This is a genomic window from Helicobacter brantae (assembly GCF_003364205.1).
Lineage (GTDB): Bacteria > Campylobacterota > Campylobacteria > Campylobacterales > Helicobacteraceae > Helicobacter_G > Helicobacter_G brantae.
On record NZ_NXLV01000003.1, the window covers coordinates 1 to 56203 of the forward strand.

At 38.5% G+C, this 56203-nt stretch carries 61 protein-coding genes (1 of these 61 cut by a window edge); 33 read left to right on the forward strand and 28 right to left on the reverse strand.

Features of this window, described 5'->3' with window-relative positions:
• Nucleotides 1–228: 228 nt before the first annotated feature.
• Complete coding sequence (locus CQA58_RS02195; protein ID WP_115569237.1) at nucleotides 229–807, reverse strand: 5'-methylthioadenosine/S-adenosylhomocysteine nucleosidase family protein; 579 nt, start codon at nucleotides 805–807, stop codon at nucleotides 229–231.
• A 57-nt stretch (nucleotides 808–864) separates the two neighbouring features.
• Between CQA58_RS02195 and rsmA the strand changes: the two genes are divergently transcribed.
• From rsmA to CQA58_RS02225, 6 genes are all read left to right on the forward strand, one after another.
• Nucleotides 865–1692 (forward strand): 16S rRNA (adenine(1518)-N(6)/adenine(1519)-N(6))-dimethyltransferase RsmA, encoded by an 828-nt coding sequence (gene rsmA / locus CQA58_RS02200; protein WP_115569090.1) that lies wholly within the window; start codon nucleotides 865–867, stop codon nucleotides 1690–1692.
• The gene (locus tag CQA58_RS02205; RefSeq protein WP_245942745.1) at nucleotides 1652–3649 is read left to right on the forward strand and encodes a ribonuclease J; all 1998 of its coding nucleotides are present in this window, start codon (nucleotides 1652–1654) and stop codon (nucleotides 3647–3649) included. Before rsmA ends, CQA58_RS02205 begins: the two co-directional genes overlap by 41 nt.
• A 3-nt stretch (nucleotides 3650–3652) precedes the next feature.
• Nucleotides 3653–4609, forward strand: coding sequence for a KpsF/GutQ family sugar-phosphate isomerase (locus CQA58_RS02210; protein ID WP_115569092.1), 957 nt, complete (start codon nucleotides 3653–3655; stop codon nucleotides 4607–4609).
• Nucleotides 4606–4860, forward strand: a complete 255-nt coding sequence (locus CQA58_RS02215) for a DUF2443 family protein (protein ID WP_115569093.1) — start codon at nucleotides 4606–4608, stop codon at nucleotides 4858–4860. The genes CQA58_RS02210 and CQA58_RS02215 overlap by 4 nt, the downstream gene beginning before the upstream one ends.
• Nucleotides 4861–4899: 39 nt before the next feature.
• Nucleotides 4900–5679: a Fic family protein gene (locus CQA58_RS02220; protein ID WP_115569094.1), complete on the forward strand. Its 780-nt coding sequence runs from the start codon at nucleotides 4900–4902 to the stop codon at nucleotides 5677–5679.
• Between the two features lie 118 nt (nucleotides 5680–5797).
• Entirely contained in the window at nucleotides 5798–6547 is a 750-nt protein-coding gene (locus CQA58_RS02225) for a hypothetical protein (RefSeq protein WP_115569095.1), read from the forward strand.
• Nucleotides 6548–6551: 4 nt separating this feature from the next.
• Here CQA58_RS02225 and CQA58_RS02230 read toward each other — a convergent pair whose 3' ends face one another.
• The 14 genes from CQA58_RS02230 to dnaA form a co-directional block, all read right to left on the reverse strand.
• Entirely contained in the window at nucleotides 6552–9641 is a 3090-nt protein-coding gene (locus CQA58_RS02230) for an efflux RND transporter permease subunit (RefSeq protein ID WP_115569096.1), read from the reverse strand.
• The gene (locus CQA58_RS02235; protein WP_115569097.1) at nucleotides 9638–10594 is read right to left on the reverse strand and encodes an efflux RND transporter periplasmic adaptor subunit; all 957 of its coding nucleotides are present in this window, start codon (nucleotides 10592–10594) and stop codon (nucleotides 9638–9640) included. The genes CQA58_RS02230 and CQA58_RS02235 overlap by 4 nt, the downstream gene beginning before the upstream one ends.
• A gap of 2 nt (nucleotides 10595–10596) precedes the next feature.
• Complete coding sequence (locus CQA58_RS02240) at nucleotides 10597–11772, reverse strand: TolC family protein (RefSeq protein ID WP_115569098.1); 1176 nt, start codon at nucleotides 11770–11772, stop codon at nucleotides 10597–10599.
• Nucleotides 11773–11781: 9 nt separating this feature from the next.
• A complete protein-coding gene (locus tag CQA58_RS02245; protein ID WP_115569099.1) occupies nucleotides 11782–12141 on the reverse strand; it encodes a FixH family protein in 360 nt (119 codons plus the stop codon).
• Nucleotides 12142–12204: 63 nt separating this feature from the next.
• Entirely contained in the window at nucleotides 12205–13278 is a 1074-nt protein-coding gene (locus CQA58_RS02250) for a sensor histidine kinase (RefSeq protein WP_147288592.1), read from the reverse strand.
• Between the two features lie 61 nt (nucleotides 13279–13339).
• Nucleotides 13340–14002 (reverse strand): response regulator transcription factor, encoded by a 663-nt coding sequence (locus tag CQA58_RS02255; RefSeq protein ID WP_115569101.1) that lies wholly within the window; start codon nucleotides 14000–14002, stop codon nucleotides 13340–13342.
• 175 nt (nucleotides 14003–14177) lie between these two features.
• The gene (locus tag CQA58_RS02260) at nucleotides 14178–14870 is read right to left on the reverse strand and encodes a YdcF family protein (RefSeq protein WP_115569102.1); all 693 of its coding nucleotides are present in this window, start codon (nucleotides 14868–14870) and stop codon (nucleotides 14178–14180) included.
• Nucleotides 14867–15184, reverse strand: coding sequence for a dihydroneopterin aldolase (locus CQA58_RS02265; protein WP_115569103.1), 318 nt, complete (start codon nucleotides 15182–15184; stop codon nucleotides 14867–14869). The genes CQA58_RS02260 and CQA58_RS02265 overlap by 4 nt, the downstream gene beginning before the upstream one ends.
• Nucleotides 15184–15840, reverse strand: a complete 657-nt coding sequence (plsY, locus tag CQA58_RS02270; protein ID WP_115569104.1) for a glycerol-3-phosphate 1-O-acyltransferase PlsY — start codon at nucleotides 15838–15840, stop codon at nucleotides 15184–15186. The genes CQA58_RS02265 and plsY overlap by 1 nt, the downstream gene beginning before the upstream one ends.
• A 9-nt stretch (nucleotides 15841–15849) precedes the next feature.
• Nucleotides 15850–16074 carry a hypothetical protein gene (locus CQA58_RS02275; RefSeq protein ID WP_115569105.1) on the reverse strand — a complete coding sequence of 75 codons (225 nt, stop codon included), beginning with the start codon at nucleotides 16072–16074 and terminating at the stop codon, nucleotides 15850–15852.
• Nucleotides 16074–16268, reverse strand: a complete 195-nt coding sequence (locus CQA58_RS02280) for a superinfection immunity protein (protein WP_211305700.1) — start codon at nucleotides 16266–16268, stop codon at nucleotides 16074–16076. The genes CQA58_RS02275 and CQA58_RS02280 overlap by 1 nt, the downstream gene beginning before the upstream one ends.
• Nucleotides 16269–18590, reverse strand: a complete 2322-nt coding sequence (gyrB, locus tag CQA58_RS02285) for a DNA topoisomerase (ATP-hydrolyzing) subunit B (RefSeq protein ID WP_115569106.1) — start codon at nucleotides 18588–18590, stop codon at nucleotides 16269–16271.
• Between the two features lie 11 nt (nucleotides 18591–18601).
• Nucleotides 18602–19672, reverse strand: coding sequence for a DNA polymerase III subunit beta (gene dnaN / locus CQA58_RS02290; protein WP_115569107.1), 1071 nt, complete (start codon nucleotides 19670–19672; stop codon nucleotides 18602–18604).
• 151 nt (nucleotides 19673–19823) lie between these two features.
• On the reverse strand, nucleotides 19824–21149 hold the full coding sequence (dnaA, locus tag CQA58_RS02295) for a chromosomal replication initiator protein DnaA (protein WP_115569108.1): 1326 nt from the start codon (nucleotides 21147–21149) through the stop codon (nucleotides 19824–19826).
• Between the two features lie 96 nt (nucleotides 21150–21245).
• Between dnaA and ruvC the strand changes: the two genes are divergently transcribed.
• From ruvC to CQA58_RS02335, 8 genes are all read left to right on the forward strand, one after another.
• Nucleotides 21246–21722, forward strand: coding sequence for a crossover junction endodeoxyribonuclease RuvC (gene ruvC / locus CQA58_RS02300; protein WP_115569109.1), 477 nt, complete (start codon nucleotides 21246–21248; stop codon nucleotides 21720–21722).
• A gap of 1 nt (nucleotide 21723) precedes the next feature.
• Nucleotides 21724–22353 (forward strand): FAD-dependent thymidylate synthase, encoded by a 630-nt coding sequence (gene thyX / locus CQA58_RS02305; protein ID WP_115569110.1) that lies wholly within the window; start codon nucleotides 21724–21726, stop codon nucleotides 22351–22353.
• Nucleotides 22354–22464: 111 nt separating this feature from the next.
• On the forward strand, nucleotides 22465–24252 hold the full coding sequence (gene glmS, locus CQA58_RS02310) for a glutamine--fructose-6-phosphate transaminase (isomerizing) (protein WP_115569111.1): 1788 nt from the start codon (nucleotides 22465–22467) through the stop codon (nucleotides 24250–24252).
• On the forward strand, nucleotides 24249–25313 hold the full coding sequence (locus CQA58_RS02315) for an MlaE family ABC transporter permease (RefSeq protein ID WP_115569112.1): 1065 nt from the start codon (nucleotides 24249–24251) through the stop codon (nucleotides 25311–25313). The genes glmS and CQA58_RS02315 overlap by 4 nt, the downstream gene beginning before the upstream one ends.
• Entirely contained in the window at nucleotides 25310–26062 is a 753-nt protein-coding gene (locus CQA58_RS02320) for an ABC transporter ATP-binding protein (protein ID WP_115569113.1), read from the forward strand. The genes CQA58_RS02315 and CQA58_RS02320 overlap by 4 nt, the downstream gene beginning before the upstream one ends.
• Nucleotides 26047–26841 carry an MlaD family protein gene (locus CQA58_RS02325; protein ID WP_115569114.1) on the forward strand — a complete coding sequence of 265 codons (795 nt, stop codon included), beginning with the start codon at nucleotides 26047–26049 and terminating at the stop codon, nucleotides 26839–26841. Before CQA58_RS02320 ends, CQA58_RS02325 begins: the two co-directional genes overlap by 16 nt.
• Complete coding sequence (locus CQA58_RS02330; RefSeq protein ID WP_115569115.1) at nucleotides 26842–27384, forward strand: ABC-type transport auxiliary lipoprotein family protein; 543 nt, start codon at nucleotides 26842–26844, stop codon at nucleotides 27382–27384.
• Between the two features lie 110 nt (nucleotides 27385–27494).
• Entirely contained in the window at nucleotides 27495–28358 is an 864-nt protein-coding gene (locus CQA58_RS02335) for a tetratricopeptide repeat protein (RefSeq protein ID WP_115569116.1), read from the forward strand.
• A 5-nt stretch (nucleotides 28359–28363) separates the two neighbouring features.
• Here CQA58_RS02335 and CQA58_RS02340 read toward each other — a convergent pair whose 3' ends face one another.
• From CQA58_RS02340 to CQA58_RS02350, 3 genes are all read right to left on the reverse strand, one after another.
• Complete coding sequence (locus tag CQA58_RS02340) at nucleotides 28364–28762, reverse strand: hypothetical protein (protein WP_115569117.1); 399 nt, start codon at nucleotides 28760–28762, stop codon at nucleotides 28364–28366.
• Between the two features lie 9 nt (nucleotides 28763–28771).
• Nucleotides 28772–29353, reverse strand: a complete 582-nt coding sequence (locus CQA58_RS02345; protein ID WP_147288593.1) for a hypothetical protein — start codon at nucleotides 29351–29353, stop codon at nucleotides 28772–28774.
• A gap of 80 nt (nucleotides 29354–29433) precedes the next feature.
• The gene (locus CQA58_RS02350) at nucleotides 29434–30039 is read right to left on the reverse strand and encodes an LPP20 family lipoprotein (protein ID WP_170126724.1); all 606 of its coding nucleotides are present in this window, start codon (nucleotides 30037–30039) and stop codon (nucleotides 29434–29436) included.
• Between the two features lie 423 nt (nucleotides 30040–30462).
• On the opposite strand from CQA58_RS02350, the gene CQA58_RS02355 reads away from it, so the two are divergent.
• Entirely contained in the window at nucleotides 30463–31650 is a 1188-nt protein-coding gene (locus tag CQA58_RS02355) for an ATP-binding protein (RefSeq protein ID WP_115569120.1), read from the forward strand.
• Between the two features lie 175 nt (nucleotides 31651–31825).
• Nucleotides 31826–32134, forward strand: a complete 309-nt coding sequence (locus CQA58_RS02360) for a hypothetical protein (RefSeq protein ID WP_170126725.1) — start codon at nucleotides 31826–31828, stop codon at nucleotides 32132–32134.
• 72 nt (nucleotides 32135–32206) lie between these two features.
• On the opposite strand, the gene CQA58_RS02365 is transcribed toward CQA58_RS02360, so the two are convergent.
• Nucleotides 32207–32755, reverse strand: a complete 549-nt coding sequence (locus CQA58_RS02365) for a gamma carbonic anhydrase family protein (protein WP_115569122.1) — start codon at nucleotides 32753–32755, stop codon at nucleotides 32207–32209.
• Between the two features lie 95 nt (nucleotides 32756–32850).
• Between CQA58_RS02365 and CQA58_RS02370 the strand changes: the two genes are divergently transcribed.
• Complete coding sequence (locus CQA58_RS02370; RefSeq protein WP_115569123.1) at nucleotides 32851–33729, forward strand: alpha-2,3-sialyltransferase; 879 nt, start codon at nucleotides 32851–32853, stop codon at nucleotides 33727–33729.
• A 97-nt stretch (nucleotides 33730–33826) separates the two neighbouring features.
• Here CQA58_RS02370 and CQA58_RS02375 read toward each other — a convergent pair whose 3' ends face one another.
• The 3 genes from CQA58_RS02375 to CQA58_RS02385 are packed head-to-tail and all read right to left on the reverse strand — an operon-like array spanning nucleotide 33827 to nucleotide 36644.
• Nucleotides 33827–34477: an acylneuraminate cytidylyltransferase family protein gene (locus CQA58_RS02375; protein ID WP_115569124.1), complete on the reverse strand. Its 651-nt coding sequence runs from the start codon at nucleotides 34475–34477 to the stop codon at nucleotides 33827–33829.
• Nucleotides 34474–35607 carry a UDP-N-acetylglucosamine 2-epimerase gene (gene neuC, locus CQA58_RS02380; protein WP_115569125.1) on the reverse strand — a complete coding sequence of 378 codons (1134 nt, stop codon included), beginning with the start codon at nucleotides 35605–35607 and terminating at the stop codon, nucleotides 34474–34476. The genes CQA58_RS02375 and neuC overlap by 4 nt, the downstream gene beginning before the upstream one ends.
• A complete protein-coding gene (locus CQA58_RS02385; protein WP_115569126.1) occupies nucleotides 35604–36644 on the reverse strand; it encodes an N-acetylneuraminate synthase family protein in 1041 nt (346 codons plus the stop codon). Before CQA58_RS02385 ends, neuC begins: the two co-directional genes overlap by 4 nt.
• Nucleotides 36645–36756: 112 nt before the next feature.
• Here CQA58_RS02385 and CQA58_RS02390 point away from each other — a divergent pair, with 112 nt between their 5' ends.
• Genes CQA58_RS02390 through CQA58_RS02400 form a run of 3 tightly spaced genes read left to right on the forward strand, consistent with a single transcriptional unit; the run spans nucleotide 36757 to nucleotide 40118 of the window.
• Nucleotides 36757–38181, forward strand: coding sequence for an alanine/glycine:cation symporter family protein (locus tag CQA58_RS02390; protein ID WP_115569127.1), 1425 nt, complete (start codon nucleotides 36757–36759; stop codon nucleotides 38179–38181).
• Between the two features lie 17 nt (nucleotides 38182–38198).
• On the forward strand, nucleotides 38199–39245 hold the full coding sequence (locus tag CQA58_RS02395) for an ankyrin repeat domain-containing protein (protein ID WP_115569128.1): 1047 nt from the start codon (nucleotides 38199–38201) through the stop codon (nucleotides 39243–39245).
• Between the two features lie 3 nt (nucleotides 39246–39248).
• A complete protein-coding gene (locus tag CQA58_RS02400; protein ID WP_115569129.1) occupies nucleotides 39249–40118 on the forward strand; it encodes an alpha-2,3-sialyltransferase in 870 nt (289 codons plus the stop codon).
• 59 nt (nucleotides 40119–40177) lie between these two features.
• Here the strand turns inward: CQA58_RS02400 and CQA58_RS02405 are convergent, their stop codons facing one another.
• From CQA58_RS02405 to CQA58_RS02415, 3 genes are all read right to left on the reverse strand, one after another.
• Complete coding sequence (locus tag CQA58_RS02405; RefSeq protein WP_115569130.1) at nucleotides 40178–40636, reverse strand: hypothetical protein; 459 nt, start codon at nucleotides 40634–40636, stop codon at nucleotides 40178–40180.
• Nucleotides 40626–41696, reverse strand: a complete 1071-nt coding sequence (locus CQA58_RS02410; protein WP_147288594.1) for a hypothetical protein — start codon at nucleotides 41694–41696, stop codon at nucleotides 40626–40628. Before CQA58_RS02410 ends, CQA58_RS02405 begins: the two co-directional genes overlap by 11 nt.
• 150 nt (nucleotides 41697–41846) lie before the next feature.
• Nucleotides 41847–43202, reverse strand: coding sequence for a uracil-xanthine permease family protein (locus CQA58_RS02415; protein WP_115569132.1), 1356 nt, complete (start codon nucleotides 43200–43202; stop codon nucleotides 41847–41849).
• 224 nt (nucleotides 43203–43426) lie between these two features.
• Here CQA58_RS02415 and CQA58_RS02420 point away from each other — a divergent pair, with 224 nt between their 5' ends.
• The 5 genes from CQA58_RS02420 to CQA58_RS02440 all read left to right on the forward strand — a co-directional run bounded on the left by CQA58_RS02420 (nucleotide 43427) and on the right by CQA58_RS02440 (nucleotide 46829).
• Nucleotides 43427–44128: a hypothetical protein gene (locus CQA58_RS02420; protein WP_147288595.1), complete on the forward strand. Its 702-nt coding sequence runs from the start codon at nucleotides 43427–43429 to the stop codon at nucleotides 44126–44128.
• Nucleotides 44129–44137: 9 nt separating this feature from the next.
• The gene (locus CQA58_RS02425; RefSeq protein WP_115569134.1) at nucleotides 44138–44809 is read left to right on the forward strand and encodes a hypothetical protein; all 672 of its coding nucleotides are present in this window, start codon (nucleotides 44138–44140) and stop codon (nucleotides 44807–44809) included.
• Between the two features lie 9 nt (nucleotides 44810–44818).
• Nucleotides 44819–45436, forward strand: a complete 618-nt coding sequence (locus tag CQA58_RS02430) for a hypothetical protein (RefSeq protein WP_115569135.1) — start codon at nucleotides 44819–44821, stop codon at nucleotides 45434–45436.
• Between the two features lie 98 nt (nucleotides 45437–45534).
• Nucleotides 45535–46404, forward strand: coding sequence for an MBL fold metallo-hydrolase (locus tag CQA58_RS02435; protein WP_115569136.1), 870 nt, complete (start codon nucleotides 45535–45537; stop codon nucleotides 46402–46404).
• 8 nt (nucleotides 46405–46412) lie between these two features.
• Nucleotides 46413–46829 carry a MarR family winged helix-turn-helix transcriptional regulator gene (locus CQA58_RS02440; protein ID WP_115569137.1) on the forward strand — a complete coding sequence of 139 codons (417 nt, stop codon included), beginning with the start codon at nucleotides 46413–46415 and terminating at the stop codon, nucleotides 46827–46829.
• Here the strand turns inward: CQA58_RS02440 and CQA58_RS02445 are convergent.
• Genes CQA58_RS02445 through CQA58_RS02455 form a run of 3 tightly spaced genes read right to left on the reverse strand, consistent with a single transcriptional unit; the run spans nucleotide 46816 to nucleotide 49810 of the window.
• Nucleotides 46816–47574: an EFR1 family ferrodoxin gene (locus CQA58_RS02445; protein WP_115569138.1), complete on the reverse strand. Its 759-nt coding sequence runs from the start codon at nucleotides 47572–47574 to the stop codon at nucleotides 46816–46818. The two genes, CQA58_RS02440 and CQA58_RS02445, sit on opposite strands and share 14 nt — an antisense overlap.
• The gene (locus tag CQA58_RS02450; protein ID WP_115569139.1) at nucleotides 47571–48668 is read right to left on the reverse strand and encodes a DUF354 domain-containing protein; all 1098 of its coding nucleotides are present in this window, start codon (nucleotides 48666–48668) and stop codon (nucleotides 47571–47573) included. Before CQA58_RS02450 ends, CQA58_RS02445 begins: the two co-directional genes overlap by 4 nt.
• Nucleotides 48668–49810, reverse strand: a complete 1143-nt coding sequence (locus CQA58_RS02455) for a glycosyltransferase family protein (RefSeq protein WP_115569140.1) — start codon at nucleotides 49808–49810, stop codon at nucleotides 48668–48670. The genes CQA58_RS02450 and CQA58_RS02455 overlap by 1 nt, the downstream gene beginning before the upstream one ends.
• A gap of 158 nt (nucleotides 49811–49968) precedes the next feature.
• On the opposite strand from CQA58_RS02455, the gene CQA58_RS02460 reads away from it, so the two are divergent.
• The 8 genes from CQA58_RS02460 to CQA58_RS02495 all read left to right on the forward strand — a co-directional run.
• Nucleotides 49969–51075 carry an ABC transporter substrate-binding protein gene (locus CQA58_RS02460; protein WP_115569141.1) on the forward strand — a complete coding sequence of 369 codons (1107 nt, stop codon included), beginning with the start codon at nucleotides 49969–49971 and terminating at the stop codon, nucleotides 51073–51075.
• 22 nt (nucleotides 51076–51097) lie between these two features.
• Nucleotides 51098–52147 carry a FecCD family ABC transporter permease gene (locus CQA58_RS02465; protein ID WP_115569142.1) on the forward strand — a complete coding sequence of 350 codons (1050 nt, stop codon included), beginning with the start codon at nucleotides 51098–51100 and terminating at the stop codon, nucleotides 52145–52147.
• On the forward strand, nucleotides 52141–52914 hold the full coding sequence (locus CQA58_RS02470; protein ID WP_115569143.1) for an ABC transporter ATP-binding protein: 774 nt from the start codon (nucleotides 52141–52143) through the stop codon (nucleotides 52912–52914). Before CQA58_RS02465 ends, CQA58_RS02470 begins: the two co-directional genes overlap by 7 nt.
• Entirely contained in the window at nucleotides 52911–53342 is a 432-nt protein-coding gene (locus CQA58_RS02475; protein ID WP_115569144.1) for a plastocyanin/azurin family copper-binding protein, read from the forward strand. The genes CQA58_RS02470 and CQA58_RS02475 overlap by 4 nt, the downstream gene beginning before the upstream one ends.
• Nucleotides 53320–54135 carry an ATP-grasp domain-containing protein gene (locus CQA58_RS02480; protein ID WP_147288596.1) on the forward strand — a complete coding sequence of 272 codons (816 nt, stop codon included), beginning with the start codon at nucleotides 53320–53322 and terminating at the stop codon, nucleotides 54133–54135. Before CQA58_RS02475 ends, CQA58_RS02480 begins: the two co-directional genes overlap by 23 nt.
• 147 nt (nucleotides 54136–54282) lie before the next feature.
• Entirely contained in the window at nucleotides 54283–55005 is a 723-nt protein-coding gene (locus CQA58_RS02485) for an outer membrane beta-barrel protein (protein WP_115569146.1), read from the forward strand.
• A gap of 18 nt (nucleotides 55006–55023) precedes the next feature.
• On the forward strand, nucleotides 55024–55782 hold the full coding sequence (locus tag CQA58_RS02490) for an outer membrane beta-barrel protein (protein ID WP_115569147.1): 759 nt from the start codon (nucleotides 55024–55026) through the stop codon (nucleotides 55780–55782).
• A gap of 165 nt (nucleotides 55783–55947) precedes the next feature.
• On the forward strand, nucleotides 55948–56203 hold the 5' portion of the coding sequence (locus CQA58_RS02495; protein ID WP_115569148.1) for a trehalose-6-phosphate synthase. It continues 182 nt past the right edge of the window; only the first 256 of its 438 coding nucleotides appear in the window; the start codon lies at nucleotides 55948–55950; its stop codon lies beyond the right edge, outside the window.

The window sequence follows — 56203 nt, forward strand, 5'->3', positions numbered from 1 at the left end:
TACTTCTCGCCTTGCTCGTTGTGAAGTTTTTGAGGAGTGAGATAAGGCAGAAGTGCCTACCCTGCAAACTTCAAGAGCAAGATATAGCGAGGCTCTCCCAAAAAGAATAATAAGTGTTAAGCAAAAAGAAAGGGCAATCACTTTCTTTTTGGGTTAAGGGGAGTGAGGAGGGGATAAACCTTTTTCTTTGGGGAAAATAAACTGCTAAAAACCTTTTTAAATCCCCTCCTAGCAAAAACAACTTTTTTGAATCCCCACCCTATCAACCACACCCTTCAATCTCCCCATTACCTCAACTCGATTCTCCATAAACTCCCTATGAGCATTCTCCCCACAATGATTACTCACACAAAACACTCCCAAAGCAGGGAGAGAGAATCTCCTTGCCACAGAGAGAATGGAAAAAAACTCCATATTCTCTAGCAAGATTCCTCTCTCTCTCATTCTTTGAGCGTGAGAGGGATCAGTAGTGATATAGTTGCTAGAATTCACAATAGCTTGAGGCAAACCTAGAGAGAGAATCTTTTGGATTGTTTCATATGAAACATTACTTTGGATTTCTTGAGGGATAGGGGTGTAGCTTTGAGATAGCAAAGAAGAAGATTCTATTTGGGTGGCTTGATAGCTAGTGAAAATCTCCAAAGGTTTTATATCTTTATCATAGCTCCCTGCACTTCCTATAAATATCAATCCCTCCACTTTTTGCGATAGGCAAATCTCACTTAGAGTGATTGCACTCTCCACCAAACCCACGCCAATACTTTTGGCAAACTCAAAGTCTTCACCATTCCCAGCACATACAAACATTTTTTCTCCAATCATTTCCAAAAACAAGATAGAATCCAAACCAAAAGGAAACTTAGAGTGCATTATAAAGCAAAAAAGAAATACGGACAAAACTTCTTGAAAGATAGTTATTTCTTGCGACAGATTGTCCAAGCGATTCCCAACACTTCCTCACAAGTGATTGAGATTGGGATTGGCTTGGGTGATTTGACCGATGAGCTATTAAAAATCCACAATTTAATAGCTTATGAGGTAGATGAAGACTTATGTTCTTTGCTTAGTAAAAAACATTCTAGTTTGCTAGAAACGCAAAAGCTTAGACTGATCCTATGTGATGTTTTGGAGTTGAAAGATTCCACAGGTTGGCTACACCCAGAGCCATACTTTTTGGTATCCAATCTCCCCTATTACATTGCTACACTGATTGTGCTTAAGCTTCTTAGAGATGAGAAGTGTGAGGGATTTGTCGTAATGACCCAAAAGGAAGTAGCAGAGAAATTCTGTGCTTGTGTGGGAGATAAAGAGTTTTGTGCTCTTAGCGTTATAGCTCAAAGTGTGGGAGAAATTGAGCTTCTTTTTGAAGTTCCTGCAAGTGCTTTTGAACCTGCTCCAAAAGTGACTTCAGCAGTGTTTCGAGTGATAAAAAAACCTAACCACCCTAGAATAGAAGAGATAGAAAAACTTGAGGTTTTGCTTAAGGTGGCATTCTCTGCTCCTCGTAAAAAATTAGCTAAAAACCTCTCAAATCTCTATCCTAAGCAAGAAATTGAGGAGATTTTCTCATATCTAGGATTAGATGAAAATCTTAGACCTCACGAAGTCAGCACTACACTCTATCACCAAATTTTAGAATATGAGGAAAAAAATGGAAAACAACGAACAAAAGAATATGCCCCACCACAATAGGGAGCAAGGCAGAGAGAGTAGAGAGCGAAAAGCAAACAATGCCCCTAGAGAAAGTCGGGAGCGAAAGGACAATGAGGGCAAAGAGCAAAGACGCCCCCAAAATCGCCGATGGGTTGGCAAAAATAATCACGCTCACAATAAACCCAAAGAAGAGAATGAGAATCACGAGGGTGTGAGAGAGATAAAAAGTGTCAATGAAAAAGGCAATCTCAATCTCCACAGAGAACTCAAACGCAATGTAGATAACAACACAAGGATTCAAAAAGGAAGCCTTAATCCTCACTACAAGCTCAACCTCAACACAAAAGCCAAAGTGAGAATCACCCCTTTAGGAGGACTAGGAGAGATTGGGGGGAATATGACGGTGATTGAGACTGAGAAATCAGCTATCATTATTGATGTAGGGATGAGCTTCCCTGATGAGAGTATGCCAGGGGTAGATATCTTAGTGCCTGACTTTAGTTACCTGCAAACAATCAAAGATAAAATCGAGGCTGTCATCATCACCCACGCACACGAAGATCATATCGGAGCAGTGCCTTATCTCTATAAAGTAATGCAATTCCCACTTTATGGCACACCTTTGCCTCTAGGAATGATTAGTGCAAAGTTTGATGAGCACGGACTCAAAAAATATCGCTCACTCTTTAGAAGTGTAGAGAAGCGAAAACCTATCAAAATCGGTGAGTTTGAAATCGAGTGGATTCATATCACTCACTCTGTCATTGACGCCTCAGCCCTTGCTATCCGCACTGAAGCAGGGATAATCCTCCACACAGGAGATTTCAAAATCGATCATACCCCTGTTGATGGACTCCCCACAGATTTGCACAGATTAGCTCACTATGGAGAAGAGGGGGTAATGGTATTACTTAGTGATAGCACCAACTCTCATAAAAGTGGCGTAACTCCTAGTGAATCCGTGGTAGGACCAACATTTGACGCACTTTTCAAACAAGCTGAGGGTAGGGTGATAATGAGCACCTTTAGCTCCAATATCCACCGAGTCTATCAAGCCATCAACTATGCAATCAAATACAATAGAAAAGTCGCCGTAATCGGACGCTCTATGGAGAAAAACCTAGAGATTGCAAGAGAGCTAGGCTATATCTCTCTCCCTCAAGGAATCTTCATCGAAGCTCATGAAGTGGAGAAGTATCCTGATGAGGAAGTGCTTATCGTTACCACAGGCTCACAAGGGGAGACAATGAGTGCCTTATATCGAATGGCAACAGATGAACATCGCCATATCAAAATGAAGCCAAGCGATTTGGTTATCATCTCTGCCAAAGCAATCCCAGGGAATGAAGCTTCAGTTTCAGCAGTGATTAACTTCTTGCAAAAGAGTGGAGCGAGGGTAGTATATCAAGACTTTAGCGAGATTCACGTGAGCGGACACGCTGCCCAAGAAGAACAAAAGCTAATGCTTCGCCTCATCAAGCCAAAATTCTTCCTCCCCGTGCATGGAGAATACAACCACATCACCAAGCACAAAGAAACAGCCATTAAGTGTGGTGTGCCTGAGAAAAATATCTATCTTATGGAAGATGGCGATCAAATTGAAGTCAATCCAAACTATATCCGCAAAGTGCGTTCAGTCAAGACAGGCAAGGTATTCATCGATAATCAAGCCGATAGACAGATTGATTACAATACAATCCTAGATAGACAAAACCTAGCAAGTGATGGGATTCTTACTTTGAGTGCAAAAATCAATAAGAAAAATATGGATTTTGATGGAGAAGTGAGAATCTCTAGCTTTGGACTTACAAACCCAAGAGATGAAAAAGCTCTAAGTAAAGAAATCATCGATGCTCTAACGCTAATGCTCAAAGCATTCAAAAAAGATTTCAATGCCAAAAATATCGAAGGAGAGGCAAGAAATATCCTCAAAAAGCTACTTTTCAAGAGATACAAAAAGTATCCTCTCCTCTCACTCTCTTTCTTTGTGGATTAAGCGATGCTAGAGTGTGCTAAAAAAGTCTTGAGAGATGAAGCAGAAGCACTGCTTCAAGCAAGTGAGAGGATTGATGAGAGGGAATTAGAGGCAATCATTAGCTCTATCCTCTCTCTCAAAGGAAAGTTCATCGTAATGGGCGTGGGCAAAAGTGGGCATATTGGAGCAAAGATTGCAGCCACTTTGGCAAGCACGGGGACTCCAAGCTTTTTTATCCACCCTACTGAAGCATTGCACGGGGATTTGGGAATGATAGAGAAGCAAGATATGGTTTTGGCTATTAGCTTTAGTGGAGAGAGTGATGAGCTAAAAATGGTGCTTCCTCACATCAAACGCATTGGAGCAAAAATCATCACAATGACAAAAAACCCCAAAAGCTCAGTCTCACTTTTGGGGGATTATTTCTTAAGCCTTGAGATTGAGAGAGAAGCCTGCCCCCTCAACACTGCTCCCACCACCTCTACTACACTCACTCTAGCTCTTGGAGATATGCTTGCAGTGTGCTTGATGAAAGCTAGGGGATTCACTCATCAAGATTTTGCTTCATTCCACCCTGGAGGGGCATTGGGGAAAAGGCTTTTTGTCAAGATTAAGGATTTGATGCAAAAGGACAATCTCCCCTTCATTGACACAAAGCTCTCCCTCAAAGACGCAGTAGTAGTGATGAGTGAAGCAAGGCTAGGCAGTGCGATTGTGCTAGAGGAGGGAAGAGTTGTGGGAGTATTGAGTGATGGAGATTTGAGAAGGGCGATGATGAGAAGTGATTTTGACTTTGAACGCCCTGCCATTGAGTATGCGACACTCAATCCCAAAACTTGCAGTGATGAAAATCTCCTAGCCTATAATGCCCTCAAACTAATGGAAGAGAGCAAGATTCAGCTCCTTCTTATCACCGATAGCCAAAAAAGGGTTTTGGGTGTGTTGCACCTCCACACACTCATTGAGGCAGGAATCCAATGACAATCGACCCTCTACTTGCAAGAATCGATCAAATCTATGCAGAAGTAGAAGTGGCAAAAGAAGAACTTCAAATCGCCCTCAACCTTGCCTCTCTCTCAATGCAAGACTACATCCTCATCAAACGAGGCTCAAAAGATATGCCTGAGGGGCTGAGTGCGTGGGCATTTGAGGAGATCAACACTTCAGCCCAAAAACTCAAAACCGCACTTGAAGCACTCAATAAGCTTAGAAAAGAGTTTTTTGTGGTGTGATAAAAGAATTGAAAAAATGGGCAATAAGAAAGGAAGGGAATGATTTCATATAATCCAAATTTTTTGGAAATAAAGCCAATTTTTAGCAAAAAAGAATTAGAGATTTTAGACACTTTGCAGAGAAAAATGCCACTCAATTACTTTTTGCAATCCAAAACACTCACCTCAAAACTTGGCTTTGATTTTATCTACTCCTCTGCTCAAATTGAGGGAAACACATATACAAAAGCTGAAACACTCTCCTTGCTTGAAATGGGAATCACAGCAGGGGGCAAAAAATACTCCGATGCTCTAATGGTTTTAAATCTTCGCTGTGCGTTTGAAAAGATTATATGTGATGAAGTAAAAATCAATCGCTCAAATCTCCACGATATCCACTCTATTGTCGCCAAAGGACTTGTGCAAGAGAGGAATCTTGGGGTGATGAGAAAAACTAGCATTGATGGAATCAGTGGGTGCAATTATGTGCCATTGCAAAGTGGGGATAGACTTTATAGCGAAATGGGACATTTGCTTGAATGTCATCAAACAATCAAAAACCCTTTTGAAAAGGCGATGTATTTACACAACAATCTTGCCTATCTCCAATACTTTGAAGATTGTAATAAACGCACAGCCCGAATAATGCAGTTTATCTCACTCAAAAACGATGGAATAATGCCTTTAGTTCTCACTCAAGACCATAGAGAGCTTTATACACAATACAGAGAGGCTTTGGTGCATTATTATGAAAAGGGGGATTATGAGCTATCAAAAGAGTTTTTTATCCAAAATTATGAAAAAATGGTGGATTTTTTTCAATACTCCGATAGACAATAAGCTCAAGACTTAGAAAGCAAATTTTCAATCAAAATATCATTTTTTTCCACTTTTTAAGCTGTTTTTAAGTGGGGGGGGGGGCATAATCTATTTTTATTTTACAAAATAAGGATAGAAGATGAAAAAGATACTGCTTACAAGTCTAGGACTTGCTACCTCACTTTTGGCAATCACTCAAGAGCAACAAATCAGGCTTGATTCTCTTTTTGACCAAAAAGAGCATAATATCTCTCAATCCAATGAATTTGGTGCAGGAGAGAAGCAAACACTCATTCAGGCTCTCAAAGAAGAGAAAGCTAGGGTTGAGAAAATGAGTGATGAAGAGGTTGAGAAGTTTTTTGAAGAGGAAGAAGAAACAAAGAAAGATAAGCCATTGGTATTGAAAAAGGGGGAAGAGTGGATTGGTGGAGTTTTTGGTGCTTCAGGAATTAGGGTAAGTGCTTTTTTTGGAGGGAATAGTGGTGGAGCTTATATGGGATATGCAACCATAGGACCACGATACAATATTACAGGGGAAGGTTTTACAATGGGAATCCAAGAGGGTTTTTCACTTTCAGCACCCATTGGACTTGGTTTTATAAAAACAACCAATGGTGGATATTTTGCACTCCCTATTGCATTAGAAGCAAATTATATTTTTAGTGGAAAGTTTGGAATCAGTGGAGGATTGCGTTATACATTCTCTCCACAAGATATAGGGAATCTCCACATTATGGATTTTTACGCAGGATTTGATTTGTTTTATGGAATCTATCTTGAAGCAGGATATGTGTTTTATAGCTCACAAGATGTAAAAATAGGAAATAAAACAATTTCTACTGACCCTCTAAGTGGGGCAATTACATTTAATGTGGGGTGGAGATTTTAATCTCTCAAACTTTTGAGAGATTGGCCCTCCTTCTCTCATAAAGATACACGCAAATTGGGACGATAAAAAGGGTTAGAATCATTGAGCTAATAATCCCCCCAAGCATTGGGGCAGATACTCGTTTCATCACCTCACTTCCAATCCCATTATTAACCATAATTGGCACAAGAGAAAAAACCAAAGAGAGCGTTGTCATAAGTTTGGGACGCACTCTTTTACTTGCCCCCTCAATGATCCTTTCTCTAAGCGTGAGATTTGAAGGTTTTTTGAGTGCTTCATCAAGATAGATAATCATCACGATTGCTGTTTCTGTGGCGACCCCCAAAAGTGCCAAAAATCCCACAACAACAGCGATACTCAGATTATATCCAAGCCAATCAATCGCCAACAATCCCCCCAAAATCGAAAAAGGCAGAGTAAGAAAAACAATAAGAGAGTAGGCAAAATTTTTGAGTGCTAAAAGAATCAAAATAAAAACAAGCAAGAGAGTAAGAGGGATAATCACTTGCATTCTTTGCAAGGATTTTTCAAGATATTCACTCTCTCCTGAAAACTCATAGTAATACCCACTTGGCATTTTTATATCCTTAAGCAAAGCGAGTGCTTGATTTTTGTAAGTATCAGAGGTTACGCTATCTTTAGGGGTGATATAGATAAAATTCACTTTGAGTCCTCCCTCATTTTTGAACTCCAAAGAAGATTCTTCAAAAGAAATATCTGCCAAAACAAAGAGGGGAACAAAGCCAAAATCACTCTTGATATAAAGATTTTTGATCGCTTCCAAATCATTGCGTTGGCTCTGCTCAAACCTCACGCTCAACCCATATCGCTCCACTCCATTGATGATTGTAGAGATTTTTGCTCCCCCCACTCCTTGAGAAATAAGGTTTAAAACACTCTCTTTGCTTACCTTGTATTGGGCAAGTTTCTCATCTTTGAGAGTAATATTTAGAAAATACCCACGATTGCTCCTCTCAGCAAAAACCGAAAGTGTCCCCTCATACTCCCTAAGTTTCTCCTCAATCTTAGAAGAAAGAGCCTGCAAGGTATCATAATCACTCCCAAAGACTTTGATTCCCAAAGGGGTGCGAATGCCTGTAAGAAGCATATCAATTCTTCCCTTGATAGGATAAGTCCAAGAATTTGTCAATCCCTTGATTTGCAATGTTTTTTCAAACTCATCTCTAAGCTTTTTTGTATCCATTCCCTCTCTCCACATTGCTCTAGGTTTGAGTGTGATAAAGGTTTCAATCATTGCAAGAGGTGCAGGATCGGTAGGAGTATTGGCACTCCCCACTTTTCCAAAAACACTCTTAACTTCAGGAAAAGATTTGAGCAAAGCATTGCTTTTACTTAAAAACTCTTTTGAGGTTTGGGCATTGATTGCATAATTTGTAACAGGCATATACATTATCACCCCCTCATCAAGGGGAGGCATAAACTCCCATTTTTGTTGAGTATAGAGATACCCCATATACACAACCCCACCAAGACATACAATCAAAAAGAGATATTTGACTTTGAAGATAAATTTAAGCAATGGGAGATAAAGCCAAACAAAAAAGCGATTGATTGGGTTTTTCTCCTCATCTATCAATTTGCCTTTGAGAAAATAAATCATCAAGATAGGAATAAGCGTGATTGAGAGAATCGCACCCAAAATCATTGCAAAGGTTTTGGTATAGGCTAGGGGAGAAAATAGCTTAGATTCTTGTCCATTCAAGCCAAAAATAGGCAAGAAAGAAATCACAATAATCATCAATGCAAAAAATACAGCCCCTCCAACCTGCTTAGATCCCTCACTGATAGCTTTGAGCCTTTGATTGGGTGTGGGAGAGGGAGGGAGGAGCAGGAGGTGTTTGTGAGCATTTTCTACCATTACAATTGAGGCATCTACCATTGCCCCTATGGCAATCGCAATCCCCCCTAAGCTCATAATATTGGAACTGATAGAAAACACTTTCATTAGCAAAAAACTCAATGCCACGCACAAAGGGAGAGTTATCACGATAATCAATGCACTTCTAAAGTGGAGCAAAAACACAACCACGACAAAAAGCACGATCAAACACTCCTCAATCAAAGTATTTACCAAATTATCAATCGCCTCTTGAATAAATGTAGAGCGATCATAAACAGGGGTAATTTTTATCTCTGGATTCTCTTTGGCAATCTGCTCTAGCCTTTTTTTGATTGCTTTAATGACTTTGAAAGTGTCTGCTCCATATCTCACTACAACCACTCCCCCCACTACCTCACCCTCTCCATTTAGCTCTGCAATCCCTCTTCTTGGAGTGGGAGTGAGATTGATTTGAGCGATATTGGAGAGTTTGAGGGGAATGCCATTGATTGTCTTAATCACAATGTTTTCAATGTCTTTTTCATTTTTTAGATACCCACTCACACTCAAAATCTTTTCAAAACCATCTTGGAAAATCACTCCTCCCCCACTATCATTATTGGATTGCCTGATTTTTTGGATAATCTCATCAAACCCTATGTCATACTCAACCATTTTGTGATGATTAAGAGTGATTTCATAGTTTTTCTCAAATCCTCCCACACTTGCTACTTCGCTCACCCCCTCAACACTTAAAAGATTGTATTTGAGATAAAAATCCTGCAAGGCTTTAAGCTCTTGGAGTGTTTGAGTTTTTGAACTTAGTGCATACATAAACGCCCACCCTATCCCTGAAGAATCCGAGCCTAGAGTGATTTTGGCTTCTTTGGGGAGAGTGGGAAGAATTGAAGTGATTTTCTCCAAAATCCTAGAGTTTGCCCAATAAATATCTGTCCCATCTTGAAAAATCACATAAACTAGCCCCTTGCCATATCCACTCATACCTCGCACGACTTCGACTTTGGGGACACTCATTAGCGATGAAGTTAGAACAAAACTCACTTGCTCATCAATCACTTTGGGAGATTGCCCTTCATAATCGATTTGCAATATCACTTGGGTGGGGCTTAAATCAGGCAGTGCGTCAATAGGGGTTTCTCTAATCGCCCAAATTGAGCCTAAAATCAAAAAAAATATACTCCCCAAAACAAAAAATTTAAACCGAATAGAAAGCTCAATAATTTTCCCTATCATTCATAATCCCCATTAGCCTGTGCATCAGAATCAAGGATAAATAGAGCATTTTGTGCGATTTCATCTCCACTCTCTAATCCCAAAACCACCTCATAATCCCCACTTGAGAGCCTAACCCCCTCAATCTCTTGGGGAGTAAAATTCCCCTCTTCATCTTTTTTGAAAACATACAATTTCCCATTTCTCAAAAGCACACTTTCTTTGGGAGCAAAAATCACTTTTTTGGGTTGAGAAAACAAAGTGATGATTCCAAAAAGATTGGGAAAAAGGGTTTGAGTGGGGTTTTCAACCAAAAATCTGACTTCTACAAACTTGCTTGAGGGGGTGATTGTGGGAATGATTTGTAAGAATTTAGCTTGAAATTTTTCATTGATTCCCAAAACTTTGAGGTTTGAGGTTTGAAGGGAAGAAAGAAAAGAGAGTTCTTCTTGAGGGATTTGAGCTACAAACCACACAGAGCTTAAGTCAAAGATTTTATAAATCATCTCACCCTTTTTAAGATATTGCCCTTTTGAGATATTTTTTTCAAACACCACGCCTTGAGTTTGAGAGAAAAAGGGAAGGGATTTTATAGGGGTTTTGGTTTTTTTGATTGTTTCTATCACACCCTCACTCACTCCCAAAAGCAATAGCTTCTCTTTGGTTGCTCCTATATTGCTTTTGTATTTGAGAGCGTTAATGTATTCATTTTGGGCTTGAAGCAATTCAGGAGAGTAGATTGAGAAAAGTTTCTCTCCTTTTTGAATCTTCTGATAAGTTTGTGAGATTTCAAGACTTTCTACAAACCCATCAACCCTAAGAGAAAAAACCGATGATAAATCCTCATTGGGAGCTAATTTCCCATAATACTTCCTCTCTTGAGAAATGCTCTTTTTCTCTATCTTGATACTTTTGGCATAAGAATTTGCAAACAAACTCTCCACTAAAAGAATCAATACAAAAATCTTTCTCATCTTCACTCTCCTATACTTTCAAGTTCTGCTAAAACAAGCAATATCTTCTCACTTGTATCAATCCTCAATAATTCTGCCTCTAGCAAATCATTCAAGGCTTGATGATATGCCCTCATTGCATTTTTTGAGCTTGAGATATTGTTTTGATATAGCCCTAGCAATTTTTTTGCATTAGGCAAAAGAGATTGTTCAATAAGGGAAAGCTCTTTTCTTTTTTTATCCAAAGCATTTTGAAGTCGTTTGATTTTAGCTTTGATTGTATTTTCTATCTCTAAGGTTTTATTTTTGATAATTTGAGATTGTTTTTGAGCACTTTGAAATACAAAATACTCTTTGCCATAAATAGGCAAAGAAAAAGAAAGTGAGAAGGAGAGAAAATCTTGATTATTTTCGCGATGAAAATACCCCACACTTAAAGTCGGATCGCTCAAAAACCCACGCTTAGCCAAGCTGATGTTTTCACTCTCTATTTGCTCTTTGTATCTTTGTATCAAAAGCTCATAGCTACTTTTATAATAATCCTTGCTCCATTGCCTTTGAAAAGTATCTGCAAAGTCAATTTTTTGCCCATCTTGGAAAGTAATCTCATTAAAATCAATGATTTGATCATTTTGATTTTGAGAGATTTGATTAGCTCTAAGCTTGATTTTGCTCTCCAAAATCTCCATTTTATAAAACTCATCAAGAGGAAAATCGCTTGAGCTTGTATTGATTTGATGTTTGAATAGCGAAATGTTTTGTAATGTGCTTTTGAGAATCTGCATCCTCTGTTTATCTTGATAGATTTTAACCATCTTGATTTTGATGTCTTTGACAATATTTTTCTTTAGGGCTTTGAGTTCTAAGATTTTGATTTGCTTTTGTAACTCCACCTTTTGACTCTCAATAAACTTTTTTCCAAATAAATCAAATTTTTGAGCCAAAGTAATTGAAATGCTTTGCATTCCATCTTTCCTATAAGTTGGATTGAGTGGATAAAATGCGTTATATCCCAAAGCAACCATAGGATTTTCCCATTTTGAGGCAACCTTGCTGTCATCTTCTAGCTTTTGGATTTGGATTTGCAAAGCTTTGATTTTGCTATTGTTATTCATCGCCTGTAAAATCGCAATATCAAAGCTTTGTGCCTCCAAAAAAAGGCACAAAGAAAAAGAAGAAAACAAAAAGAGCAACCTCATTGCTCTACCCTAAAAATCTACACTACTTTTATAAGTGTATTTTTTGCCATTAAGTTCGATGAGAAATTTGAGTTGCCAAGTTCCTCCGTGAGGGAAATGCACCACAGCCTCATATCCCTCTGCCACTTCTTTGGCTTTGGCTTCAAAATCCATTTTTGGCATAGAGGGCATTGGGGGCATAATAGCTTTGAGTGTGATTTTTGCACCCTTTATCAAAACCCCATCTTTCTTGAGTGAGATTAAAAACTCATTGCCTCCACTGCTTAGAGGTTTTTTGGTTGAATACTCAATCTCCATACCTCCCACTTTCCCACCTTGTGCAAAAGCAAACCCAAAAAGAGCGATTAGCACAAATAAAATTTTCTTCATTTTTACTCCTTGTATTGAAATGCAAGGGGTATTTTAGGAATCTTGTGTGGAAGAAGTGTGGAATCAGAAAACAATCTCAAAAGTATTGAGATTGTTTTGGATTGAGATAGAAAAATCCCAATCATAATTTTGAGTCACTTTATTGATGATGTCTAGCCCTATGCCATAACCTTGAATGTGATGATTTCCCCTTTTATAGCGTTGTTTGAGAGAAGAAAATAATTCTTTGGGGATTGGCTTTCCACTATTTTGGATTTTGATGCTTTTTTCTGTGAGAGTGAGGCAAATCACCCCTCCAATAAGGTTATATTTGATTGCATTACTCAAAAGATTATCTACCATTTGATTGAGAGCTTCTTTGTCTGCAAAAATGATAAGTTTCTCTATGGTTTGAAGTTGCAAAGTAATTTGCTTCTCTCTGAAATGCTCCTCAAACATTTCAAGACGATTCTTAAGCAATGCACTCAAATCGATATTCTCTTTGCTCTCTCGAATCTCTCCCAAAAACAAAAAAGTAAGATTGCTATACAAGAAATGAATCCGCTTACAAGCTTTGAGGATTCTTGAGATTTTGACTTCACTCACTCCTGTTTTGAGAGAATTAGTACTCATCATCAAAGCCGATATTGGAGTATTGAGCTCGTGGGTAATGTCTTTGATAAAGTGATCCAAATACACAACCCCATCACGCATTGGTTTGAGAAACATCTTCCCCAAAATGAAGCCAAAAATCATCAAAAACACCAAACAAACCAAAGCCACAATCACAATCCAAAAAATCAAATCATCAATTTTTTGTGAAAAATCTGTCTTTATCAAAATCCATTCTACCCCCAAATGTCCATAGGCTCCTTGATTGAGGAGATAGGCGATATTGTCTTTGACTACAAACCCCTCTTGAATATATTCCCAATGAAGATTGCCATAAATGGGCTTTTTGTCAATATCAAATAGAGTGAATTGCGAGTTTTTATCCCCAAATTCTTCCAAAAAATCACTTTTTAGCTCTTTGTGTCCTGCACTCATTTGCTGAGAGATAATCATAGAGGCGATTTGAGAGCTTTTTAGAAGCATTTGATTATGAATATTCTCATCAATCTGCTTTCTTTGGATAGCAAAAACCAAGAAAGCAATCACCCCCAAAAGAAAAACAGAGCTAAAAATATAAAATCCCAAAAAGCGAAAAAGTGAGTGCTTTTCATATTGTATTAAAACGATAGCCTACTCCTTTGATATTGCTAATCCTCTCAAACCCCAAATACCGCCTAAGATTTTTGATATAGCTTCTTAGGGTGCTTTCACTTGGAGCATAGTCATATGCCCAAATATTATTCATAATCTCTTGAATGCTTAAGATTTGATTGGGGTGAGAAAGGAAAAATAGGAGTATAGCACTCTCCTTTTGAGTCAAAGCAATCTTGAGCTGTTTTTCTCTATCATATAAAACACATTGATTGCACTCAAAACTCAAAGATTGAGAAATCTCAATGCTATGACTTAAGTGATGATGTTTTTTGATATTCTCTATCCTTGCCTCTAATTCATCAAGATCAAAAGGCTTTTTGATATAGTCATCTCCCCCAATCTCAAAGCCATATTTCAAATCTTTTGAGCTATTGAGTGCAGTGATGAAAATCGCTGGGGTTTTATCACTCAATGCCCTCAAACTCTTAAGAAGTTCAAATCCATTCAGAGAGGGAACTTGAACATCTAAAAGAAGCAAATCAAACTTCTGATGAAGTAATATTTCTTCTGCTTCTAAGCCATCTCGACAAGCTTTGAGCTTATAGCCTTTTTCAAGTAAAAATTCTTCAATGATTTCAAAAAGCAATTCATCATCTTCAAGCAAAAAGATTCTCATCTCGCCCCTTTTAAAGATTTAATGAATGTATTTTTATATAAGTATGGTTACAACTCATTAATTCTCAAATCAAAATCCAAAGGTTTTGAAAAAAATTGGGCAAATTTATTCTTTGGATTTTCAAAAAGATTATCCAAACCCTCCTATGCTTTGTAACTTTCATCGCGAGGAGTTTTCAATACTCCTCTACCCCCTCAAAGGCTCTAAGCCAATGAGCCAAAGTTGTCCCACTCTCCACAATATAAGTGCGAAGTCCTAGCTCACTTCTCCACCAATTACCCTCATCATAGAAAGGGTTTGGCACACCGATGATATAAAGCTTTGTAGATAACCCCTCTTTCTTAAATACATTAGAGAAAGTCGCATAAGTGCGTGAGGTGTGGAAGCTATCAGTGAGAAGCAAGACTTCTTTCACTCCCCTCTTTTTGGCAAAAGTAGCAAAATCTTTGGCTTCCTCTAGTGTGCTTGTCGCTCCATTTCTAGGATTTTCTATCACTTCATAGGGGATTTTGAGATGATTTAGCACTAAAGAAACTTTCTCAAACTCACTTTGCAAAATGCCATTGTAGGTTTGCACATAGCTTCTAGGTTTGGTGATATAAATCTTTTTGACTATCCCACTCTTATAGAGTGCAATCGCCCCATTAAGTCTGATGATAGGATTACCTCCTAAAATCAATACCCCCTCATAACTCTCTTTTTGATCAGAAGAGAGGAGAAAGTCATTATCTTTGAGAGTGAGGGAAATTGGCTCTTTTAATACTTCTTTTTCAAAGCTCTTGGCATACGCACTCAGCAATCTTTCCCTACACAAATACCCCACACAAATGAGGACCAAGACACACAAAAAAGCAATAAACTTTTTCATACAGAGATTTTTGCCCCTACGATACAATCACTCAAAATTTCAGGCTTTTTGATAGAGAGAGTGAAGTGAGTGAGGGAGGGGAATTGAGCTTGGATTTTTTCTCTTAAATCCTCTAATGCCTCTTCTAGCAATCCATAGCTATTGCCCTCAATCTCACTCTTTAAAAACTCCACGATTTCTACATAGTTGAGATACTCTCCCTTGTATTCATAGCTAAACTCCCCATCAATGATAATCTCTTGGGGGATTTCTCTCTCTTGAGGCAAGATACCGATGATTGCCTTAAGAGAGAGGTTTTGGAGTAATAAAGTCATCAAAAAATCTTTTTTTCCTCTTTTTTGATGAGGCGAATGATATTGGGGATATGAGTGTAGAGGATCAACGCTCCGATAAGCAATACAGGGGCGTGGGAGTGGATTTGAAGATTGATATTGAGGCTTTGAGGAAGTGGGAGAATTGAGGGAATGATAAAAGTGAGAATGATTGCACTTAGCACACCAATAAGTGAAGAGAGAGAAGAGATTTTAAACACTTTTCCCACCACAAACCACACTACAAGTCCCAAACTCCCCTCTAAGGGCATTAGCAAAAATACTGAGCCGATAGATGTGGCAACCCCCTTGCCTCCTGAGAAGTTGAGAAATGGGCTATAACAATGCCCAATCACTGAAAGCAGGGCAATCATCCATTGCGTATCATAGCTTAGCCCAAAAATCTTTGCCAAAGCTACGACAATCATTCCTTTGGTCGCATCAAGAAGGATTGTAAGGATTGAGTAAAATTTGGCTTTGCTTACATCGACTTCTTTTATCGCTCGATAGACATTTGTCGCTCCGATACTCCCTGAACCAATCTCACGCAAATTGATTCCATACACGCTTTTGCAGATAAGCAGTCCAAAGGGAATCCCACCCATAACATAAGCCAAAATATAAAAAATCACATTGATATTGCTTAAAATTTCAAACATAAATCCTCCTTATTTGAAAATCTTTTTTAGATTTTTGTATTCATTGTATTTGCTTTGCTCAATAAGATTGTTTCTTTTTTCTTTGAGAAAAGTATCTTTTTTGAAAAAGGTTTCCCTCTCAAAAAGAGCTTGATTGATTTCTTTTTGGGGTTGAGATTTTTTCTCTTCATAAGGATAAAAAGCCTCTGCCAAACCCCCACACATACAAATCAATAAAGCCAATATAACTCTCATCAATCTTTCTTACTCAATGCCCACGCTAAAGACACAACCCAAAAGATAAAAGTCCAACCCAAAAAAAGATTTAGCACCAAGATTCCAAAGCGACTGCTATGTTTTCTTACAAAGCCAATCACACAAGGCACAAAATACAAAAGTGCAAAAACCCACGCCAAAGCAGGGCTTGAAACACTATAAAAAAATTCCACTTAGATATCCAAATGCTTCACATTTTTGGCGTTTTCTTGGATATAAGCCCTTCTTGGCTCAACCTCATCACCCATAAAGAGTGTGAATATCTCATCAGCACTCTCAATATCCTCTAGTTTCACTCTCAAAAGTGTGCGATTTTGTGGAGTCATTGTAGTTTCCCACAATTGCTCAGGATTCATCTCTCCAAGACCCTTATATCGCTGGATATACGCTCCTTTTTTCGCACTCTCCTCAATGCTCTCTAGCACTTCTAGCAAGTCTTTATTTTGCAAAAATGCTAAATCTCTCTCTTGGATTTTGCTATAGATATAGTAAGCCTCTTCAAAGTATTTGTCTGTAAATAAATCTTCATTCAATACAAGTTCTACAAGTCCTGCTTTGGTTTGCACATAGAATAAGATTTCATTCTCACTTACGATTTTATTGAGGATATTGCACTCTATGCTTCCTAAATACTCCTCAATCTTCTCACTCAAAGCTGAAAACTCTAGCCCCACATAATCACGATTTTCAATCAAAAATCTAATCACTTCAATCATTGAATAGCGTTTTTCAAGCTCTTTTAACACACTGCGATAAGCTGAGATGAATTTGAGGATTTCAAGCAATTCTTTATTGCCAATTCCCTCAAAGCTGAAGTTTTCGATTCCATTCTCGATAAGATATTCACTCAAAGCTCTCTCATCTTTGAGATAAATCTCTTTTTTGCCCTTTTTAAATCGATAAAGAGGAGGTTGAGCGATATAGATATGTCCATTTTCAATCAAAGGGCGTAAATAGCGATAGAAAAATGTCATCAAAAGCGTTTGAATATGGCTACCATCAACATCGGCATCTGTCATAATGATGATTTTGTGATAGCGTAATCGCTCTAGGCTAAATTCCTCACCTATCCCACACCCAAAGGCTGTAATCATATTTTTGATTTCTTCACTTTTGAGAATCTTATCAAGGCGAGATTTCTCAACATTGAGGATTTTTCCTCTCAAAGGCAAAATCGCTTGATAAGCTCTATCTCTTCCCTGCTTTGCACTTCCCCCTGCACTATCTCCCTCGACTAGATAGATTTCTGATTCACTTGGATCTTTACTTTGACAATCAGCAAGTTTCCCTGGGAGTGTGCCTACTGAGAGAGTTTCTTTTTTGCGTGTAAGCTCTCTAGCTTTTTTAGCTGCTTCTCTTCCTCGTGCTGCCAAAAGAGCCTTTTGCATAATGGCTTTGGCTTGGATAGGGTTTTCTTCAAAAAACTTAGTAAGCTTCTCATAAGTGAGCTTTTGGATAATGGGTTTTACAAATGAACTTCCAAGCTTTCCTTTGGTTTGCCCCTCAAATTGAGGTTCCATTACCTTTGTAGAGATGATTGCCACTAATCCCTCACGCACATCATCGCCTGTTACCTTTGAGTCTTTCTCTCTTGCATTGGCATTGGCGTCAATATAGCTAATAATCGCTCGGCTTAGTCCTGCTCTAAATCCTGCCTCATGTGTCCCACCATCAGGAGTTCGGATATTATTCACAAAGCTAAGAACTTTTTCATCATAGCCCTCATTGTAGGCTAGAGCAATCTCAGCTTCAAGCTCTTCATCACTTACTTCAAAGCTAATGATTTCAGAGAGAAGTGGCTTTTTGTTGATATCTTCTACAAATTGTTTGAGTCCCCCCTCAAAATGATATTTTTCTCTCTTGCCAGTCTTTTCATCGGTGAAAGAGATTGTGATATTGTGATTGAGGTAAGCCATTTCTTTGAAGCGTTTGATAAGAATCTCACTATCAAACTCTAGCACTTCCATTACTTCTCCATCAGGGAAGAATTCAATAGTTGTGCCATGCTCCTTTGTCTTTCCGATGATTTCAAGAGCAGTGGTGGGAATCCCTTTTTCAAACTCTTGGCGATAGATATTTCCATCACGCTTGATTGTCATAATGAGTTTGCGTGAGAGAGCATTAACCACACTCACCCCTACTCCGTGTAATCCTCCTGAAACCTTATAAGTATCTTTATCAAACTTTCCTCCTGCGTGAAGCACAGTGAGAACGACTGTGGCAGCAGGGAGATTCTCTGTGGGGTGCATATCCACAGGAATTCCTCTTCCATTATCCTCAATGATTGCACTTCCCTCACTTGTGAGAGTGATAGAGATTGCATTACAATGTCCTGCCATTGCTTCATCAATAGAGTTATCCACCACTTCATAAACCATATGGTGCAAACCATTGATATTGGTATCCCCAATATACATTCCAGGGCGTTTTCTTACAGCTTCTAGTCCTTTGAGGACTTTGATATTTCCTGCTCCATAGTCTTTGACTTCGCTCATTTTTACTCCGTTTATAGATTGATTGGCATTACAATTGTTGAGAAGTTTTTATCTTTGATCATAAAAGGCAAATTTGGCTCACTGATACAAAACTCAAAATTCTCTCCATCCATTTGTCCTAGAAAATCCAAAATACTTTTTGAATTTGCTGCAATCATTACAGGATTTTCTACTTGGATTTGTGCTTCACATTGGGTATTTGCTTCTGAATTTTCATTGCTCATACTCTCAAAGTTAATCACACCATTATCAAAAGTCATTTTCACATCTTGAGAGATAGAATTGATGATTCTTAGAGATTCTACAAATTTGCTTTTGGAGAGTGTGAAAGTGTGATTAATGTTTTTAGGGATAATTCTCTCATAATCAGGGAATCTTCCATTTGTAAGCTTTGTGAAAAATGCATAATTGCCTGTTTCAAAAATCAATTGACTTTCATTGAAATAGATTGAAAGCTCATCAATGAAAAGCTTTGTAATTTCTCCCAAAGCTCTTTTGGGGATAATGATTGAGAGAGTTGAGATTGATTGAGTTTCAAGTCTGACTAAAGCTAGTCTTCTTGTATCTGTGGCTACAAAATTGATCTCATATTCTTTCATATCTAAATGTGCCCCATTAAGCTCAATTTTGGGGTTATTCACTCCTACTGCTGGGGAGATTTTTTTGATTGCTTCAATGAAGTTAGAAGAAGGAATATTGATTTTGCTCTCTTGATTGTATTGAGGGAAAGAGGGAAACTCATCAGCATTAAACATTGGAAGTTTGAATTTTGCTTTTTCTTGCTTGATAATGAGATTATCATCATTTGTTTCAAAAGTAATTTCTTTTCCGTCTTTGAGTTGTTTGATAATATCTAAAATCTTTTTTCCATTGACTGTTCCTGTCCCTTCTTGCTCTACTTTTGAAATCTCAATTTTTGATTGAATCCCCATTTCAAAGTCAGTAGCTCTTAGCAAAAGATGATTGCCTTGAACTTGAAAGAAAATGTGAGAAGTAATCTGAGATTGATCTCTTTTATCCAAGAAAGATTGAAAATTTGCAAGAATATTTTCCAATGGATATTTAGATAAAGTGATTTTCATAAGTTTCTCCTAGTTTTGAAATAAAGTTTAGAGGGAGAAGTAGCACCTAGTGAAATGTGGAATAAGTGCTTTTTTCTACCTTAACTTCAATGTTTTGAATGTGAAAAGAATGAGAATTTTATTCACATTTATTCACATTATTGTATCAAAATCAAAAGGGTTTATCCTCTTGTTCCTCTTCAATTTTGTTTCTAATGTCTTCAATCACTGCTTTTAGAGTGAAACTCTCTTCCATTTCTTGCTCCATTTTTTTGTAAGCTTTTGAGATTGCACTATGATCTTTCATATTAAGCTCTTTTGCTAAAACAGGCATTGAGTTGGGTGTGAGAAGCCTTGCTAGATAGATGACATAACGCCTTGCATTGGCTACATTTTTTGTCCTGCTTTTGCTTTTGATTTCTGAGGGTTTGATATTGAGCACTCTTGCAACTTGATTGATAATCTTATCAAGTGTAATATTTTCGTGATTTTCTTTGATATTGTCTTTGATTGCGTTTTTTGCCATTTTGAGGTTGATTTGCTGTCCCATAATCGAGGCTTGAGCGTTGAGTTTGATTAAAACCCCTTCAATTTGTCTAACATTGCTGATATTTGAGGCGATGAAGTTTATGGTTTCCTCATCGATGATGATTGAGTTGATTGAGCATTTTTGCTTCACAATTGCAATCTTTGTCTCAATCTCAGGGGGGATAATATCAGCACTGATCCCCCACTCAAATCGGCTTCTTAGCCTATCTTCTAATCCTTCAATCTTTCTGGGGTGCTTATCGCTTGTCATTACGATTTGTTTTTGGTTGTTGTGAAGTTCATTGAAAGTGTGAAAAAACTCATCTTGAGTCCTATCTTTCCCTCCAAAGAATTGAATATCATCGATAAGCAGATAATCGCATTTTCTATATTTTTCTCTGAATCGATCCATTGTCTTCATATTGAGATGATTTGTATAATCATTAAGAAACTGCTCTGCTGTAACATAGATGATATTTTTACCCTCTTGGCTTGCTTGATTGCCTATGGCGTTGAGTAGGTGGGTTTTGCCTAGTCCTGTGCCTCCATAGATAAGCACAGGATTGTATTTACTTGCTTGGTGTTGGGCTACTGCTTGAGCGATTGAGAAAGCAAATTTATTGCTCTCCCCTATCACAAATGATTCAAAGGTGTAAGAGGGATTGAGGAAAGTTTTTGTTACAGAGATTTTTTGGATTTTTTCATTTTGTTGAGTTTTCACATCTTTTTGTTGAGTTTTCACACAAATCTTGATTTCAGGCTCAATATGTGTCCTTGCTTCAAAGAGATGAGCGATTTTAGAGGCATATTTTGTCTGCACCCAAGATACAAGGAAAAGGTTTGGTACATAAAAGACTGCTAAATCCGATTTTGAGGCTTCTGCGTCATATTTCATTTGAGAAATATAGGTTTCATATTCATATTGAGTTACCTCATTTTTGAGCTGTTCTAGTATCTCATCACCTAGCATTTTTTCTCCATATTTTAGTTTTTCACATTGTGAAAAAAAGTGTGAATAAATCTTTTATACTTCCAATTAAAAAGTGAAATTATAAGGTAGTTTTGAATGAATATTATGGGAATTGACCCAGGGAGTAGAAATTGTGGTTACTCTATTATCAACTTTGAAAACAACAAAATGAAACTTCTTGAAGCAGGGCTTATCAAAATCAAAGAAAGAGAGCTTCAAGCTCAGATATTGGAGTTTGTAGAGGGGATTGATTTGGTGCTAAAGGGACACAGTATCCAAGAAGTTGCCATTGAGAATATCTTTTTTGCCTACAATCCTCAAAGTGTGATTAAACTCGCTCAATTTCGTGGGGCATTGAGTCTTAAAATCCTCCAAGAGATAGGGTATTTTTATGAATACACTCCCTTGCAAGTCAAAAAAGCTCTCACAGGAAAAGCAAAGGCTGATAAAATTCAAGTTGCGTTTATGGTAAAAAAGCTTTTAGGGATCAATAAAGAAATTAAACCCTTAGATATCACAGATGCTATCGCTGTGGCAATCACTCATATTCAAAGAATTAAAATAAGGAGTTAATATGCAAATCAAACTACTTTTTCACACCCCACTTTCAATCGCTGTGAGTGCAGGGAGGACTTGTTGGCAATCTCAAGAGAGAGGAGGGTGCTATCCTCTCCCCACTGATGAAATCATAGAAGCTGATAGAGAATTCTTAGATCGCATACTCAACAAACACAAACACGGCTCAGTAGCAGAGCACATAAGCTATAACTTTGCTATTGAGGGAATCTCAAGAGCGTGTTTGCAAGAGTTAGCTCGTCATCGCCACGCCTCACTCTCTGTAAAATCCTCACGCTACACTCTCAAAGAACTCAAAGGAGAGGAAAATATCAAAGAAGTAGCAAGCAAATACATTGTGATGAGTGGAGATGAGAGAGTTGATGAATGCTCAATTTTGGCACTAGAGAATCTTCAAAAACTCCTTTTGAGTGGGATAAGTAATGATTATGCAAAATATGCAATGCCTGAATGCTATAAAACTGCTCTAGCTTGGAGTATCAATGCTAGAGCATTGCAAAACTTTCTTTCTCTAAGAAGCTCCAAATCTGCCCTTTGGGAGATAAGAAATCTAGCTTTCGCACTTTTTGAAGCCTTGCCAAAAGAGCATAAGTTTTTGTTTGAATCTTGTATGAATAATGAGGGATAAAAATATAGATTAAAAAACCTATATTTTTCTCCACCCTTCCCCCAAAAATTCTAGAATCTAAACTTATCAATATATAATTACCCCTTTTAAACTTTACTCAAAGGTCAAAAAATGTGTGGAATTGTGGGCTATATCGGAAATGAGGAGAAGAAAGACTTTATCCTCAATGGTTTAAAAGAGCTTGAATATCGAGGTTATGATAGTGCAGGAATGTCTGTGCTAAGTGGTGGGGAGCTAAGTGTTTTTAAGGCTGTGGGGAAATTAGTCAATTTAGAGCAGAAGTGCAAAGACTTTAGCTCTGTGGGATTTGGGGTAGCCATAGGGCATACACGATGGGCGACTCATGGCAAACCCACTGAAGCCAACGCCCACCCTCATATCGCAGATTTTAGCAATGTGATTCATAATGGAATCATCGAAAACTATCAAGAGATCAAATCTGGCCTAGAGCAACAAGGACACACTTTTATCTCTCAAACTGACACTGAAGTTATTGTGCATTTGTTTGAAAACTACCTCTCCAAAGGCTTAGAAGCTCCTGAAGCATTCAAAAACACGATTAGAGATCTCAAAGGAGCTTATGCGATTTTGCTGATAACCAAAAAAGAGCCAAATAAGATTTTCTATGCCAAAAATGCCTCTCCTTTGATTATAGGTAGGGGCAAAGGGGGGATTTATTTTGCAAGTAGTGATGCCCCACTTATTGGCTATGCTGATGAGGTATGCTACCTTGAAGATGGCTCTATGGGATATATCGATGAAGACAATTTCCACACCCTCTCCCCTATCAAAAAGCTTGATCAAAACAAAGGATACGCCCAAAAAGAGGGATTCCGCTACTTTATGGAAAAAGAGATTTATGAGCAACATAATGTCTTGCTTGAGACAATGATGGGGAGAGCAAGTGAGGGGAAAATCACGCTTGATAGTATCGCTCCAAGCTTTTTTGATGAGATAGGAGAGATTACTATCTGTGCGTGTGGGACAAGCTATCACGCTGGAATGGTAGGCAAATATCTCCTAGAGCGATATGCCAAGATTAAGACTAATGTTGTGATTGCAAGTGAGTATCGCTATGCCTCACCTATTGTCAAAAGTGATGAGCTTTTTGTAGCGATTTCTCAAAGTGGAGAAACCCTTGACACGCTAGAGGCGATAAAGTTTGTCAAAAAGTTTGGCAACAAAACTCTAGCGATTTGCAATGTAGATAATAGCTCTATTGTGAGAGAGTGCCAAGAAGTGCTTCTTACTCGTGCTGGGATAGAGAAAGGCGTGGCTTCGACTAAGGCATTTGCTACTCAAGTGATGATCCTTTGGATACTCTCAATCTATCTAGGAGGGCTAAGAGGGCATTTAAGCTCCAAAGAGATAGAAAAAAGCATTGAGGATATGGTAGAGAGTGCAAAAAAGACAGAAATTTGTCCAAAAATGCACGATAAAATCAAACGAATTTCCAAGCGATATTTGCACGGACACGGCTTTTTCTTCATCGGTAGAGATGTCTTCTATCCTTTAGCCCTAGAATCAGCTCTCAAACTCAAAGAGATCAGCTATCTTCACGCTGAGGGGTATCCTAGTGGAGAGATGAAGCACGGCCCAATCGCTTTAGCTGATTCTGAACTCTTTACCGTGGCTTTGATGCCTGAGCATTTGCTGTATGAAAAAATCAAAAGCAATGTAGAAGAGCTAAGTGCAAGAGATGCCACAATCTGTGCTGTGAGTGCAAAAGAGTTTGATGGGGCTGATGATATGCTCTATATTCAGCCTTGCAAAAGCTATATGGAAGAGTTTTTCTCTATGATGTGTGCTTTACAACTCTTTGCCCTAGAGGTTGCTGTGCGATTGGGTAATGATGTAGATATGCCAAGAAATCTAGCCAAAAGTGTAACCGTGGAATGAAGCTCTGTGGCAATATCCTGCACCTTGAGGGGTGCTGTGATTACAAAAGTAGCAAAAAATTCAAATTCACTTCTATTCCTTCCAAATCTCAAATCAAAATTGATTGCTCTTTGTTAGAAAAAATGGACTTTTCCTTTGCCATTTTTTTAGATGAATGCCTGAAAAATCGTGGGGTGAGCTATGAGCTTATCAATGCCAATCCCAAAGTTTTGGAAATCTTTTCTCTCATTCACTCACGCAAAGATTTTCAAATCCAAATCCACAAAAAAAACTTGCTTCATCGCTTAGGGGAGTGGGTGTGTCAGAAATGGATAGGGTTTTTGGATTTTTTGAATTTCTTTGGATTGTTTGTCTTTGCTTTGCTTCGCACCCTTTTCAATCCCAAACTTCTGCGATTTCGCTCTTTGCTCTATCATATTCACACTTCAGGATTCAAAGCCTTGCCTGTGGGGATTGTAACTTGTGCGATTGTCAGTGGTGCGATTACTTTGCAAGGGGTGTTGCAACTCCAAAAAATGGGTGTGCCACTAGCAAGTGTGGAAACAATGGCAAAGCTCTCGCTTAGAGAAATGGGACCTTTTATCCTAGCCCTTGTGATTGCAGGGAGAAGTGCTTCAGCTTTCACAGCTCAAATTGGGGTGATGAGGATTACAGAGGAGCTTGATGCGATGAGAGTTATGGGCTTTGATTGGTATCAATTCAATATCTTGCCTAGATTCTTAGCTCTTGTGATTGCAATGCCTTTGCTTGTCTTTGTCGCTGATGGGGCTTCTCTGTTTGTGAGTGCAGTTGTCATCAAACTTCAGACAGGAATCACTTTTGCCCAATACATTGAGCGTTTTTATGAAAATGTGGGGATTATCCATTTTTGGATTGGGGTGATTAAATCGCCATTTTTTGGGGCAGCTATTGCACTTGTGGGGTGTTATAGGGGGCTAGAGATTGAGGGCAATACCCAATCTGTGGGGAAATACACGACTTTGAGTGTAGTGAATGCTCTTTTTTGGATTATTGTAGTGAATGCTATTTTTTCAGTGATTTTTACAAGGTTTAATCTATGAGTATCATTTCTGTCAATAACCTCAGCACTGCCTATGAGGGGAGAATCATTCACGATAATATCAGTTTCCAAGTGCAAAAGGGGGAGATTTTTGGGATTTTGGGAGGGAGTGGAAGTGGTAAAAGTACGCTTCTTAGAACTCTTTTGATGCTCAATCCTATCAAAGAGGGGGAGGTGAGGATTTTTGGAGAGGAGATCAAAAAACTCTCACTTCATAAGCAAGAGCTTCTTTTGAGGCGTTGTGGGGTGTTGTTTCAATTTGGGGCATTGTTTAGCTCAATGAGTGTGCTAGAAAATGTCGGCATTATGCTTCAAGAATACTCAAACTATCCTAAGAAGATTATTGAAGAAAACTCTAAAATGTGGCTTTCTTTGGTGGGATTATCTCAAGAGGTTTGCTCACTTTATCCCTATGAGCTAAGTGGTGGAATGAAAAAGCGTGTGGCTTTGGCTAGAGCATTATCACTTAGTCCTGAAATTTTGTTTTTAGATGAGCCAACAAGTGGGCTTGATCCTGCAAGTAGTGAAAAATTTGACGAACTTATTTTAAAATTACGAGAGATTCTAGGAGTCACTATCGTAATGGTAACGCACGACTTGGATTCTGTGCGAGATTGTATGGATCATTTCATCATCTTAGAGAATCAAAAAATCATTTTTGATGGTAATCTCTCTGAAATGAAGGATTTGGAGAATGTCGGAGAACTCTTTTTGAGTAAGCGAGGGAAAAGGGTATGGAAAGAAATATAAACTTTGTGCTTATTGGTGCGTTGTTTTTGAGTATCGTTATTGCAATGGTTGTGTTTGTTTTCTGGATTGGGGGTGGGAATCTCAATCAAGAAAAATATCATCATTATGTAATGTATTCTCCTGAGAGTGTGGGGGGTGTGAGTATCGGCACACCTGTGCGATACAAAGGCATTGCTGTGGGGAGAGTGCAAAATATTGGGTTTAAAAAAGGGGATATGGACTTTATCCAAGTCGATCTTGAAATCAAAGCCGATATTCCCCTCAAAGAGGGAGCGTGTATCACGCCTGAAACTCAAGGCCTAGCAGGAAGCACATTTCTTAGCCTCTCTCAAGGAGAGGGAAAACTGCTCTCTAGCGGTGGAGAGTTGTGTTATAAGAAAGACTTTGTAGGAAGATTGATGAATCATATTGAAGAGGGAGGGGGAGATGTGAGAGAAATCCTTGCAAATGTCAAAGCAATGCTTAATGATGAAAATACAAAAAATCTTCAAGAACTCATCGCTTCTCTTAAAGTCGTGGCAAAAAATCTAGAGCAAACCCAAAAATATATTGATAAACTTGCTTTAAGCTCTCAAAAGACTATTGAAGAAATCAATTCCAATGTCAAAAGAGGGGATTACAATATTAGAGCGATTCTCTCCCCTGCAATTTTGGGGTTTGAAAGCACGATGGGTGAAGTCAATCGCTTTTTCTCCAAGGCAAATTTTTTGCTAGATAGGATTGAGAAAAGCCCATATGATACGATTTTTGGACAAAGAGAGCAAAAGAAGGAGAAATAATTGAGAGTTTTAAGTCTTATTTTTGCAATATTGTTGAGTGGGTGTTTCTCACTCAAAACCCCACTTCCTGCTGTGAGTTATTTTGATTTGGATCAGAGCTTCCCCTCAAAGACTTGCAAAAAAAGCATCAATCTAGGTATCAGTGAGATTCGCTCTGCTGACTTATACAACACGCCTGAGATGATTTTGAGGAAGAATAATGGCGAGATAGTGGCATTGCAAAGCCAAGTGTGGGTTGATGTGCCAAAGAATCTATTTAAAAAACTTTTGCTTAAGAAATTTAACTCTGAATGCATTCACACCTCTATCGCTCCTTTTGGGGGAGTGAAGAATGACTTGCTTTTGAAAATTGAGATTTTAAACTTTGATATTTTAGAGAGTGGAGGGGTGAAAGTATCAGTCTTTTATGAGCTTTCAAGTCTGAAAAATTTTGAAGTGCTAAAGAGTGGAATCCTCTCTGTCAAAGAAGCAGGAGAGAGTGTCCCTGCATTTAAAAAGGCAATTCTCTCTATCCTTGATAAGCTTTCTAGTATGGTAAGATGAAAAGTATATAAAGACTTAAAAATTTATTTTTAACTTCAAGTGCAATATGATAAAATAGTGAAACTTATAATAATCCAAAAAAGGATAAATAACATTATCAAGGAAAGAAAATGAAAAAAGTATTTTTAACCTTAGCATTGCTAATGGGAGTTTTCTCTGTCGCTGATGATTTGCAAGTAGAGATGGAGAAAAAGTTTAAAAAATATGGAAGCTATCAAGAGGCTGCAAATGCTTTTCGTGAGCAGTGCAAGAGCGGGAAAATGTCTAGCTGTTATGCTTTGGGTTATATGTATGACAATGGAAAAGGAATTCCTCAAGACAAAACAAAGGCTTTCAAACTCTACACAAAAGTCTGTGATGCAAATGGAAAAAGAGGTTGCACCAATCTTGGGATAATGTATTTCAAAGGCGAGGGAGTGGAGCAAGATCGATTTAAAGCCGTAGAGCTTTATAAAAAAGCTTGTGAGATTGGAGAGGCTTGGGGATGTACAAGTTATGGAATCGCATTTTATCGTGGAGAGGGAGCAGACAAAGATCCTGTAGTAGCTTCAAAATATTTCAAGCTTGGTTGTGATGGTGGAAGTGCTTGGGGGTGCGGGAAACTAGCAGAGTTGTATGCAAAAGGTGAGGGTGTAGATAAAAATATTTTCATAGCAGTTAAGCTTTTTGATAAGGCTTGTAAAGAAGGAAATCTCAATGGATGTATTGACTTAGGATTGATGTATGAAGCAGGAGAAGGGGCAAAACAAGATAAAGCAATGGCAGTAGAGCTATACAAAAAAGCGTGTGAGGGAAATATTGCACGAGGGTGCAACAATCTAGCTTATATGTATTATGAGGGGGAAGGAATACAACAAAACAAGCAAAAAGCAAAAGAGATTTATGGAAAATCTTGTGAATTGCAAGATGAAAAAGGATGCAAAAACTTCAAGAGGATAAATGAAGATAAGTATATCCCTAGCTATCAAAGATAAGGGGTTTATTCTCCCCTTTCTCCCTTATCTTCAAAAAGTTGATGAACTTTATTGATCATATCATCTGAAATCTCAACCCAGGCATAAAGTGTCTTTCCATCTTTTGTAATCCACATTTTATCAGAACGACTTCCCTCAATGATTTTGCAGATCTTCTCTTCAAGTTCTTCTTGAGTATTAGGATTGATTTCTTTTGAATTTATGGCTATTTGATACGCTATTTTTGCTCTTGCAGAGGCAGAAGCCTCAATTATTGCACCACTAACATCAGAATCAACGATGTAAGCTGATCCAACAGCACCATAAAGCTTGTCTTTTTGATAAATCCAACTAGGCGCCCCTCTCAAATCTAAGCTATCAGCAATTAAAAAAATAATGAAAAATGTAATACACAAAAATCTCATTTTTCTCTCCTATAATTCAACAGGTTTTCTCATACGAGGACTTTTTTCATAGAATTTCTTGAGAATTTTTATTTTTTCTAAAACATCGTTAGCATATTCTTCAGCACTTTTATTATTGGCTTCACTATTTTCCCAAGAATAACCTCTATTGTAGGATTTTAAGACTTTTTTCATATCTCCCTTTCTAATCTTTTTCCACTCAAGCAATTGGTGTAGTGCAATCTTTGAGGCAAATCTTCTACTTCTTACAAGTCTATCGGCAATTTTGTTCATCTCAAATCCACTGATAGGTCGATCTATATTTTTTTCTCCACGAAATAAGCGATCAAGTTTAACTGCACTTTGAAGCAAGACATGATAATTCCCTGCACTAGGGTCTTGAGCATTGTAGCGATAAGCTCCGGCACAGGATTCTTTCCACGCTATTGCTGCCATTGTGAATCCCATCTTGTCCTTTTTTCCATAGTGGTAGGCATAGCGAAGATTTTCAAGCTGAAAGTCTTTAAAATCTTGGATATTACTGCAACTTAGGGTTGATTTAGCTAGCACTAAACTTAGAGAGAGTGAAATAAAAATAGCAAATCTTTTCATAAAAAAACTCCAAAGAGGGAAAAATGAGGCATCAAAAGAAGTTTGGGGAGGCGATCCTCCCACAGAGTAAGGAGAGAATCTTACCACTCTTCCTCAGCAGGTTTTGCAGGTTGAGCTGCAGGAGCTTGTGGTGCAGGTTGTTGAGTTGCTTGTGCAGGTTGAGTTGCAGAAGCTTGTTGAGCTTGAGCTCCTCCCTTCATTAGACGCTCAGCTGCTTCATAATCCACACCTTCATTTTTGAGAGCTTTACGAATTTGTTGAACTGCTCCAAGTGGAAGTTTTACTAAAACATAAGCTTTTGATCCATCATTACTAATCCAAAAACCGCTAGGTTGACTTCCTGCCATAACTTGAGCTGCAACTTCTTTAATACGACTTGTTGCCTTGCTTGTTCCTGATTTATCTTGTCTTTCAGAGTTTCTCTCTACTAAAGAAACAACACTCACCTCAATCTGTTTTGCAATCTCTGCTCTAGCTTGAGCAATAGCTTCAGATCTTGCTAGATCATCATCTCCATCAACGATAAATGCAGAACCTACACCACTGTATGGTCCATCACCAAGATTCAAGACCCATTGTGGAGCACCCTTAAGACCTGTTGCCTCTAGGGCTTGATCACTGATGCCATTACCACATCCGATAAAAAGCAATCCTGCAACAGCAATGCTTGCAATACTTCTAAACATTCCATCCATCCTTATTTTGTAAATTCACATCTCAACAATGTGTATGTTCCAAGAGTTAAAAACACAAAAAATCTTCCATCGCCTTTAACTTTTTTGGTTATGTGATTATAGAGTATTTTTTTCAATTTCTGCAATTTTTATCTGTCTTTCTTGTTTCATTTTGTTTGTTTTTCTCAAAAAATTTGCAGATACAACATTTTTTCTTGATAAAAATCATTAAGCATCTTGAGATTTATATTTCATAGTTTTTAAAAAGATAACAATAAACATATCATTAAAAATTCCCATCAAATAAATAGAATTCCTAGAAGAATGTGAAGCAAAGATATGGCAATCTAGGATTAAGTGTAAATGGTTATGAACATTTACACTTAAAAAAGCTATAATTGTAAATGACTATAAACATTTACGCTAGGAAAAGTGATGACAAATCTTAGAGAAATGATTGAAAAATATCAAGAGCGATTTCTGAAAACTTTCAAGGCAGATTATCAACGCTATTTGTTTAAGAAAATCAACTTTGAAGAAAAGCTTGTGGGAATCATTGGAGCAAGAGGTGTGGGAAAAACCACGATGCTTTTTCAACGCCTTTTGGAATTGAAAAAAATAGGAAAACAATGTCTATATTTGAGCTTGGATTATCCTTTCTTAAGTTCAATGAATCTAAGTGAATTTGCCTTTGAATTTGCAGAGAGAGGGGGAGAATATCTTCTTCTTGATGAGGTGCATAAATACAATGATTTTGCCTCTCATCTCAAAATGATTTATGATTTGAGTGATCTCAAAGTGCTTTTTACAGGCTCTTGTGCGATGAGTATTCTCAATGCCAAAAGCGATCTCTCAAGAAGAGTAAGTATCTATGAGCTAGAGGGGTTGAGTTTGAGAGAGTTTTTGGAGCTTTCTTCTAAGAGACATTTTGAAGTATTTTCTCTTCAAGAGATTTTAGAGCATCATCAAGAGATAGTAAAAGAATTAAATGTCAAATCTAAGGATTTTGAGAATTATTTACGCTTTGGGTATTATCCCTTTTATTTTTGCAAAAAAGACACTTATTTTGAAAGCCTACTTAATACGATCAATCTAAGCATTGACATTGATCTCACTAGCCTCAATCTCATTGAGCAACGCTATACTTACAAGCTTAAAAAGCTCTTAGAAGTGATTTGTGAAAGTGAGCCATTTGAAGTCAATTACACCAAAATCTCAACTCTAGCAGAGATTAGTCGAGTGAAACTTTATGATTATTTGAGCTATCTTAATGATGCCAAACTTATTCGCTCTGTGGATATGCAGTGCAACGGTTTAGCCAAAATGGCAAAACCTGCAAAAATCTATATGAACAACACCAATTTAATGCATATATACAAAAATCCAAAAATTGGCAATGTGAGAGAGACGTTTTTTGTCAATCAGCTCACTCCCCAATACAAGCTTCAAGCTCATCACAAAGGAGATTTTATCGTTGAAGAGAAATATATCTTTGAGATTGGAGGCAAGAGCAAGGATTTCTCTCAAATCAAAGACTTGCCTCACTCTTTCATCGTAAGTGATCAGGGTGTAACAAACCAAGAGAGAAATATCCCTTTGTGGTTGTTTGGGTTTTTGTATTGATTTTTTTTTAAAGAAATTTTAGATAGGGGGAGAGATTAGAATCTTCACCCAAAGTTAAGCGTAATCGCTCCACTTAGAGGGTCAGTAGAAATTGTTTTAGACTCAAGACAAGTTAAAAACTTTATTAGGAGTTTTTAACTTGTCTTGAGTCTTTAAAAAATATCATTTGAGCAATTTGAATTATATTAAAGATAAGAAGAAAATATTTTTTTCTAATTTGGATAAAAATATTATCGTTTTAAGCCTTATAAGGATTATTCGCAATCGTGCATTTCATTGGGAAAATCTCCACAAGATAAGAGAGGTCAATGGAAAAATTTATCCTCGAATAACAACCACCTACCCCAAAAAAGATATTTGTAGAAAGACAAAAATTGGAATCGCTCCTGAAAAAATCTTAACATTTTTAGATGATTTGATTGTAAGTATCAATAACGAGATAATGAAAATTTACAAGGATATTGAGATTAGATACAAAAGGTAGAGTTGGGTGACTCGTTTCGCCCTCCGAATGCAAAGGAGATTATATCATTTTTGATATTTAAAGATTTAGAAATTAGGGCAAGTGAAGTGAGGGAATGCTAGATTCATATTCTCTAGCTAGGCTGATATAGTGATTGGCTGAAGTTGTGATAAAGGCTATTTCTTCCTCACTTAGCTCTCGTATGAGCTTGGCAGGATTTCCCATTATCAAAGAGCGTGGAGGGAAGGTTTTGCCTTTGGTGATGAGGGAGTTTGCCCCTATAATGCTCTCACTTCCTATCACTGCTCTATCCATAATGATACTTCCCATTCCCACTAGCACCCTATCGCCAATCTCACAAGCGTGGATAATACAGCGATGTCCAATGGTTACAAATTTTCCTATCCTCACCTCTCCTTTCCCCTCATTTGGGTAATCCACGTGAATATTTGTAAGCTCTTGGATATTGCTCCCCTCATCGATAAAAATAGCATTGACATCACCCCTAATCACACTTCCAAACCAAACACTGCACTCTTTCTCTATCCTCACATCACCGATAATTGAGGTTTGAGGGAAGATAAAGGCTTGTTTGTGGATATTTGGAGTTTTGTCTTTGAAGGGAATGATTAGGGGTCGCATAGGGAATCCTTTTTTGTATTTTAAAAAAGATTCTAACAAAATTCAATAACTCTTCTTAAAATCAGTAAAATTACCAAAAAACAAAAAGGAAAAGAATGAAACCCATAGTTATCGCAGGTAATGGTCCCTCACTTGCTCAAATTGACTACTCACGCCTCCCAAAAGATTTTGATGTTTTTAGGTGCAATCAATTCTACTTTGAAGACAAATATTTTCTAGGAAAGAAGATTAAGGGGGCATTTTTTAATCCTAGTGTATTGCCAGAGCAAATTTTCACACTTCATCATCTCAAAGAGAGGAGAGAATATGAAGTAGAAGATGTGTATTGTTCAAGAAGTGATGATAGTGAATTGGTGATTGAGGGCAATAAAGTGGAAAACATTTTTCCAAGTGTGAAAAGCACTTATGATTTTTTGAAAAAGCTTCCCCTTTTTAATGAATTGGATAAATTTCATCGCTTCTTTTTTCATCAATGGCCAACAGCAGGGATTGTAATGCTCTACACAGCTATTGCTCAAGGATACAAAGAAATCTATCTTACAGGAATTGACTTCTATGGGGGGGGGGGTATTGATTATGCTTTCAAAATCAATCCTAAAAGCAATATAGCTACAAGAATCCCTGCTTTTAGAGATTCTGCTTTTCAAGACAAAGTCCATACTCAAAACCTAGATGTAGCATTTATCCAACTTGCCCTCTCTCTCCCTGATATCAAACTCCATGCAATCACTCCCAATAGTGCATTAAGTGAGATTCTCCCTCTTGCTCCTATCCAAAATCCTGAGCCTTTTAAAGTTGAAAACAAGCCACAAGGGTATATTTGTGATTGGATAAAACCTCCATTATTGTCTTGTTCTCCATTCAAACAAAAACTAAAAGACAATGGAATCAATGGGAAAAATATCTATGTCAAGGCTGTAATGGATTTGATACAACTTTGCAAGGCTGTTGTTTATATATTGAAGAATAGATAAGCAAAAAGGTGGAGGGAAAATCCATTCCCTAACCCCACTAGAAAACTTTGGGATTTTATTAGAAAAAAGAATCTTTCTAACCCCTTTTTCTCACAATTCACTCAAAATCCCCCTCCTCATCAATATCCAAACCCACTTCTCTACTCATCACATAAGGGAGGGGATTGTCATTGAAACTCGTTTGAGGGGTGAGTCTTGAGGCTAGATTGATATAAATCGCACCATTAAGCACATAGCATTTTTGCAAGTCTTGGCGACGCACAGAGCTTGAAAGTGGCAAGAGGTTTTGAAGTCTATCCTCTACAATTCTTCGCATAAATAGAGGGTTTTCTACACTCTCACACACACTTGCCAAATCCTCACACCCAAATCTCACAAATTTCTCATAAGCCTCTTTGATATGCACTTCATTTCTTAGAGGAGAGGTGGGCTGAAGTAAAATCACCACATCAAACTCTTCTCCCCTCTCTTTGTATCTCTCTAAGCTCTCAATCACACACTCAATGCTTTTGCTCTCATCTCTTGCACTCTCCTCACTCCTCAAAAACGGCACACTTGCCCCAAACTCTCTTGCAATACAGGCGTATTTCTCACTATCAGTGCAGACAAAGACTTCATCACACACTCCACTTTTTAATGCACTCTCAATACTATAAGCTAGTAGGGGCTTGCCTCTAAACTCTTTGATATTTTTATCCTTCACTCCCTTGCTTCCACTTCTAGCAGGGATAAGCCCTAGCACTCTCATAGCATATCCACAAACTTCTTTTGAAGCTTTTTATCCCAAATCTCTTTGCTCTCAAGCAAGGCGATAAACTCTTTGGCACTCTTTCCCTTGCCAAACTCTAGTCTTGGGGTGAGTTTGAGCGTTTGAACCTTTCTAATGGCCTCTAAAATCTCTTTTCTACTCTCTTTCACACTCAAAATCCCCTCTCCCTCTTTGTATCTCCCCTCTTGTCTTGAGCCTAGATTAATGCAAGGGATTCCATAGATTGGGGCTTCTCTAATCCCTGCTGAACTATTGCCAATGATGAATTTTGCATTTTTGAGCAATGTCAAAAATGCTTCAAATTTGAGGGATTTAAAGAGTGCAAAATGAGGGTTTTTCTCTAGTCTTTTATAGGCTTTGAGGATTGTCTTTGAGCCTAAGTCATTGTTGGGATAAATCACGATAAAGTTTTCCCCACATTTCTCTAATGCCCCAATACTCTGAGTGATATTCCTCTCCAAGCTCTCTTCTTCTGTAGTTACAGGGTGATAGAGAAAGATTGCATACTCTCCCTTAAAGGGTTGTATTTGATAGTAGTGTTTTTCCACAGCCTCAAGAGTAGGCAGAGAAGAGCCAAGCATTAAGTCAATATCAGGAGAGCCGATGACAAAAATATCTTCTTGCTTCTCTCCTAGCTGGATTAGTCGTCTTTTGGCTTCTTCATTTGATACAAAGTGCAAATGAGCAAGTTTGGAGATAGAGTGGCGAATAGATTCATCAATCGTCCCACTCACCTCTCCTCCCTCAATGTGAGCGACTAAAATATTATTAAACGCCCCCACAATCGCCCCTGCAAGTGCCTCTAGTCTATCGCCGTGAATGACAATCAAATCAGGCTTATACTCTTTGATGAAGTTTGAGAATTGTTTGATACTATCAGAGAGGGCTAAATCCATTCTTTCTTGGTATTTGTGGGCTTTTGCCAAAAACACCTCATCAAATCCATCTTTGAAAATCTCAATAAAAGTTTTTCCATACAGCTCTAAGAGGTGCATTCCACACACAAAGATTTTATACTCAAAGCTTTTGCTCTCTTTTACTTCTTGCACTAGGGCTTTGATCTTCCCCCAATCTGCCCTTGTCCCACTCAAAAATACAATCTTTTTCACTCTATCATCTCCCAAGAGAGATGAGTGTCGCTCTCTATATCACATTTTGCTCTCTTGCCCAAAATCTCCTCATAAAATTCAGCTTTGATTTCTCCAAGTGCAGGGCGTTTCACCCATAGGTTTTCTTTGCTAAAAATCTCACCCTTTTTGATAGGAGCGATACTCACACAAGTAGAGAATGCAAAGTCGATAGTTACTTGCTCTTCAGCCGTAGCTTTTTTCTCTCCCCCACGCATTGAGAAAATTTCTTTGGCTGAGAGGATTAAATCTCTTGTTTCTTCCTCATCCATAGAGCAGATAATATCAGGGCCAATTCTATCTTTATGATCGCTAAAATGTCGCTCGACAATACTCGCCCCTAGAGCAATAGCAGATTTACACGCATTGTTGTTGAGCGTGTGATCGCTTAGTCCAATAGGGATATGAGGATAAGCCCTCATCATCTCTTGCATTGCTCCAAGCCTCACTAAATGAGGGGGTGTGGGGTAGAGATTGGTAGTATGAAGCAAGGCAAAGGGGACTTTGAAGCTTTGTAAAATGTCTGTGGCTTTTTTCACACTCTCTAAATCATTCATTCCAGTAGAGACAATCATAGGCTTACCAAAACTAGCGATATGTTTGAGAAGTGGATAGTTATTCATCTCTCCTGATCCGATTTTATACGCACTCACTCCCATTCTCTCTAGTCTATCTGCCCCTGCCCTAGAAAAAGGTGTGGAGAGAAATATCATTCCTGCCTTCTCTACATACTCTTTAAGCTCAAATTCTTCTTCTTCACTCAAAGCACAACTTTGCATAATCTCATAAATGCTTTTATCACTATTGCCAGGAATAACTTTTTTGGCTAATGAGCTCATCTCATCTTCGATGATGTGGGTTTGGTGCTTAAGCACTTCTACCCCTGCCCTTTTAGCACTATCTACCATTTCTTTAGCGACACTCAAAGAGCCATTGTGGTTGATCCCAAGCTCAGCAATCACTAAAGGCTCATAATCACTCCCAATTCTTCTGCCCTCAATCTCAATGAAATTTGACATTAAAACAACCTTAATTTTCAAGAATTTTTGAGTTTAATTGTAACAGATTATCTTTTTGTATATAATGAAAGAGCAAAAAATGCCCTAGGGCTTACTTAAAAAGGAGGTTTCTATGGAAACAATTGTCGGTATTTTGGGCGAGATCAATGGTTTTACCTATACCTACTATTTGGTGGGATTGCTCATCTTAGCAAGTGTGTTTTATAGTTTCAAACTTAAGTTTGTTCAAATAAGTATGCTCAAAGAGGGCTTTAGAGTTATTACTGAAAAACCTGATGGCAAAAACGATGCACTCAGCTCTTTTCAAGCTTTGACAATCTCTGTGGCTTCGCGTGTGGGGATTGGAAATATTGCAGGGATTGCCACTGCTGTGGCGATAGGTGGCTCAGGTGCTGTGTTTTGGATGTGGATTATGGCATTCTTTGGAGGAGCGAGTGCGTTTGCTGAAAGCACTTTGGCTCAGATTTATAAAAGCCACGATGGAGATGGATTCAAAGGGGGTCCTGCTTACTATATCAAGAAAGCTCTCAATCAACCATTTTTAGGCTCTGTGTTTGCTGTAACTTTGATTTTTGCTTATGCTTTTGGATTTAATGGATTGCAATCTTATACGATGACTTCATCATTTGCAGTGTATTATCCCAATCCTGCCGAGTTTGAGAAAAGCGATTGGACGATAATCATTGGGCTAATTTCAGCAGGGATTTCAGCAGTTTTGTTCTTTGGCAAAGGCAATATCATCGGAAAAATCAACTCCTATGTCGTCCCTGTAATGGCGTTATTTTATATTGCTTTGGCACTTTTAGTAACCTTGATGAATCTCTCTTCACTCCCTGCAGTTTTGCAAGATATTTTTACTAATGCCTTTGATTTTAAAGCTATTTTTGGAAGTTTTATGGGAAGTGCAGTGATTATTGGGATCAAGCGAGGACTTTTTGCTACTGAAGCAGGTATGGGTTCAGCCCCAAATGTCGCAGCTTCAGCTCATACCACTCACCCAGTCAAACAAGGATTGGTTCAAGCAATTAGTGTATTGATTGGAGTGATGATTTGTACCAGCACAGCGTTTTTGGTGCTTTTCTCACAGGCTTATGCAAATCCTGAAGTAAAGGCTAAGGCTTTACCTTTGGTGCAAATGGCGATGAATGAGTATTTTGGGTCATTGGGAATGCATTTTGTAAGCATTGCTGTTGTGTGCTTTGCCCTCACTTCACTTATCGGAAACTACTACTATGCTCACGCAAATATCAAATATCTTACAAACTCTAAAATTGTAATGCTAGTTTTCAATATTTGTGCTGTGGCAATGGTGTTTATCGGTTCTCAAATGAATCTTGATTTGGCGTGGGAGCTTGCAGACTTTGCAATGGCGATTATGACGACACTCAATATCATCGCGATTCTTTTCCTCTCTCGCATTGTGGTAATCACACTCAAAGATTATATCTCTCAGCGAAAAGAGGGCAAAAACCCTGTCTTTGATCCCAAAAAACTTGGCATTAAAAATACTGAATGCTGGGAAGATGGGAAGTATTAATTTAGGAAGGATAAATTATGATTAAAAAAGCTCTATTTTGTATTGTGTTGGTTTTAATTTATTTGCATGGAACAGCAGAGAAAGAATTGATTCAGTCTGTAAAACAAAAAGAGCAAAAAAGGGTTGCAGAGATAGTAAAAAGAGGTGCTGATGTTGATTACCAAGATATGTTTGGTTTCACAGCATTGATGTATGCAGTAAATAATCAGAATATTGCTATAGTTAAGTTGCTTCTAGAAAATTCAGCAAACCCAAATTTGCAAAATATTTCTGGAAAAACTCCTCTTATGTTCGCTATTGAGAAAAATAATAAAGAATTGGTTGATTTATTGATTAAATATCATGCTGAAATTGATTTGCAAGACAACAATGGGACATCACCATTGATGCTTGCTGCTCAAAGAGCTAATGTAGACATATTTCAAAAACTTCTTGCACATGGAGCTGATGTAAATATGGAGAGCAATAATAATCAAACAGCATTGCTTTCTCTTGCCAAACATGCACCAAAAGACAGTTTGCAAAAGCTAAAACTTTTAATTGAGCATAAGGCTTTACTAAATGTTAAAAATAGAGATGGAGAAAATGCTCTCATTCTTTTTGTAATAAATTCAGAGGAAGAAGATGTTTTTAAAAAGCTTATTCAATCAGGTATTGATATTAATGCCAAGGATTTAAATCAAAAAACTGCACTGATATATGCTGCTAGTGTTCATAATATTCCAGCAATAAAAATACTTGTGGCTTCTGGTGCAAATCTTGAATGTGAAAATAGATATCAGCAAACACCATTGCTTATTGCTGTAGATAAAAATGATAGCCAAGTATTGAGAATGTTGAAAAAAGCTGGTGCGGATTTAAATCATCAAGATAGTCTTGGAAGAACTGCACTTATGTACGCTGTCAATAGAGGAGATATGGGTATGGTAAATTTTCTACTTCAATCTGGAGCAAATCCAAATTTGAAAAATAAGGATAATAAAACAGCCTTAGACATTGCAGACATTTTGCATTATAATGCAATCTCAAAAATACTAGAAAAGCACGGTGCTTTAAGATCTTAAGTAATGAAACCTATCATTATCGCAGGCAATGGTCCTTCACTAGCTCAAATCGACTACTCACGACTTCCAAAAGACTTTGATGTTTTTAGGTGTAATCAGTTTTATTTTGAGCCTCAATATTTCTTAGGCAAAAAAATCAAAGGTGTATTTTTCAACCCTTTTGTTCTCAAAGAGCAGTTTTTCACACTTCATCATCTTAAAGAGAGAGGAGAGTATGAAGTAGAAGATGTGTATTGCAATATCACAATGGGGCTTTGGGATAGGCAGTGGAGCAATGGAAAGCCAAAGAATTTGGAGCAAGAGTTAAGATATGACTTCCCAAGTGTAAAAAATACTTATCCATTCTTAGAGCAAATGAGTGAGTTTAATGCGTTGCATAAATTCTATGCCCTCTATTATGAAAAACGCTTTACAGCAGGGATCATTATGCTTATTGTCGCATTAGCTCAAGGATACAAAGAAATCTATCTTACAGGGATTGATTTTTATGAGGCAGGGGGATTGAGCTATGCTTTTGATATGGGAGGGAAAAGCAATTTGGCAGAAAAAATGCCAACTTTTACTCAAGAGGATTTTAGAGATGAGGTGCATGAAAAAAATGTCGATATAGAAGCCCTCAAACTTGCTTTGAGTTTGCAAGATATCAAGCTCTACTCTCTTGCCCCTCAAAGCACAATGAGTGAGATTGTCCCTCTTGCACCCATTCAAGGCACAGATTTTGAGCTTCTTGCCAAACCCAAAGATTATATTTGTGATTTTGTGCCCTTGCCCCAAAAAGAAGAAAAACCCACTCCTACCCCCCCCCCCATTGAAAGCAAAAATCAAGGATTTCTTGCTAGAGTGTGGGATTACAAAAGAGAACTTTTTTCTTAAAATTCTCACTGATATTATTCAAATCATCAGAGCTATCAAGAGGGCAGGGGGATTGTTTTTCAGAAAATAATCTCCTCTACGCTCCCCACACCCTCATAAATCCATACCTTTGCCATAAGTTTTTGAGACTTTCTGACTTCTTGGATTTTTGGATAAGGTAGATAGGTATCTTTGATTTTGAAAGAGATTCCATAGGGAGTCTTTACTCCTTTGATGTAGGAACTGCTAGGAGGAGTGCAAGAAAAATCTCCACTCAAAATATGCCCTCCCTCATCTCCGACGAGTTGAGCAAAAAACTCTTGACAAGGTAGAGCATTGACATCGGTTTGTGTGCCATTGAGACTTGGTGTAAACAAAATATATCCTCCAAATGGCGTCTTTAGAGTTTGAGGAGTTTCAACTTTGAGAATATAGGCTACACCAAAGAGACGAGGGAGGAATGCAACCACAAAACAAGCTCCCAAAATACAGACAAGCAAAACACCAATAAATGATAGCCAAAGGGTTTTAGATTGCATTTTTGCTCCTTACAATAGTGGTGGTAAAGAATGCAACACAAGAGAGTGTCAAAAATAGTCCAAGCCTAGAATATTCCTCCTCAATCCCAAAATATTGAAGTAATACAAAACAGCACAGGACAAAAAATCCCAAAACAAGCCACCTCACAATAAACTCAATCCAAACCATAAAAAAGAGTAGCCAATAGTAAAAATACGCCTCTTCTTGTCGGATAAGGATGGGTTCAATCAGCAATCCGCTTATGAGCAATAAGATAAAAACAGCGACAAACTGCATCTCCTCAAGCCAAAGCAGTAAAGCAAGGCTAATGAGTGCAAAAACCCATATCCAATTCTCTTCTAATATGCTAGAGATTAAAATATCTGATTTTTCAAAAAAGAGGATTAAGAGCATTAAGGAGATAAGCACCAGCTTGTCTATGGTATTTGAGGAGAGAGAAGGGATTTTGTGTGAGAGGAGAATAGCAGAGATGACAATCCACAAAAGAACAATCCAAGAGATTTGTTTGAAAAAGAAAATGAGTGTAAGGAAAGCAAGTAGATTGAAAAAATTGAGAATTTTTATCCATTGTCCTTGACTTTTGAGTGCAAAATAAAAACCCAAAACAAACACAATAAGAAACCCTAAGAAGGCAATAGAAAAATTAAAGAGTGCATAAATGAGGGCAATATAGAAAAATACAAGGCTTTGAAAAATCAGCACTCCTCCCCCCAAACAAAGCGTTAGTAACAAGGAGCAATACGCAATGGCATACAAAAACAAAGCAAGACTAGAGGTAGAATCATAAGTTTGTCTAATCCAAAGCAATGTAATTGCAAATACAAGATTGACTAAAAAGGCACAAAAATGAGAGAGTGGGGGATAAATGTTTAAAAAATAGAAAACTCCAAAGAAACTTATCCCCAAAGCTCCAAAGAGCATAAGAGTTTTGCTGATGTGAGAAAGATTTGCATTGAGCATTAACACCACAAACAGCAAAGTAAGAAAAACAATGGCAAAAAACACCAATAGACATTGAAAAGTAGATGTCTTTTTCTGTGAAAAGCAATATTCAAACACTAGCTTCTCCTTTTTTGGCTAGATTAGGAAAAATAGGGGAAATCCCCAAAACTAGGCATCTTAAAGCAAAAATCAAAAAATGAGAGGGAATTATATTTTTTACTTTTTAACAAATGGTATTTTTGGAGGGAATTAAACCATAAGGGAGAATCACTCTCCCTTAGCCTTATCTTCAGGCAAGATGAGGTTGAGGACAATTGCACAGATTCCCCCAGCAGCAATTCCTGAAGAAAGCAGGGTTTTGAGGAAATTTGGGAGGAATTGCAATATATCTTGATTATTGCTTATGCCTAGTCCTATGCCAAGAGAGATAGCAATGATGAGGATTGAGCGTCGTGAGAGAGAATCTTTGGCGATGATTCTTACTCCTGTGGCAGCGATTGTGCCAAACATTACAAGGGTTGCCCCTCCCAAAATCGGCTCAGGGATTTGAAGCGTGAGATTGGCAACAAGGGGGAAAATCCCCAAAATCATCAAAAGAATCGCCACATAATAGCCCACATAGCGACTTGCCACGCCTGTGAGGGCGATAACGCCGTTGTTTTGCCCAAAACAAGAGTTGGGAAAGGTGTTGAAAAAGGCTGAAAGGCAAGAGTTTAGCCCATTTGCCAAAACCCCACCTCTAAGCCTTGAAAAATACTTCTCTCCCTTGACTTCTTGTCCTGACACCTCACAAGTGGCTGTAATATCTCCTATGGTTTCAAGTGAGGTAACAGCATACACCAAGATAAGAGGCAAAATCAGATTGACATCAAGCCCTAGCCCAAAGTAAAGAGGTTGGGGCAAGATGATTGAGGGAAGAGAGGGGTTGAGTGAGAAGCTAAACCCCTCAAAGCAAAACGCCAAAAGCACCCCACATACCATTGCGATAAAGAGTGAGGAGATTTTGAGATAGGCGTTTTTGAAGAGGTTGAAGATGATGATGAGAGTTACTACACTACAAGCCAAAAAGAGGTTTTCAAACGAGCCAAAAGTGCCATTGGCTTTGGCAGAGAAACCCCCTCCTGCATTGACTAATCCCACATTGATGAGGCTCAATCCGATGATTAGCACTACAATTCCTGACACCAAAGGCGAGATGATGCGTTTGATAAAAGGCAAGAATTGAGAAATCAGCATTTCTGTAAGAGAGCAGAGCATTAGCGTGCCAAAGATTGCCCCTAGCATTTGGGTATCACTTGCCCCTCCACTCTTCAAACTCAATCCCCCCAAAATCAGAGGAGAAACGAAGTTGAAGCTTGTGCCTTGAATTGAGAGAAGCCCTGAACCCACAGGTCCAAAGCGTCGGATTTGAAGCAGGGAAGCCACCCCTGAGGCAAAAAGCGACATTGAGATGATACGGCTTGTATCAAGCTCACTTACTCCTAGCTGTTTGCAGATGATGAGTGCAGGGGTAATCACAGCCACAAACATTGCCATAAGATGCACGAGGGCAGAAAATAGGGCTTTGAGGAATGGAGGCTTGTCTTCAAGCCCATAGATGAGATCTTGGGTGTTTGGATTCATAGAGTGCCTTTGTGTGGAAATGTAAAAGGGTATTATAGTTTGTATGGGGGGAGAGTTGCGAAAAATATTGCCAAAATCAAAAAACCCAATACCTCACAATGCAAACCAAACTCAAATAAGCACAAAACTTCCAAATCAATTTTTTGATATTTCCAAGATAAAAAGTATCCTTTATTTTATATTTTGCTAAAATATGGGGTTTAAATGTTTTTGAGGTGAGTGAGATGAAAAGAATCGTCTTATCAATAATGTTGATTTTTTCTAGCTCTTTTGCTGTGGGATTTATAGAAAAAATGTTTATGACTGATGAGCAGATTGCAGAGGCTGAGAGGATTGAGGCTGAGATAGCAAAACGCACTAAGCATTTTTTTGGAATCGAGGGGGGTGTGGGGTATTATGATTTTGCTTCAGCTATCGTTTTGACGACAAATCCTTTGTTTGGGGGAAGGAGTGAAGCCCCTACACTTGGGTATCATCTTGGCGTTCAGGGAGGGTGGCAACGCTATGATAGCGAGAGAAGAGGGGTAAGACATACTTTTGGGACAAAATTTGAGTGGGGGAATCATATGGGGAAGTTTGGGGGAGCTGACAAATCAAACTTTTCTGGCAATAATTTTTTGGTAATAGGGATACTTTATTATGCGTTTGATGGGCTGTTTGATTTGTCAAAAACTGATGATACGCATCGCTTTGGAATGAGTTTGGGGGTGGAGGCTGATTTGGGAATGAGTTTGGATACTCATCACAAAGAGGGGAACAAAGAAATCTTTGGAGTGGGTATCAATGGGCGTTTTAGATTTGGGCTTTATACACAAGTGGATAATAATATCTTTGATTGCACCCTTGCCTTTCCTGTGATTGGGCTTGGATTTGGAGAAATGATGATGCCCTCAGATGTAACATTGAGCTATAAACGACTTTTTTAGGAGAGTGGAATGAAAAAGATTGTTTTGATTTTGGCATTGGTGTTTGGGAGTGTTTGGGGTGAGGAGTCAGAGGATTCTCAATGGAGAGGATTTTTTGGAGTTGAAGGGGGAGTGGGAGTGTTTGGAGTAAGTGGTAGTGGTTTTATTTTTTCAGGTAACTCACTTTTTAATACAGAACACAACACTCTAGGACTTGGCTACTCTGTTGGTGTTTTGGGTGGTTGGCAAAAATATACAAGCGAAAAGGTAGGAATGAGAAATACATTAGGTTTTTCTTTTTCTTATATTCCAAACATTTCTTCAATCAAAAAAGGCGAAACATATAGGGAGAATTGTCTTTTTAATTGCAAAAATGCCAAAGAATACGATTACAACAATCGCAAGGCTCAGCATTATGACGTATATTATGCTCTTGACGGATTATTTGATTTTGTAAAAAATGGAGAAAATCGCTTTGGAATGAGTTTGGGGTTTAGTTTAAATCTTTCTGTTGGTGCTTCACAAGGGGTTGGAGATTCTGTTGGTGGGATTACAGGTTTTTTCGGTGTTAGAATTGGACTTTATTCGCAATTTCAAAACAATGTTTTTGACTTAGTGTTAAAAACTCCTCTTGGTGGATTTTGTGGATCAGACAACATAAATGGCAATACCCTAACTCTAGGCTACAAATACCTCTTTTAGGAGATAAAAATGAAAAAGATACTTTTAATCCTCACGCTTTTGCTCTCTTGTGTTTGGGGTGAGGAGTCAAGCGATTCTCAATGGAAAAGCTACTTTGGGGTTGAGGCAGGGGTAGGCAATATGAGTTTTTGTCTTGCACTTTTTGCCTCAGCTAACCCCTCTATGTTTAAATTCAATCGCTCAACATTTGATTGGGCGTATGGAGCTGGAATTGTAGGGGGTTGGCAAAAATATACAAGCGAAAAAGTAGGAATGAGAAATTCTTTTGGTTTTAAAATCTTTATTGATCCTAATACCCAAGCCTTAACCGAAGATAGAAATAAGGGGATAGTAACAACAGAACTCAACCTTTATTATGCACTAGATGGATTGTTTGATTTTGTAAGAAATGGCGATAATCACTTTGGAATGAGTTTTGGTTTTTCGACAGACTTGCTTCAACTAACAATAGGGCATAGGGTTGGATTCTCAGGACTTATTCGTATTTCTCCACGCTTAGGTTTTTATACGCAATTTGATAATCATATTGTTGATTTTATCGCCTCTGTTCCAATTGTTGGCTTTATGGATTTTGGGAAAGTTGCCTATAATTCCACTTTTATCCTTGGCTACAAATACCTCTTTTAATCTCTCCCTCTCCCTATTTTTTCAAAGATTCCAAAAATAAACGCAATTCCTCATTTTTATCAATATAATACGCATACATACTAATATAAGGAGTAAAAATGAAAAAAATGTTATCTGTGGCAATGGGTGCTGTGTGTATTGCAAGTTTTGCAGTAGGTGGGACAAAGGCTGAGGATACCTCCACCCCTCCCAAAGAGATTTTGGCTCTCTTGCACGATCATACACCTCTTGCCCCTACCCAAGTCTTTGACAATCTCTATTGTATCGGCACCAAGAGTGTGGTAGCGTGGGCGTTGAAGACAAGTGAGGGGATTGTGCTGATTGATTCGATGTGGGATGATAATGATGCAAAGCTGATTGAGAAAGGATTGAAGCTCTATGGACTTGATGCCAAAGACATTAAGCTCATCATCATCACTCACGGACACGGCGATCACTATGGAGGAGCAAGTTATCTAGCCAAAAAATATGGAGCTAAAGTGCTGATGAGTCAGAAAGATACTGAGTTTATGCTCTCCTACAACAAAGGGCCAAACACCCCTGAGTATCCCAAACCAAAAGTAGATAGATACATTAAAGACGGAGAGAAAATCACTCTAGGAGATACGCAAATCATCTCTGTGGAAACCCCTGGGCATACTGTGGGAGGGATTTCACTCATTTTCCCAATCAAGTATCAAGGAAAGAACTATGAGGCAATGCTATGGGGAGGCACAGGGATTCCCAATGACAAGACATTGCAGAGGGCTTATAGAGATTCTTTGGATAAATTTGAAAAGTATGCTAAAGAATATGGAGTAAGTGTGGAGCTTACAGCACATTTATTCCAAGATAATGGCTACTCAAGGCTAGAATCTGTATATAATGAGAGTTTTCAAGGAAATCACCCTTTTATCGTAGGGAAAAGTGGGATTGAAAAATTTTTCACAACTTACAAAAAAATGGTAGATGATAAGCTTAAAGACTAGGAAGGATAATGCAAACCATAGGGTATGAGATTTGTCAGAGTGCAAGGAGAGTGTATCAGTATTTGGATAGTTTGTTTGCAGAATATGATGTTACCCCTGAGCAGTGGGTGATTATCAAGCAACTTCTCCAAGAGGAGGGAATCTCCCAAAAGGAGCTTTCTCTTGCAGTGCGAAAAGATCAAAACACAACTAAGGCTATCGTCGATAAGCTTACAAACAAGGGATATATCCATAGAGAGGGCAATCCTTTGGATAAACGAGCCTTTATCCTCACTCTCACACCCAAAGCTAGGGAAATCGCTCCAAAACTCTCCAAGCTTGATGAGGAGATGATAGAAGCTCTCAAAGAGGGATTGAGTGGAGAAGAGCTAGAGGTTTTATCCTCTACTCTCAAAAAGATTCAAAGAAATCTTAGTCTTGATTAGAGTTGATGATTTCTTTGAGTGAGATAGCAGGGTGGCGATAACGCTCTTTGCTTTTCTCTCCTTTGAGCGTGATTGAGTGGGTGGGGCAGTGGTGTGTGCAGGCAAGGCAGAAAATGCAATGGTCTTGATATAGGGGTTTAGGGGAAGAGGGGAGGATATTATCCACAGGGCAAACTTGGGTGCAGACATTGCAGTTGATACAAGAGTCTTCTATGTGGAATTGTTTGTGATAGGAGATGAAGTTAGAACACCAAAAATAAGTCATTTCTGAGAGCCATTGATAGAGTATATTGCTTTTGGGCTTGTAGTTTTTTCTCTCCTTTATGTCTTGCAGGATTTGCTCTAGCTTCTCTTTGGTCTTCTTTTGGGGGAGTTTTTTCCCTTGCTCTCTCATATCCCAAAATTTTAGATAATTATCTTGCATTGCAATTTTGTTGAGATAGTTGAGTGTGAGATTATTTTTTTGTGTGAGTTTGACATATTCATCTAATGCCCCCAAAGTTGAGCCACCACAAGTAAAAATAGTGAAAAAATAATCGCATTTGAGGGAAGCTTGAGAGAGAAAGAGTCGGATAAGGGTGGGGGTGGAGAAGTTGTGAGTGGGGGTGATGATGCCTATAATTTCATCGCTAAAGCTAAAGTTTTTTTCTTTTAAGAGTTTGGGGATAGAGTAGAGGGTGGAGTCGGGAAAGGATTTGGCGATATAGAGGCTATTGCCTGTGGCTGTGAAGTAAAAAATTGTCATAGTTTGTATCTTTGTTTGATTTGGGTGATGATTCTCTCAAATCCTGCGTTTTCCCTCTCAAAAAGTGAGGTTTGGAAATCCAAGTGGTGGCGGTTTTTGTGAGGGTTGAAAGAGCTTAGAATCTTTTGAGTGTGAGAGAGGACTTCTTGAGGGGTTTTGGTGTGAATCATCAAGCCATTTTCTATCAAATACATATCGTGGAAAAGCAAAAGGGAGCGAGTGGAGATTGTGGGGATTCCAAGATAGCAACTCTCTAAATTCATCGTTCCCCCTCCACCGATGAGTAAATCAATATAGGGATAAAACTCCCTAGGCTCTAGCTTCTCTTCTAAAATATAGACATTTTTACTTCCCAAAAATCTCTCTTTAAGCTCTAAGGAATCATATCTTGGCATTATCACGATATTTGCCTCAATGTTTTCAGAGAGCAAGGCAATACTCTCATAAATGATAGGGAGCTTTTCTTTGACATAGTGGGCTTTGTATTCTTCCTCACGCACCAAAATTGTGGGGAGAGAGAGATTGATATTGAGTTTTTTTCTGAAATCCTCTCCTGCTCTAAGGTTTTTTAGCCACAACGCCACATCGATAAACCCATAAGAGAGGATATTTTCTCTCTTCAGTCCCATTGCCTCATAGCACTCACTTGGCACGACAAAGGGGCGAAAGACAAGATCGCTTAGAGGGAGAGTGAGGCGAGAGAGGATAGTGATGAGATTAAGATCAAAGCTATGTCCTGCGATAGGTGTATCAGCGAAATTTACCACAGGGATTCCAAGCCCATAAGCACATTGCACCCCCTCCACACTTGCCCCTGTGATAAAAAGTCTAGGAATCTCTCCAAGATTTTCAAAAAGCTTGAGAAATCCTTCTTGCCTTTGCATTCTTGCTTGGAGTTTGCCTAGCTTTGTATTGCCTCCATAAGAGCCGATTTTATGAGCTTCTATGCCAAAGAGATTTAAGAGATTGTGGCACTCACTATACCCCTCTCCTGCCCTTGTGGTGATGAGAAGAGGGGAGAGTTTGGAGAGAGAGGGAATCATCTCTTTGAAAAACAGCACATATTTTGGATCGGTAATATCTAGCCAAATCATTATTTCTCTCCTAGCAAAGTTTGAATGATATTTAAGATTTTAGCTTGATTACTAGTTAGATTTAACTCCTCACTAGCGATATGGGAGTTTTGCTTGTAGGTTTGCACTTCTTCTAAGCTCAAAGAATTGATTGCTTCAATGATAGAGGAGGTGGAGAAGTCAGAGGAGCATTTGCCAAGCTTGTATCTCTCTATCAGTGGAGCAAGAGAGGGCAGAGGGGTGGTGAGGAGGGCAAGTCTGGCTTGAATGTATTCAAAAAATTTATTGGGTAGGGCGTGAGTGTTGTTGAAGCCATTGGGTTTGAGGGTGATAAGTCCGACATCAAATCTAGAGGTAAAAGGGATAATCTCCTCTAGCCTTACAGGGGGGAGTAAGGAGAGATTAGGAATGTTTTTTGCCTCATTTTTAAACTCTTGTAAGAATTGAGTGTGATTGCTTAAAACCATTAGATTCATCTCTATGCCACTTCTTAGATTTCTAGCAATCTCTAAAAGATTTTCACTCTCCCTATCTGAGCTGATTAGTCCGTGATAGATGAGTCTAATTGTGGTGTTTTGGCTAGGGGTGAGGGGATAGTAGGGAGGGAGGGAGAGAAAGAGGGTGCAGGGCAGAGAATAGACTTCTTGGTATTTTCTAGCAATCCCCTCACTCACCGTGAGTGCAAAATCCACCTTATGGAGGAAGTGAGAGCAAAGATATTCAAAAAACGCCCCAAAGCTCCTAAGCCAAGAAGAATCATTCTCATACTCCAAAGGATAAAACTCTCTTAAATCTATCATTATTTTGCATTTGGGATTTTTCTCTTTGTAAGCTAGGGCAAAGGGAAGCAAGGTAATATCCTCAACGATAAGCAAAGAGAGGGAAGGGGTGGAGAGGAGCTTGTCTTGAAGGATTTGTCTCTCTTTGGTGTAGAGGAGAAAATCAAAGTTTTTTTCCAAACACGCTTTTGCTATGGCGTTGTTTTCCTCTTCACTTCTTTGAGAAGAGCTTTTGGAGAGGGGAAAGCTCACAACTCTTTCACTCTCCTCAATCCCTCTGCCAAAGACAAAGAGAGGATAGTAATCTTTTAGCATTTCAATCATTCGAGCAGGGCGAGGCTTGAGGAATGGATTGCTGTCGCACAAAATGGCAATATTTTTCATTTCAACTCCCAAAATAAAAATAGATTTTAGATTATCGACAAAATGAAGTCAAGGGATAGAAAATCCACACAATCTTCCCAAAAATTTATTTTAGTTTTCTTATTTCTATAATTATGAGTATAATTCTCATTTTTATTTCTAATATCAAGGAGCAGAAAATGAAAAGATTTTTTAGATTTTTCATTATGGCTATTGTATTTTTAGGTGGAGTATCTTTGGCTAAAGAAATCATCATCAAAGATGTTTTAGGAAGAGAAGTTGTCTTAAAATCTCTCCCTCAACGCATAGTCTTAGGCTTTTACTATACAGACTATTTGGCTGTTGGAGGGATAAAGGCTTTGGATAAGGTAGTAGGGTTTTCAAAGGCTGTATGGACAGATTGGACTCCTGCAAGTTGGGAGCTTTACTCCAAAACTCTCCCAGAGCTTAAAAAAATCGCTGATGTAGGAGAAGTGGAAGTAGGGACTTTCAGTGTAGAGAAAGTCTTATCTCTCAAGCCTGATTTACTGCTTTTGGCTGATTGGCAATATCAAGTTTTAGAGCTTGATTTAGAGCCGATTGAGAAGGCAGGGATTCCTATCATAGTGATTGATTACAACAAAGAGCTTCCCTCTTTGCATATCCTAAGCACTCAGATTCTAGGACAAATCACAGGGCAAGAGAAAAGAGCAGAGGAGCTATGTGCGTTTTATAAAAACACTTTAGAGCAAATCCAAAGCACAATTACAAAAGCCAATCGAGCTAAGCCTAAAGTCTATGTAGAGTTTGGCAATAAGGGACCTAGTGAGAGTGGATTTACTTTTGGGAAAAATATGTGGGGACCATTGATTGAGTTGGCAATGGGAGAGAATATCGCCAAACCCTTTATAGAGCAGTGGGGACCGATGAATCCTGAACAGATCCTAGTTTCTAAACCTGATGTGATTTTTATTGCAGGGAGAGAGACTGAACTTGGTAAAAACAAAGAGGCAATGGTAATGGGGGTTGAAATCCCTAAAGATGAGGCAAAAAGACGCTTAGAGGCTTACAAAAAGCGACTAGGGTGGAGCTCACTCCCTGCAATCAAAAACAATGCCCTCTATGGTGTGTATCAAGGAGCTTCAAGGACTTTGGCAGATATTGCTATGGTGCAATTCTTCGCCCAAGCCCTCTATCCTGATTTGTTTGAGGGCATTGATGCACAAAAGACTTATATTGATTTTCACAAAAAATACCTACCCATTGTCCCTAGTGGAACTTTTGCAATCCGAGCAAGTGAAAAGTAGGGAAAGTGGGAAGTAGGGATAAATGAGTGTGAAAAGTATTTTACAAGCTCATCGTCAAAAGGAAAGAAAGAAGCTTTATATTATGCTTGGGGTAGGGATTTTGATGATGATTTCATTTTTGTTTGATATTTCCACTGGTCCTTCTATGCTTCCTTTGAGTGATGTGATAAATGTCATTGCCTCACATTTTGGCTCAAAGGCTAAGATTGATCCTTCAGTGGAGATTATTGTCAATGATTTAAGACTGCCTATTGCTTTAATGGCGTTGTTTGTAGGGAGTGCTTTGGGTGCTGGGGGTGCAGGGATTCAGACTTTGCTTAATAACCCTATGGCAAGTCCTTATACTCTTGGACTTGCAGCAGCTTCAGGGCTTGGAGCTTCGCTTGTGATAGCTTTTGGGACTTTTGGCTTACCTTTGCTTTTTGCTGTGCCTTTAGGGGCATTTGTAATGACAATGATTGCTTCTTTTATCCTTTTTGTCTTTGCCTCTTTTAGGAATTTTGGAAGCTCAATGCTTGTGCTTGTGGGGATTGCATTGCTTTTTTTGTTTCAAAGCATTCTCTCCCTTATCCAATACCTCTCTTCCCCTGAAGTCTCTCAGCAGATTCTTTTTTGGCTTTTTGGGAGTTTGCAAAAGTCAAATTGGGTGAATCTTTGTGTTGTAGGAGGGGTAACGCTAGTTTGCACAACTATTTTGCTCTCCCACTCTTGGCAACTCACAGCCCTAAAGCTTGGAGAAAGTAGGGCTTTGAGTATGGGGATCAACCTCTCAAGACTAAGGCTAAAAGTGCTTATCCTTATCTCAATTATGACAGCCACAGCTATAAGCTTTGTGGGAGTTATCGGATTTATTGGACTTGTTGCACCCCATATTGCAAGAATGGTGGTGGGAGAGGATCAGAGATTTTTCTTGCTAGGCTCGATGATTATTGGGGCGTGTTTTCTCTCAATCTCCTCAGTTCTCTCCAAAGTAATTGTAATGGGAGCGTTGTTTCCTGTGGGGATTGTTACCTCATTTGTGGGTGTGCCATTTTTCTTTTGGATTATCCTCTCAAGGAGGAAATTATGCTAAAGCTAGAGAACTTTTCTCTCAATCGTGGAGGGAATTGCATCGCTAGGGGGCTGAATTTGGAGTTTGCTGAGGGGAGGGTATATGGGATTTTGGGGAAAAATGGAGCAGGAAAGTCCTCACTTATCCGATCAATCTTTGGAGAGCTGAAGTTTTGTGGGGAAGTGAGTTTGGGGCAAGAGAGATTCTCTTATCAAAAGTCTTGGAAGAGAAGATTTGGCTATATGCCTCAAGATATTGGGATTGATGCGAATTTGAGTGCATTAGAAGTGGTATTGCTAGGAGATATTGAGGGGCTTGGAGTGAGGGTAAGTGATGAGTGCTTAAACAAGGCATTGGAGGTAATGGAGTATCTAGGAATTTCATCTTTGGCAAATCGTGATATTTCCTCACTTTCAGGAGGGCAGAGGCAAATGGTGTTTTTTGCTCAAGTATTGCTTAAGAGTCCTGAAGTCTTGCTCCTTGATGAGCCTGTAAGTGCATTGGATATGCATCATCAATGTATTTTGCTTGATTGTGTAAGGAAGCAAACAAAACAAGACAATCTCATTACCCTTATGGTGCTTCACGATCTTTCTTTGGCTTCAGAGTTTTGTGATGAGATTGTGTTTTTGCATGAGGGGAGTGTGTGGGCTAGAGGTTTGCCCTCTGAGATTTTGGAGTTTTCACTTTTGCAAGATATTTATAGAGTGAATGCAAAGATTTTTTATGATGAAGCAGGAATCCCTGCTGTGGTTGCTAAAGAAGCGATATTAAAGGAGTTAAGATGAAAAGATTGTTATTTGTGTTGTTGTGTGTTTTTGGGCTTGAGGGGAAGAATTATGAAGTAAAAATGCTTGATATTGATGAGAAGGGAGAAACTATGGTGTTTGATCCTGCATTTTTACATATTGAGGTGGGAGATAGTGTAACTTTTGTGCCAACTCACAAAAGCCACTATGTCCAAAGCAAAGTTATCCCTGAGGGTGCAAAGCATTTTCTGAGTGAGCTTGATGAGGAGGTAACCTATACCTTTGATACTGAAGGAATTTATATTTATGTTTGCCCTCCTCATCAAATGATGTCAATGGTGGGGATTATCCAAGTAGGCAAACCCACAAATCTAAAAAAAGTCAAAGAAGCTATCCCAAAACTTGAGAGAAGAGCAATGACAAATAAGGGGAGATTGAGTGAGTATGCTAAGCAAATCAAAGAGTAAAATCCATATCCTCACTTCAGCAAACTATCCTAAGGGAAATGAAGATTTGAGGGCATTATGTGGGGCTGTGAGAGAGCGTGGGGTGGAATGTGGATTTTTGCTATGGGGAGAGAGTGGGGTAAGAGAGGGGGATATGCTTTTGGCTTTGGGGGTGTGGGACTATGCAAAAGATTATAAGAAGTTTTTGACTTGGCTAGAGGAAATGCAAACTTTGGGGGCTAGGATATTTAATCCTCTCTTGACAATAAAAAACAATATCGACAAACGCTATCTTTTAGAGCTGGAGCAGAGAGGGATTCCTATCGTGCCTAGTGAGTTTGTAGAATCTAGAGATTTGGCAAAAAGGGATTTGGCAGGGAAAGTCATCAAGCCTCCTGTCGGACAGAGTGGTGTAGGGGTGGAGAGAGGAGAGAGAGTAGAGCTTTTGGCTTATCCTCTAGGAGCAATCGTGCAACCCTTTATCCCTAGCATTCAAGAGAGGGGAGAGGTGTGCTTGGTGTTTTTTGGTGGAGAGTTTAGATATAGCATTCTTAGAAAACCCAAAGAGTGGAGGGCAAACTCAAGCTATGGGGTGAGTGTGAGTGCAATTACCCCACAAAAAGAGTGGATAGAGCTAGGAGAGAGGGCTTTAGAGGGGGTAGAATATCTGTATGCAAGGGTGGATATTTTCATAGAGCCTCTGCTTGTAAGTGAAGTAGAGCTTATCGAACCTGCATTATATTTTTTTGCACATCAAGGGGCAATGCAAGAGTTTGTGGGGCGTTTGATTCAAAGATTTGTGCAAAAGTGTTGAGATTTGTAATCTTTTAGGGGGGGGGGGAAGAACATTTACTATTTGTAACTTTTTTAAACAGAAAGATAAAGAAAACCCTATACTTTTGCACCGATTCCCAAGATTTTTCTCTAAACTTCTAAACATTTTTAAAATTTAGGAGTTGATATGAAAAAGAAACTATTGAGTTTGGTAGTGGCGTCTTTGGTGTGTGGAAGTGTCACAGAAGCGAAGTTTTATCTAGGAGTTGAGGGAGGATACAATGGCAATCTCTCTACTTTTACTTATGAAGACAATGGACTTGCACCTTCAAGCTTCAAGCGAGAGATAAAAGAGAAAGGTGTAGTAGGAAATGTAGTTTTGGGGACAGAACATTTCTTTGGAAGTGGATATTTTGGATTGAGATGGGGTGTATTTGCAGGATATGGAAGTTCTTGGGGAGAATTTGAAGGAGAAAAAACACGCCTTGATACAATCTCTATGGGAGCAAATTTTGATATGTTTGCTAATTTTGTTGCCAAAGAAAATCTAATGAGCGGTTTTTTTGTGGGTGTAGAATATGCTTATACTCTTTTGCGCCCAAAAGATGAGCTGATTCTTGGAAAAACCTATACAACCAATGTGGGAACTTGGAGTCAGAGTGCAGATTATTATGTCAGCAATAAAACTGCCTCAAATACAGCAGTAGTGCGTGTGGGATTAAGCACAAAAGTTGCAGAGCATCATCGATTTGAGATTATGGCAAAAGTGCCTGTAATATTCTCAGAAAACACATCAAGCTTTAGTTTTACAAACGAGCTCAATGGACAGATTAAACAAAAAATAGATGATACTTTCAAATTCAATTACAAATACATTCAAGGGCTAGTTAGCTATAAATATGTATTTTAAGTAAAGTAAGGAGTAAATATGAAAAAGAAACTATTGAGTTTGGCAGTGGCGTCTTTGGTGTGTGGAAGTGTCGCGGAAGCAAGATTTTATGTGGGGGTTGAAGGTGGATATACAAGTGCATCGGGGATTTTAGATCCATTAAAGTTTGGCGAATCTAATAAAATCAACTTTAATACCATTCCGGCTTCAGAAATCAAAAATGCTTTTAAAAGTATGAAGAGAAATGTGCAAAATGGAGTGTTGGAAGTAGATCCTTATAAAGGATATAGCATTGGAGTAAATTTTGGTAGTGAGCATTTGTTTTTGCGTGATTATTTGGGTTTTCGCTGGGGAGCAAGTGTCGGATATTCCAATATGAGTGGAAAGTATATTTCAGTGGATAACTCTGGAGATATAGGGGCAAAAATTGAAGGAAAATATTCTTTTTTGGATACAGGATTAAGTCTGGATTTGATGACAAATTTTTATAGCAGTCAATCCTTTGCTATTGGTATTTTTGGTGGAGCAGAGCTAGATTATCATTATATGCTTACAGGAAAATATGAACACAAAATATGGGATGAAGAAGGTGATATGAAAAATCAAGTTCCCTCTCGTCATTCGCTTGATTTGTCTGGGCGTGTGGGAATTACAACGCTTATCGCTTCTCATCACAGAATCGATTTAACTGCTAAACTTCCTATTGGAAGCATTACAGCAGGAAAGGCTTCAAATATCAAACTTGGAGAACCTCTTGTACGAATAACTTTTAGTGCAGGATATAAATTTGTGTTCTAGTTTGAGTTTGGGGGTGGCTAGAAAATGTGCTTATAATTGATTATCAAGCTCTCCCAAAGTCAAGAAAAAGACAAGAAAACTCCCACTAAGATTCCAATTTGTAACATAGCATTAAGAAATGAGATTTATTATCATTCCTTATAGATCAATCTTGAGGAGAGAGAAGTGTATTTTGTTTTGCTGTGTATTCATTTATTGAGTGCAGTGTGTTTTGTGGGGTATGTCTTTTTTGATGCGTGTATTTATCCATTGGCTTATAAAAGTGTGGATAGGCAAGAGTGTGATGAGGTGAAAAGAGCTTATAGCAAAGGGGGTGCGATGATTTTTGGACTCCTTTTTGGGGTATTGCTTTTTAGTGGTGTGGCATTGCTTTCTTATTATGATATTGCAAGTGTGTTTTCTCTTGGCAGTGCATTTTCAC

What these genes read in the sequence shown, in the direction of transcription:
- CQA58_RS02195 (WP_115569237.1), bottom strand. Translation starts at nt 807, where the DNA reads ATGTTTGTATGTGCTGGGAATGGTGAAGACTTTGAGTTTGCCAAAAGT.
- CQA58_RS02205 (WP_245942745.1), top strand. Translation starts at nt 1,652, where the DNA reads ATGGAAAACAACGAACAAAAGAATATGCCCCACCACAATAGGGAGCAA.
- CQA58_RS02210 (WP_115569092.1), top strand. Translation starts at nt 3,653, where the DNA reads ATGCTAGAGTGTGCTAAAAAAGTCTTGAGAGATGAAGCAGAAGCACTG.
- CQA58_RS02215 (WP_115569093.1), top strand. Translation starts at nt 4,606, where the DNA reads ATGACAATCGACCCTCTACTTGCAAGAATCGATCAAATCTATGCAGAA.
- CQA58_RS02220 (WP_115569094.1), top strand. Translation starts at nt 4,900, where the DNA reads ATGATTTCATATAATCCAAATTTTTTGGAAATAAAGCCAATTTTTAGC.
- CQA58_RS02225 (WP_115569095.1), top strand. Translation starts at nt 5,798, where the DNA reads ATGAAAAAGATACTGCTTACAAGTCTAGGACTTGCTACCTCACTTTTG.
- CQA58_RS02230 (WP_115569096.1), bottom strand. Translation starts at nt 9,641, where the DNA reads ATGATAGGGAAAATTATTGAGCTTTCTATTCGGTTTAAATTTTTTGTT.
- CQA58_RS02235 (WP_115569097.1), bottom strand. Translation starts at nt 10,594, where the DNA reads ATGAGAAAGATTTTTGTATTGATTCTTTTAGTGGAGAGTTTGTTTGCA.
- CQA58_RS02240 (WP_115569098.1), bottom strand. Translation starts at nt 11,772, where the DNA reads ATGAGGTTGCTCTTTTTGTTTTCTTCTTTTTCTTTGTGCCTTTTTTTG.
- CQA58_RS02245 (WP_115569099.1), bottom strand. Translation starts at nt 12,141, where the DNA reads ATGAAGAAAATTTTATTTGTGCTAATCGCTCTTTTTGGGTTTGCTTTT.
- CQA58_RS02255 (WP_115569101.1), bottom strand. Translation starts at nt 14,002, where the DNA reads ATGAGAATCTTTTTGCTTGAAGATGATGAATTGCTTTTTGAAATCATT.
- CQA58_RS02260 (WP_115569102.1), bottom strand. Translation starts at nt 14,870, where the DNA reads ATGAAAAAGTTTATTGCTTTTTTGTGTGTCTTGGTCCTCATTTGTGTG.
- CQA58_RS02265 (WP_115569103.1), bottom strand. Translation starts at nt 15,184, where the DNA reads ATGACTTTATTACTCCAAAACCTCTCTCTTAAGGCAATCATCGGTATC.
- plsY (WP_115569104.1), bottom strand. Translation starts at nt 15,840, where the DNA reads ATGTTTGAAATTTTAAGCAATATCAATGTGATTTTTTATATTTTGGCT.
- CQA58_RS02275 (WP_115569105.1), bottom strand. Translation starts at nt 16,074, where the DNA reads ATGAGAGTTATATTGGCTTTATTGATTTGTATGTGTGGGGGTTTGGCA.
- gyrB (WP_115569106.1), bottom strand. Translation starts at nt 18,590, where the DNA reads ATGAGCGAAGTCAAAGACTATGGAGCAGGAAATATCAAAGTCCTCAAA.
- dnaN (WP_115569107.1), bottom strand. Translation starts at nt 19,672, where the DNA reads ATGAAAATCACTTTATCTAAATATCCATTGGAAAATATTCTTGCAAAT.
- dnaA (WP_115569108.1), bottom strand. Translation starts at nt 21,149, where the DNA reads ATGCTAGGTGATGAGATACTAGAACAGCTCAAAAATGAGGTAACTCAA.
- ruvC (WP_115569109.1), top strand. Translation starts at nt 21,246, where the DNA reads ATGAATATTATGGGAATTGACCCAGGGAGTAGAAATTGTGGTTACTCT.
- thyX (WP_115569110.1), top strand. Translation starts at nt 21,724, where the DNA reads ATGCAAATCAAACTACTTTTTCACACCCCACTTTCAATCGCTGTGAGT.
- glmS (WP_115569111.1), top strand. Translation starts at nt 22,465, where the DNA reads ATGTGTGGAATTGTGGGCTATATCGGAAATGAGGAGAAGAAAGACTTT.
- CQA58_RS02315 (WP_115569112.1), top strand. Translation starts at nt 24,249, where the DNA reads ATGAAGCTCTGTGGCAATATCCTGCACCTTGAGGGGTGCTGTGATTAC.
- CQA58_RS02320 (WP_115569113.1), top strand. Translation starts at nt 25,310, where the DNA reads ATGAGTATCATTTCTGTCAATAACCTCAGCACTGCCTATGAGGGGAGA.
- CQA58_RS02325 (WP_115569114.1), top strand. Translation starts at nt 26,047, where the DNA reads ATGGAAAGAAATATAAACTTTGTGCTTATTGGTGCGTTGTTTTTGAGT.
- CQA58_RS02335 (WP_115569116.1), top strand. Translation starts at nt 27,495, where the DNA reads ATGAAAAAAGTATTTTTAACCTTAGCATTGCTAATGGGAGTTTTCTCT.
- CQA58_RS02340 (WP_115569117.1), bottom strand. Translation starts at nt 28,762, where the DNA reads ATGAGATTTTTGTGTATTACATTTTTCATTATTTTTTTAATTGCTGAT.
- CQA58_RS02345 (WP_147288593.1), bottom strand. Translation starts at nt 29,353, where the DNA reads ATGAAAAGATTTGCTATTTTTATTTCACTCTCTCTAAGTTTAGTGCTA.
- CQA58_RS02350 (WP_170126724.1), bottom strand. Translation starts at nt 30,039, where the DNA reads ATGTTTAGAAGTATTGCAAGCATTGCTGTTGCAGGATTGCTTTTTATC.
- CQA58_RS02355 (WP_115569120.1), top strand. Translation starts at nt 30,463, where the DNA reads ATGACAAATCTTAGAGAAATGATTGAAAAATATCAAGAGCGATTTCTG.
- CQA58_RS02365 (WP_115569122.1), bottom strand. Translation starts at nt 32,755, where the DNA reads ATGCGACCCCTAATCATTCCCTTCAAAGACAAAACTCCAAATATCCAC.
- CQA58_RS02370 (WP_115569123.1), top strand. Translation starts at nt 32,851, where the DNA reads ATGAAACCCATAGTTATCGCAGGTAATGGTCCCTCACTTGCTCAAATT.
- CQA58_RS02375 (WP_115569124.1), bottom strand. Translation starts at nt 34,477, where the DNA reads ATGAGAGTGCTAGGGCTTATCCCTGCTAGAAGTGGAAGCAAGGGAGTG.
- CQA58_RS02385 (WP_115569126.1), bottom strand. Translation starts at nt 36,644, where the DNA reads ATGTCAAATTTCATTGAGATTGAGGGCAGAAGAATTGGGAGTGATTAT.
- CQA58_RS02390 (WP_115569127.1), top strand. Translation starts at nt 36,757, where the DNA reads ATGGAAACAATTGTCGGTATTTTGGGCGAGATCAATGGTTTTACCTAT.
- CQA58_RS02395 (WP_115569128.1), top strand. Translation starts at nt 38,199, where the DNA reads ATGATTAAAAAAGCTCTATTTTGTATTGTGTTGGTTTTAATTTATTTG.
- CQA58_RS02400 (WP_115569129.1), top strand. Translation starts at nt 39,249, where the DNA reads ATGAAACCTATCATTATCGCAGGCAATGGTCCTTCACTAGCTCAAATC.
- CQA58_RS02405 (WP_115569130.1), bottom strand. Translation starts at nt 40,636, where the DNA reads ATGCAATCTAAAACCCTTTGGCTATCATTTATTGGTGTTTTGCTTGTC.
- CQA58_RS02415 (WP_115569132.1), bottom strand. Translation starts at nt 43,202, where the DNA reads ATGAATCCAAACACCCAAGATCTCATCTATGGGCTTGAAGACAAGCCT.
- CQA58_RS02420 (WP_147288595.1), top strand. Translation starts at nt 43,427, where the DNA reads ATGAAAAGAATCGTCTTATCAATAATGTTGATTTTTTCTAGCTCTTTT.
- CQA58_RS02425 (WP_115569134.1), top strand. Translation starts at nt 44,138, where the DNA reads ATGAAAAAGATTGTTTTGATTTTGGCATTGGTGTTTGGGAGTGTTTGG.
- CQA58_RS02430 (WP_115569135.1), top strand. Translation starts at nt 44,819, where the DNA reads ATGAAAAAGATACTTTTAATCCTCACGCTTTTGCTCTCTTGTGTTTGG.
- CQA58_RS02435 (WP_115569136.1), top strand. Translation starts at nt 45,535, where the DNA reads ATGAAAAAAATGTTATCTGTGGCAATGGGTGCTGTGTGTATTGCAAGT.
- CQA58_RS02440 (WP_115569137.1), top strand. Translation starts at nt 46,413, where the DNA reads ATGCAAACCATAGGGTATGAGATTTGTCAGAGTGCAAGGAGAGTGTAT.
- CQA58_RS02445 (WP_115569138.1), bottom strand. Translation starts at nt 47,574, where the DNA reads ATGACAATTTTTTACTTCACAGCCACAGGCAATAGCCTCTATATCGCC.
- CQA58_RS02450 (WP_115569139.1), bottom strand. Translation starts at nt 48,668, where the DNA reads ATGATTTGGCTAGATATTACCGATCCAAAATATGTGCTGTTTTTCAAA.
- CQA58_RS02455 (WP_115569140.1), bottom strand. Translation starts at nt 49,810, where the DNA reads ATGAAAAATATTGCCATTTTGTGCGACAGCAATCCATTCCTCAAGCCT.
- CQA58_RS02460 (WP_115569141.1), top strand. Translation starts at nt 49,969, where the DNA reads ATGAAAAGATTTTTTAGATTTTTCATTATGGCTATTGTATTTTTAGGT.
- CQA58_RS02465 (WP_115569142.1), top strand. Translation starts at nt 51,098, where the DNA reads ATGAGTGTGAAAAGTATTTTACAAGCTCATCGTCAAAAGGAAAGAAAG.
- CQA58_RS02470 (WP_115569143.1), top strand. Translation starts at nt 52,141, where the DNA reads ATGCTAAAGCTAGAGAACTTTTCTCTCAATCGTGGAGGGAATTGCATC.
- CQA58_RS02475 (WP_115569144.1), top strand. Translation starts at nt 52,911, where the DNA reads ATGAAAAGATTGTTATTTGTGTTGTTGTGTGTTTTTGGGCTTGAGGGG.
- CQA58_RS02480 (WP_147288596.1), top strand. Translation starts at nt 53,320, where the DNA reads ATGCTAAGCAAATCAAAGAGTAAAATCCATATCCTCACTTCAGCAAAC.
- CQA58_RS02485 (WP_115569146.1), top strand. Translation starts at nt 54,283, where the DNA reads ATGAAAAAGAAACTATTGAGTTTGGTAGTGGCGTCTTTGGTGTGTGGA.
- CQA58_RS02490 (WP_115569147.1), top strand. Translation starts at nt 55,024, where the DNA reads ATGAAAAAGAAACTATTGAGTTTGGCAGTGGCGTCTTTGGTGTGTGGA.